The 57,671-nt window shown below is 72.0% G+C and carries 49 protein-coding genes and 1 pseudogene (1 of these 50 cut by a window edge); 23 read left to right on the top strand and 27 right to left on the bottom strand.

The window, feature by feature from the left end; all coding sequences use genetic code 11:
• The 3 genes and pseudogenes from ABZV78_RS09165 to gyrB all read right to left on the bottom strand — a co-directional run.
• Positions 1-185 (bottom strand): annotated as a pseudogene (locus ABZV78_RS09165) (hypothetical protein); the annotation flags it as partial.
• Positions 186-188: 3 nt separating this feature from the next.
• On the bottom strand, positions 189-2,714 hold the full coding sequence (gyrA, locus tag ABZV78_RS09170; protein WP_355636856.1) for a DNA gyrase subunit A: 2,526 nt from the start codon (positions 2,712-2,714) through the stop codon (positions 189-191).
• Positions 2,715-2,844: 130 nt separating this feature from the next.
• Positions 2,845-4,791 (bottom strand): DNA topoisomerase (ATP-hydrolyzing) subunit B, encoded by a 1,947-nt coding sequence (gene gyrB / locus ABZV78_RS09175; RefSeq protein ID WP_355636858.1) that lies wholly within the window; start codon positions 4,789-4,791, stop codon positions 2,845-2,847.
• Between the two features lie 529 nt (positions 4,792-5,320).
• On the opposite strand from gyrB, the gene ABZV78_RS09180 reads away from it, so the two are divergent.
• The gene (locus ABZV78_RS09180) at positions 5,321-5,875 is read left to right on the top strand and encodes a hypothetical protein (RefSeq protein ID WP_091316247.1); all 555 of its coding nucleotides are present in this window, start codon (positions 5,321-5,323) and stop codon (positions 5,873-5,875) included.
• On the opposite strand, the gene ABZV78_RS09185 is transcribed toward ABZV78_RS09180, so the two are convergent.
• Positions 5,860-6,354 carry a MarR family transcriptional regulator gene (locus ABZV78_RS09185; protein ID WP_355636860.1) on the bottom strand — a complete coding sequence of 165 codons (495 nt, stop codon included), beginning with the start codon at positions 6,352-6,354 and terminating at the stop codon, positions 5,860-5,862. The genes ABZV78_RS09180 and ABZV78_RS09185 overlap by 16 nt on opposite strands.
• A 98-nt stretch (positions 6,355-6,452) precedes the next feature.
• On the opposite strand from ABZV78_RS09185, the gene ABZV78_RS09190 reads away from it, so the two are divergent.
• A complete protein-coding gene (locus ABZV78_RS09190) occupies positions 6,453-6,680 on the top strand; it encodes a hypothetical protein (RefSeq protein ID WP_355636862.1) in 228 nt (75 codons plus the stop codon).
• A 3-nt stretch (positions 6,681-6,683) separates the two neighbouring features.
• Here ABZV78_RS09190 and ABZV78_RS09195 read toward each other — a convergent pair whose 3' ends face one another.
• The 5 genes from ABZV78_RS09195 to dnaA form a co-directional block, all read right to left on the bottom strand.
• A complete protein-coding gene (locus tag ABZV78_RS09195) occupies positions 6,684-7,265 on the bottom strand; it encodes a DciA family protein (RefSeq protein WP_355636937.1) in 582 nt (193 codons plus the stop codon).
• 22 nt (positions 7,266-7,287) lie between these two features.
• Positions 7,288-8,421, bottom strand: coding sequence for a DNA replication/repair protein RecF (gene recF / locus ABZV78_RS09200; protein WP_355636864.1), 1,134 nt, complete (start codon positions 8,419-8,421; stop codon positions 7,288-7,290).
• Positions 8,422-8,437: 16 nt separating this feature from the next.
• Positions 8,438-9,310, bottom strand: coding sequence for a phosphogluconate dehydrogenase (NAD(+)-dependent, decarboxylating) (gene gnd / locus ABZV78_RS09205; protein ID WP_355636866.1), 873 nt, complete (start codon positions 9,308-9,310; stop codon positions 8,438-8,440).
• 40 nt (positions 9,311-9,350) lie between these two features.
• Positions 9,351-10,484 (bottom strand): DNA polymerase III subunit beta, encoded by a 1,134-nt coding sequence (gene dnaN, locus ABZV78_RS09210; RefSeq protein WP_148429202.1) that lies wholly within the window; start codon positions 10,482-10,484, stop codon positions 9,351-9,353.
• Positions 10,485-11,246: 762 nt separating this feature from the next.
• The gene (gene dnaA, locus ABZV78_RS09215; RefSeq protein WP_355636868.1) at positions 11,247-13,076 is read right to left on the bottom strand and encodes a chromosomal replication initiator protein DnaA; all 1,830 of its coding nucleotides are present in this window, start codon (positions 13,074-13,076) and stop codon (positions 11,247-11,249) included.
• A 627-nt stretch (positions 13,077-13,703) separates the two neighbouring features.
• Between dnaA and rpmH the strand changes: the two genes are divergently transcribed.
• The 9 genes from rpmH to ABZV78_RS09260 all read left to right on the top strand — a co-directional run bounded on the left by rpmH (position 13,704) and on the right by ABZV78_RS09260 (position 24,040).
• On the top strand, positions 13,704-13,841 hold the full coding sequence (gene rpmH / locus ABZV78_RS09220) for a 50S ribosomal protein L34 (RefSeq protein ID WP_013736606.1): 138 nt from the start codon (positions 13,704-13,706) through the stop codon (positions 13,839-13,841).
• A 34-nt stretch (positions 13,842-13,875) separates the two neighbouring features.
• Positions 13,876-14,289, top strand: coding sequence for a ribonuclease P protein component (gene rnpA / locus ABZV78_RS09225; RefSeq protein ID WP_355636870.1), 414 nt, complete (start codon positions 13,876-13,878; stop codon positions 14,287-14,289).
• Between the two features lie 41 nt (positions 14,290-14,330).
• Positions 14,331-14,570, top strand: coding sequence for a membrane protein insertion efficiency factor YidD (yidD, locus tag ABZV78_RS09230; protein WP_282311941.1), 240 nt, complete (start codon positions 14,331-14,333; stop codon positions 14,568-14,570).
• Entirely contained in the window at positions 14,571-15,569 is a 999-nt protein-coding gene (yidC, locus tag ABZV78_RS09235; protein WP_355636872.1) for a membrane protein insertase YidC, read from the top strand.
• 217 nt (positions 15,570-15,786) lie between these two features.
• Entirely contained in the window at positions 15,787-16,371 is a 585-nt protein-coding gene (locus ABZV78_RS09240) for a R3H domain-containing nucleic acid-binding protein (protein WP_355636874.1), read from the top strand.
• Positions 16,372-16,855: 484 nt separating this feature from the next.
• On the top strand, positions 16,856-17,635 hold the full coding sequence (rsmG, locus tag ABZV78_RS09245; RefSeq protein WP_355636939.1) for a 16S rRNA (guanine(527)-N(7))-methyltransferase RsmG: 780 nt from the start codon (positions 16,856-16,858) through the stop codon (positions 17,633-17,635).
• Between the two features lie 249 nt (positions 17,636-17,884).
• The gene (locus ABZV78_RS09250; protein WP_355636876.1) at positions 17,885-19,252 is read left to right on the top strand and encodes an AAA family ATPase; all 1,368 of its coding nucleotides are present in this window, start codon (positions 17,885-17,887) and stop codon (positions 19,250-19,252) included.
• 27 nt (positions 19,253-19,279) lie between these two features.
• Positions 19,280-20,371 carry a ParB/RepB/Spo0J family partition protein gene (locus ABZV78_RS09255; protein ID WP_355636878.1) on the top strand — a complete coding sequence of 364 codons (1,092 nt, stop codon included), beginning with the start codon at positions 19,280-19,282 and terminating at the stop codon, positions 20,369-20,371.
• A gap of 2,838 nt (positions 20,372-23,209) precedes the next feature.
• Positions 23,210-24,040 (top strand): hypothetical protein, encoded by an 831-nt coding sequence (locus ABZV78_RS09260; RefSeq protein WP_355636880.1) that lies wholly within the window; start codon positions 23,210-23,212, stop codon positions 24,038-24,040.
• 2 nt (positions 24,041-24,042) lie between these two features.
• Here ABZV78_RS09260 and ABZV78_RS09265 read toward each other — a convergent pair whose 3' ends face one another.
• On the bottom strand, positions 24,043-25,041 hold the full coding sequence (locus tag ABZV78_RS09265; RefSeq protein ID WP_355636882.1) for a D-alanine--D-alanine ligase: 999 nt from the start codon (positions 25,039-25,041) through the stop codon (positions 24,043-24,045).
• Between the two features lie 7 nt (positions 25,042-25,048).
• Entirely contained in the window at positions 25,049-26,362 is a 1,314-nt protein-coding gene (locus ABZV78_RS09270) for a PLP-dependent aminotransferase family protein (RefSeq protein ID WP_355636884.1), read from the bottom strand.
• 292 nt (positions 26,363-26,654) lie between these two features.
• On the opposite strand from ABZV78_RS09270, the gene ABZV78_RS09275 reads away from it, so the two are divergent.
• Entirely contained in the window at positions 26,655-27,320 is a 666-nt protein-coding gene (locus ABZV78_RS09275; protein WP_091316295.1) for a GNAT family N-acetyltransferase, read from the top strand.
• 13 nt (positions 27,321-27,333) lie between these two features.
• Here the strand turns inward: ABZV78_RS09275 and ABZV78_RS09280 are convergent, their stop codons facing one another.
• The 7 genes from ABZV78_RS09280 to murJ all read right to left on the bottom strand — a co-directional run bounded on the left by ABZV78_RS09280 (position 27,334) and on the right by murJ (position 35,685).
• Positions 27,334-28,494 (bottom strand): N-acetylmuramoyl-L-alanine amidase, encoded by a 1,161-nt coding sequence (locus ABZV78_RS09280; protein WP_355636886.1) that lies wholly within the window; start codon positions 28,492-28,494, stop codon positions 27,334-27,336.
• A gap of 191 nt (positions 28,495-28,685) precedes the next feature.
• Positions 28,686-29,009, bottom strand: coding sequence for a thioredoxin (trxA, locus tag ABZV78_RS09285; RefSeq protein WP_154229253.1), 324 nt, complete (start codon positions 29,007-29,009; stop codon positions 28,686-28,688).
• A 38-nt stretch (positions 29,010-29,047) separates the two neighbouring features.
• Entirely contained in the window at positions 29,048-30,001 is a 954-nt protein-coding gene (gene trxB, locus ABZV78_RS09290; RefSeq protein ID WP_355636888.1) for a thioredoxin-disulfide reductase, read from the bottom strand.
• A 177-nt stretch (positions 30,002-30,178) separates the two neighbouring features.
• Entirely contained in the window at positions 30,179-31,135 is a 957-nt protein-coding gene (locus ABZV78_RS09295) for a hypothetical protein (protein WP_355636890.1), read from the bottom strand.
• On the bottom strand, positions 31,132-31,857 hold the full coding sequence (gene sigM, locus ABZV78_RS09300; protein WP_355636892.1) for an RNA polymerase sigma factor SigM: 726 nt from the start codon (positions 31,855-31,857) through the stop codon (positions 31,132-31,134). The genes ABZV78_RS09295 and sigM overlap by 4 nt, the downstream gene beginning before the upstream one ends.
• A gap of 43 nt (positions 31,858-31,900) precedes the next feature.
• Complete coding sequence (locus ABZV78_RS09305) at positions 31,901-33,514, bottom strand: protein kinase family protein (protein WP_355636894.1); 1,614 nt, start codon at positions 33,512-33,514, stop codon at positions 31,901-31,903.
• 431 nt (positions 33,515-33,945) lie between these two features.
• On the bottom strand, positions 33,946-35,685 hold the full coding sequence (gene murJ, locus ABZV78_RS09310; protein WP_355636896.1) for a murein biosynthesis integral membrane protein MurJ: 1,740 nt from the start codon (positions 35,683-35,685) through the stop codon (positions 33,946-33,948).
• A gap of 132 nt (positions 35,686-35,817) precedes the next feature.
• Between murJ and ABZV78_RS09315 the strand changes: the two genes are divergently transcribed.
• Together ABZV78_RS09315 and ABZV78_RS09320 are read left to right on the top strand one after the other, a co-directional pair.
• Positions 35,818-37,278, top strand: a complete 1,461-nt coding sequence (locus ABZV78_RS09315) for a CCA tRNA nucleotidyltransferase (protein WP_355636897.1) — start codon at positions 35,818-35,820, stop codon at positions 37,276-37,278.
• Between the two features lie 177 nt (positions 37,279-37,455).
• Complete coding sequence (locus ABZV78_RS09320) at positions 37,456-39,498, top strand: S8 family serine peptidase (protein WP_355636898.1); 2,043 nt, start codon at positions 37,456-37,458, stop codon at positions 39,496-39,498.
• A gap of 73 nt (positions 39,499-39,571) precedes the next feature.
• Here the strand turns inward: ABZV78_RS09320 and ABZV78_RS09325 are convergent, their stop codons facing one another.
• Genes ABZV78_RS09325 through ABZV78_RS09340 form a run of 4 tightly spaced genes read right to left on the bottom strand, consistent with a single transcriptional unit; the run spans position 39,572 to position 43,286 of the window.
• Positions 39,572-41,083 carry an SPFH domain-containing protein gene (locus ABZV78_RS09325; RefSeq protein WP_355636900.1) on the bottom strand — a complete coding sequence of 504 codons (1,512 nt, stop codon included), beginning with the start codon at positions 41,081-41,083 and terminating at the stop codon, positions 39,572-39,574.
• A 26-nt stretch (positions 41,084-41,109) separates the two neighbouring features.
• Positions 41,110-41,652: a hypothetical protein gene (locus ABZV78_RS09330; RefSeq protein ID WP_355636902.1), complete on the bottom strand. Its 543-nt coding sequence runs from the start codon at positions 41,650-41,652 to the stop codon at positions 41,110-41,112.
• 18 nt (positions 41,653-41,670) lie between these two features.
• Complete coding sequence (locus ABZV78_RS09335; RefSeq protein ID WP_355636904.1) at positions 41,671-42,780, bottom strand: hypothetical protein; 1,110 nt, start codon at positions 42,778-42,780, stop codon at positions 41,671-41,673.
• Positions 42,777-43,286 carry a SigE family RNA polymerase sigma factor gene (locus ABZV78_RS09340; protein ID WP_355636906.1) on the bottom strand — a complete coding sequence of 170 codons (510 nt, stop codon included), beginning with the start codon at positions 43,284-43,286 and terminating at the stop codon, positions 42,777-42,779. The genes ABZV78_RS09335 and ABZV78_RS09340 overlap by 4 nt, the downstream gene beginning before the upstream one ends.
• Positions 43,287-43,415: 129 nt before the next feature.
• On the opposite strand from ABZV78_RS09340, the gene ABZV78_RS09345 reads away from it, so the two are divergent.
• Positions 43,416-43,820, top strand: coding sequence for a hypothetical protein (locus ABZV78_RS09345; protein WP_355636908.1), 405 nt, complete (start codon positions 43,416-43,418; stop codon positions 43,818-43,820).
• 43 nt (positions 43,821-43,863) lie between these two features.
• On the top strand, positions 43,864-44,343 hold the full coding sequence (locus ABZV78_RS09350; protein WP_355636910.1) for a methylated-DNA--[protein]-cysteine S-methyltransferase: 480 nt from the start codon (positions 43,864-43,866) through the stop codon (positions 44,341-44,343).
• Between the two features lie 61 nt (positions 44,344-44,404).
• Here the strand turns inward: ABZV78_RS09350 and ABZV78_RS09355 are convergent, their stop codons facing one another.
• Positions 44,405-45,484, bottom strand: coding sequence for an inositol-3-phosphate synthase (locus ABZV78_RS09355; RefSeq protein WP_107077691.1), 1,080 nt, complete (start codon positions 45,482-45,484; stop codon positions 44,405-44,407).
• A 24-nt stretch (positions 45,485-45,508) separates the two neighbouring features.
• Positions 45,509-46,147: a PadR family transcriptional regulator gene (locus ABZV78_RS09360; RefSeq protein ID WP_355636912.1), complete on the bottom strand. Its 639-nt coding sequence runs from the start codon at positions 46,145-46,147 to the stop codon at positions 45,509-45,511.
• 174 nt (positions 46,148-46,321) lie between these two features.
• Here ABZV78_RS09360 and ABZV78_RS09365 point away from each other — a divergent pair, with 174 nt between their 5' ends.
• The 3 genes from ABZV78_RS09365 to ABZV78_RS09375 all read left to right on the top strand — a co-directional run bounded on the left by ABZV78_RS09365 (position 46,322) and on the right by ABZV78_RS09375 (position 51,466).
• On the top strand, positions 46,322-46,768 hold the full coding sequence (locus ABZV78_RS09365) for a DUF5318 domain-containing protein (RefSeq protein WP_355636914.1): 447 nt from the start codon (positions 46,322-46,324) through the stop codon (positions 46,766-46,768).
• Between the two features lie 194 nt (positions 46,769-46,962).
• Positions 46,963-49,776 (top strand): transglycosylase domain-containing protein, encoded by a 2,814-nt coding sequence (locus ABZV78_RS09370; RefSeq protein WP_355636916.1) that lies wholly within the window; start codon positions 46,963-46,965, stop codon positions 49,774-49,776.
• Between the two features lie 121 nt (positions 49,777-49,897).
• Positions 49,898-51,466, top strand: coding sequence for a glycosyltransferase 87 family protein (locus ABZV78_RS09375; protein ID WP_355636918.1), 1,569 nt, complete (start codon positions 49,898-49,900; stop codon positions 51,464-51,466).
• Between the two features lie 10 nt (positions 51,467-51,476).
• On the opposite strand, the gene ABZV78_RS09380 is transcribed toward ABZV78_RS09375, so the two are convergent.
• Positions 51,477-53,582 carry a hypothetical protein gene (locus ABZV78_RS09380; protein ID WP_355636920.1) on the bottom strand — a complete coding sequence of 702 codons (2,106 nt, stop codon included), beginning with the start codon at positions 53,580-53,582 and terminating at the stop codon, positions 51,477-51,479.
• The gene (locus ABZV78_RS09385; RefSeq protein ID WP_355636922.1) at positions 53,579-54,361 is read right to left on the bottom strand and encodes a deoxyribonuclease IV; all 783 of its coding nucleotides are present in this window, start codon (positions 54,359-54,361) and stop codon (positions 53,579-53,581) included. Before ABZV78_RS09385 ends, ABZV78_RS09380 begins: the two co-directional genes overlap by 4 nt.
• 645 nt (positions 54,362-55,006) lie before the next feature.
• Between ABZV78_RS09385 and rpsF the strand changes: the two genes are divergently transcribed.
• The 4 genes from rpsF (at position 55,007) to rplI (ending at position 56,647) form a co-directional block, all read left to right on the top strand.
• The gene (gene rpsF / locus ABZV78_RS09390) at positions 55,007-55,297 is read left to right on the top strand and encodes a 30S ribosomal protein S6 (RefSeq protein WP_046563719.1); all 291 of its coding nucleotides are present in this window, start codon (positions 55,007-55,009) and stop codon (positions 55,295-55,297) included.
• 80 nt (positions 55,298-55,377) lie between these two features.
• Positions 55,378-55,905 (top strand): single-stranded DNA-binding protein, encoded by a 528-nt coding sequence (locus ABZV78_RS09395; protein ID WP_198940427.1) that lies wholly within the window; start codon positions 55,378-55,380, stop codon positions 55,903-55,905.
• A 41-nt stretch (positions 55,906-55,946) separates the two neighbouring features.
• Complete coding sequence (gene rpsR, locus ABZV78_RS09400) at positions 55,947-56,186, top strand: 30S ribosomal protein S18 (protein WP_013289355.1); 240 nt, start codon at positions 55,947-55,949, stop codon at positions 56,184-56,186.
• Positions 56,187-56,200: 14 nt separating this feature from the next.
• Positions 56,201-56,647 carry a 50S ribosomal protein L9 gene (gene rplI / locus ABZV78_RS09405; RefSeq protein WP_148429137.1) on the top strand — a complete coding sequence of 149 codons (447 nt, stop codon included), beginning with the start codon at positions 56,201-56,203 and terminating at the stop codon, positions 56,645-56,647.
• Positions 56,648-56,731: 84 nt separating this feature from the next.
• Here the strand turns inward: rplI and ABZV78_RS09410 are convergent, their stop codons facing one another.
• A protein-coding gene (locus tag ABZV78_RS09410; protein WP_355636924.1) for a hypothetical protein crosses the window boundary here: on the bottom strand, positions 56,732-57,671 show its 3' portion. The gene runs 665 nt beyond the window's last position; the window shows 940 of its 1,605 coding nt (coding positions 666-1,605); the start codon falls outside the window, past its right edge — the gene reads right to left on this strand; it ends in the stop codon at positions 56,732-56,734.

The following is a 57,671-nucleotide window of genomic DNA, read 5'->3' on the forward strand; positions in this document are numbered from 1 at the left end:
GCGCACATCTCCGCGCTCAACTGGCTGTCGTACCTGCTCTTCGGGCTGGCCTGCGCCGGCGTGGCCGCGCTGGCGCTGCTCGCTCCGCGCCGGCCGGTCGCTGGTGTACCGCCCTGGGCGGCCTCCTCGTCGACCGGGTTGGCCGAGGTCCCCTTGTTCCCCGACTTCGCCTGTGTCTCCGTCATCAACTAGTCCTGTTCGTCAGGCTCGTCGGCATTGCGAGCAATCGCCACGATAGTCACGCCGTCCGGGAGGTCCATCAGCTTGACCCCCATTGTGTTCCGGTCCCGCGTACGGCGTACAGGCTTCACCGGAGTCCGGATGACGCCGCCGTTGCTGGTGATGGCGAACAGCTCGTCGTCCGGACTGATCACCACCGCGCCGACCAGACCACCGCGTCGCTCGGTGATCTTCGCAGTCAGCACGCCCTTACCTCCCCGGCCCTGGACCGGGTATTCCTCGATCGGGGTACGTTTCGCGTATCCCCCGTTCGTCGCGACCAGCACGTCCATTTCCATGCCCTCGCGGACGACCTCCATCGCCAGCAGGACATCCTCCTCGCTGAACCGCATGCCGATCACACCCGAGGTGGCCCGCCCCATCGGACGCAGCGCCTCGTCGCTGGCGTTGAAGCGGATGGCCTGTGCGTTCTTGGAGACCAGCAGCAGGTCGTCGGTCGGGGCGACGAGGGCAGCACCGACCAGCTCGTCCTCATCGCGCAGGTTGATCGCGATGACTCCGCCGGAACGGTTGGAGTCGAACTCCTCGAGCCGCGTCTTCTTCACCAGGCCGTTCTTCGTGGCCAGTACCAGGTAGGGGGCCACCTGGTAGTTCGGGATTTCGATGATCTGCGCGATCTGCTCGTCCGCTTGGAAGGCGAGCAGGTTGGCCACGTGCTGGCCCTTGGCCACCCTACTGGCTTCGGGAAGCTCGTAGGCCTTGGCCCGGTAGACCCGGCCCTTGTTCGTGAAGAACAGAATCCAGTCGTGGGTGGAGCATACGAAGAAGTGGCTGACGATGTCGTCCTGCCGCAGCGTCGCCCCGCTGACGCCCTTGCCGCCCCGCCGCTGCGAGCGGTAGAGGTCGACCTTGGTGCGCTTGGCGTAGCCGGTGCGGGTGATCGTGACGACCACGTCCTCGCGGGCGATGAGGTCCTCCATCGAGACCTCGCCGTCGAACGGCACGATCTTGGTGCGCCGCTCGTCGCCCCACTTGGCGACGATCTCGCCCAGCTCCTCGGAGACGATCCGCCGCTGCCGCTCCGGCTTGGCCAGGATGTCCTTGAGGTCGGCGATCTCCACCTCGAGCTTGGCCAGGTCGTCCAGGATCCGCTGCCGCTCCAGGGCGGCCAGCCGGCGCAGCTGCATGTCGAGGATCGCGGTCGCCTGGACCTCGTCGATCTCCAGCAGCCGGATCAGGCCCTGGCGGGCGTCCTCGACCGTGGGCGAGCGCCGGATCAGGGCGATCACCTCGTCGAGCGCGTCCAGCGCCTTGGCCAGACCGCGCAGGATGTGCGCCCGCTCCTCGGCCTTGCGCAGCCGGAACGCGGTCCGCCGGCGGATGACCTCGATCTGGTGCTCGACGTAGTAGCGGATGAACTGGGCCAGGTTGAGCGTGCGCGGCACGCCGTCGACCAGCGCCAGCATGTTGGCGCCGAAGGTCTCCTGGAGCTGGGTGTGCTTGTAGAGGTTGTTCAGCACCACCTTGGCGACCGCGTCGCGCTTGAGCACGAGCACGATCCGCATGCCGGTGCGCCCGGAGGACTCGTCGCGGATGTCGGCGATCCCGGCGAGCTTGCCCTCCTTGATCAGCTCGGCGATCCGCTCGGCCAGGTTGTCCGGGTTGACCTGGTAGGGCAGCTCGCTGACCACCAGCGCAGGCCGGCCGCGCTTGTCCTCCTCGACCTCGACCACGGCGCGCATCCGGATCGAGCCGCGCCCGGTCCGGTAGGCGTCCTGGATGCCGGCCTGGCCGACGATCAGGCCGTGGGTCGGGAAGTCCGGGCCCTTGACGATCTCCAGCAGCGCCTCGAGGGTGGTGGCCTCGTCGGCCTCCGGGTTCTCCAGGCACCACTGCACGGCCGCGCCGATCTCGCGCAGGTTGTGCGGCGGGATCTTGGTGGCCATGCCGACCGCGATGCCCTCGGAGCCGTTGATCAGCAGGTTGGGGATGCGGGACGGCAGGATGGTGGGCTCCTTGGCCCGGCCGTCGTAGTTGTCCTGGAGGTCGACGGTGTCCTCGTCGATGTCCCGGAGCATCTCCATGGCCAGCGGGTCGAGCTTGCACTCGGTGTACCGCATGGCCGCGGCCGGGTCGTTGCCCGGCGAGCCGAAGTTGCCGTTGCCGTCGACCAGCGGGTAGCGCAGCGACCAGGGCTGCGCCATCCGGACCAGCGCGTCGTAGATGGCCGAGTCGCCGTGCGGGTGGAACTGGCCCATCACGTCACCGACGACGCGGGAGCACTTCACGTAGCCGCGGTCTGGCCGGTAGCCGGAGTCGAACATGGCGTAGAGGATCTTGCGGTGGACCGGCTTGAGCCCGTCCCGGACGTCCGGCAGGGCCCGCCCGACGATCACGCTCATCGCGTAGTCGAGGTACGAGCGCTGCATCTCGACCTCGAGGCCGACCGGCTCGATGCGGTCGTGCGCGACGACCGCGGCCAGTGTCTCCGGGGTCTCCGGCTCGTTCGGCGTGGACTCGGGAGTATCGGTCACTGTTAACCCTTATCAGACTCAGAGTCGTTTTCGTGCTGTGGATAACGGCTGTGGAAACCGGCCAGGCTGTGGATAACTCTGTGGACCGCCGGGTCGGCCGGTGGATCTCCGGCCGACCCGGCCCAGCCCGTCAGATGTCCAGGAACCGCACGTCCTTGGCGTTGCGCTGGATGAACGACCGGCGCGCCTCGACGTCCTCACCCATCAACACGCTGAACAGCTCGTCGGCGGTTGCGGCGTCGTCGAGAGTCACCTGGCGCAGGGTGCGGGTGGCCGGGTTCATCGTGGTCTCCCACAGCTCGGGATAGTTCATCTCGCCGAGGCCCTTGAACCGCTGGATGTCGTCCGGCCGGGCGTTGGGCTTCTTCTGCTGGCGCAGCGCGATCAGCCCGTCCCGCTCGCGGTCCGAGTACGCGTACTGCGCGTCGTCGCCCTTCTTGTTCCACTTGATCTTGTAGAGCGGCGGGGCCGCCAGGTAGACGTGGCCCAGCTCGACCAAAGGCCGCATGAAGCGGAAGAGCAGGGTGAGCAGCAGCGTCTGGATGTGCTGGCCGTCGACGTCGGCGTCGGCCATCAGCACGATCTTGTGGTAGCGCAGCTTCTCGATGTCGAAGTCGTCGTGGATGCCGGTGCCCAGCGCGGTGATGAGCGCCTGGACCTCGTTGTTCTTGAGCACCCGGTCGATCCGGGCCTTCTCCACGTTCAGGATCTTGCCGCGGATCGGCAGGATCGCCTGGGTACGCGGGTCGCGCCCCTGCTTGGCCGAGCCGCCCGCCGAGTCACCCTCGACGATGAACACCTCGGACTCGCGCGGGTCGGTGGACTGGCAGTCGGCCAGCTTGCCCGGCATCGAGCCGGACTCCAGCAGCGACTTGCGCCGGGCCAGCTTGCGCGCCTGCTGGGCGGCGATCCGGGCCCGCGCCGCCTGCGACGCCTTCTGGATGATGGTCTTCGCCTCGGCCGGGTTCCGGTCGAACCAGTCGACCAGCCGGTCGTTGCAGACCCGCTGCACGAAGCTCTTCACCGGAGTGTTGCCCAGCTTGGTCTTCGTCTGGCCCTCGAACTGCGGGTTGGTCAGCTTGACCGAGATGATCGCGGCCAGGCCCTCGCGGATGTCCTCGCCGGAGAGCTTCTCGTCGCCCTTGAGCAGCTTCTTGTCCGCGCCGTAGCGATTGACCACGCTGGTCAGCGCGGCCCGGAAGCCCTCCTCGTGGGTGCCGCCCTCGTGGGTGTTGATGTTGTTGGCGAAGGTGTAGACCGACTCGCCGTAGGACTCGTTCCACTGCATGGCGATCTCGACCGACATGCCCTCCTCCTCGGCGCCGAACTCGACCACCGTCTTGTGGATCGGGTTCTTGGAGGCGTTGAGGTGCCGGACAAAGTCGGCGATGCCGCCCTCGTAGTGGAAGGTCACCTCGCGGGGCTTGCCCTCCTCGGTCTCGGCGACCCGCTCGTCGAGCAGGTGGATGGTGAGGCCGCGGGTGAGGAAGGCCATCTCCTGGAGTCGCCGGTAGATGGTCTGGAAGTCGAAGTCGACGGTCTCGAAGACGTCGGCGTCGGGCCAGAAGGAGACCGCCGAGCCGGTGCGGTCGGTCGGCTCGCCCTTCTCCAGCGGGGTCGGCTTGGAGTGGTGGTACTCCTGCCGCCAGACGAAGCCGTCCTTGTGGATCTCCACGGCCATCTTGGTGGACAGCGCGTTCACCACCGAGACGCCGACGCCGTGCAGGCCGCCGGAGACCGCGTACGCCTTGCCGTCGAACTTGCCGCCCGCGTGCAGCACGGTCAGCGCGACCTCGACACCCGGCTTCTTCAGCTTGGGGTGGAGGTCGACCGGGAAGCCGCGGCCGTTGTCGGTGACCCGAACGCCACCGTCGGCCAGCAGCACCACGTCGATGGTGTCGCAGAAGCCGGCCAGCGCCTCGTCCACCGCGTTGTCGACGACCTCCCACACGAGGTGGTGCAGGCCGCGTTCACCGGTGGACCCGATGTACATACCGGGCCGCTTCCGGACCGCCTCCAGGCCCTCGAGAACGGTGATCGACTCGGCGCCGTACTTCTTGTTGTCCTCCGCTGCCACCCTCGGCCACTTTCTCGCACCCGCCGCGCCAGGGCGCGGGGGGCGCGGGTTCGGCGGACAGGACACGACGTCGGCGCGCACGGACCGGTCCCCGGATCTCCAGGTCACGGATCGCGTACGCCGGTCGCCGCGGTTGCCCGCGGATCGCGATCGGCTCGACCCGATGCGGGACAATGATCAAGGGCCCTGGGGCCCTTGTCCGCCGCTCCGTGTCGGGTCTTTCGTCTCGCCGTCAATCTTACTCTGCGCAGCCGACCAAACCGCCACTCGGCACCCCCTGCGGGGCGGCTGAGATTGCCGTAGGGGGCCGAACCCCGCTGTCCGCGACTCCCCCTACACGCGAGGCCCTGATCGAGGGCGCGACCGCCACCGGATCGGTACCGGCGGGTGACCGACCGGGGGTCGCGGTGAGACCTGCCGTGCCGTACCTTTTGCGGCGCCGCCACCTGCGGTCTTGATCTTTCGCGGCCGGAACCGGGACGATCGACCCGATCGGTCGGACAACGTGCTTGCTGAGAGGTGACGCCAGATGGGGCTGGACAACGTCGCGGTGCACTGGCCGCGGACCGGCCGCTTCTACGATCCGGTCGCGCCGGCCGAGTTCGTCGACTTCGGCGAGATCGTGGACATGCCACGCATCTCGGCGCCGACCGCCGCGCTCGCCGAGCTGATCGCGAAGACGGGCACGGTGCGCGCCACCGCGTACACGGAGCTGGTCGACCTCATCCTCGGCCTGGAGAATGTGCTCTACGCCACGGAGAACTCGGCCGAGGACGAGGACCCGGTGATCGACCCGGACGGCTGCTCCTGGATCGCCGAGGGCGTGGAGAAGTTCGTGGCCCGGCACCGCCCGTTCGGCGAGGCCGTCACGTTCGAGTCGGTGAGCGAGGTGCTGCGGTCGCTGCTCGGCGACGGGCGCCTGGCCGAGCAGCAGCTCCGCTGGCTGGACAGCCGGCTGGACAAGCTGCGCGACGAGAGCGGCGAGCCGCCGCAGTGGAACTTCACCTGCGCCGAGCTGAGCGTGCTCGCCGCCTTCTACCGGCGCTGCGCCGAGCGCGGCTTCGCGGTCTACGCCGACGCCTGACCGGGCTGCCCGGCGGCGCCCGGCTCGGCCGTCGCGGCCCGGTTGGCCGCCGCGATCACCTCGGTCAGCACCGTGTGCAGGTGCCGCAGGTCCGCCAGCGGCAGGCCGAGCCGCTGCACGATCGCGGGCGGGATCCGCTCGGCCTGCGCCCGGAGGGCCTGGCCGCTGGCGGTGAGCGAGACGGCCAGGCTGCGCTCGTCCGACGCGTCCCGCTCCCGCCGCACGTAGCCGGCGGCTTCGAGCCGCTTGAGCAGCGGTGACAGGGTGCCCGGATCGAGCTGGAGCAGCCGGCTCAACTCCCGCACGGACAGCGGCGCGTGCTGCCAGAGCGCCAGCATGACCAGATATTGCGGATGGGTGAGCCCCATCGGCTCCAGCAGCGGGCGGTAGACCGCGACGACGCCGCGCGCGGCGACGGAGAGCGCGAAGCACACCTGCTGCTCCAGCGCCAGGGGGTCGCCCTCGAGCTGGTCGGCCACGCTTGTCCTCCTCGTCGTCGTTGCGATCGTAGCAACGATTGGTGTACCAATTATTGGCGTACCAATCATGCATGGTCGGTGAGGGAGAGGTCAGGCGGATGAGCGGCGAGGAGCAGGTGGGCGACGCTTCCGGCAAGGGCGGCCGCCTGATGGGCTGGGTGTTCCGCAACCTGGCCGGCCCCTCCCAGGTGCAGGGCGCGGTCCAGGGCGGCTCGCGGCTGGCCCGCGAGGCCTGGAAGCAGGACCTGGAGCGGCGCAAGCAGTGGAGCCGCGAGCAGCGCGAGCTCAAGCGCGCCCGGCGGGAGGCCCGCCGCACCGAGGGGTGACGGTCAGCCGTAGGTGTCGCGGGGGCCGCGCCCCCGCACCCGGCGCGGGCCGCGCGACCAGGACGGCGCGGCCGGGCCGTGGATGTGCAGCTTGCGCACCACGTTGTGGCCCACCTCGCGGGCGATCTGTTGGAGCAGCGAGCCGGCGAGCAGCCGCAACTGGGTGGCCCAGGCCGTCGAGCGGGCCTCCACGGTCAGCTCGCCGTTCTCCAGCTTCACCGGGCGGCTGTGCTGCGCCACCTCCGGCCCGACCACCCGCTCCCAGGCGCCGAACACCGTCGCCTCGGCCGCCGGCTGCTGCCAGCCACGCGCCTTGACCAGCTTGTCCAGCACCGCGCCGAGCGGCTGCGGGTCGCGCGGGTCCGGCCCCGGGCCGGAGTAGCCGCGCAGCCGCTTCTCGCCGTCGCCACGGACCGCGCTACGCCGCCGGGTGCCCGCGGCCGCCTGCCGGCGGGCCTTCGCCGCGTCCAGCACCGCCCGGGCCAGCTCCGGCCCGGACGCGCCCTCCGGCAGGTCCGCGGCGGCCTCGCCGCCCGGCTTCGCTTCCGGCCCCTCAGGGGTAAGCCCACCGCGTCCCGGCCCCAGCCGGGCGGGCGGGAGCTCCACCTCATCCGACACGGCGTACCGTCCCCTCGCCCACCGCGTACCGGGTGCCCCGCAGGGTCGCCGGCACGTCGTCGTCCACCGCGCAGGTCACCAGGAGCTGACTCGCGCCGCCGACCAGCTCGGCCAGCCGCTCCCGCCGGCCGGCGTCCAGCTCCGCGAAGACGTCGTCCAGCACCAGCACCGGCTCGATCCCGTCGGCGCGCAGCAGGTCGTAGCCGGCCAGCCGCAGCGCCAGCGCGTACGACCAGGACTCGCCGTGGCTGGCGTACCCCTTGGCGGGCAGCGGGCCGAGGGTGAGCGCCAGGTCGTCCCGGTGCGGGCCGACCAGCGTGGTGCCCCGCTCGACCTCCGCCGACCGGTTCGCGGTCAGCGCGGCGCCGAGCGCCTCGGCCAGCGCCGCCCGGTCCGTGGTCGACTCGGGCAGTTCCACCGACGGCCGGTACGCGATCCCCGCCGCCCCCCTGCCCGCCGCCACCGCGTCGTACGCCTTGGCCACGTGCGGGGTCAGCGCGGCGACCAGCTCCAGCCGGCCGGCGAGCAGCTCCGCGCCGTGCTGCGCAAGGTGGGTGTCCCAGACGGCGAGGGTGGACAGGTCCCCACCACGCGAGCCGCCCGTCTTCCGGGCCAGGTACGCCGTCCGCAGCAGCGCGTTGCGCTGCTTGACCACCCGCTCGTAGTCGGCGCGCACCCCCGCGTACCGGGGCTGGCGGGTGACCAGCAGGTCGTCCAGGTAGCGGCGGCGCTCGGCCGGATCGCCGCGGACCAGTTCCAGGTCCTCCGGGGCGAAGAGCACCAGCCGGAGCGCGCCCAGCACGTCCCGGGCGCGGCGGGCCGGGGAGCGGCCCAGCCGGGCCCGGTTGGCCTTGCCCGGAACGATCTCCAGCTCGACCAGGAGTTCCCGGCCCTCGTGCACCACCGCGCAGCGGATCACCGCCGAGGCGGCGCCCATCCGGACCAGCGGGGCGTCCGTGGCGACCCGGTGCGAGTCCAGGGTCGCCACGTAGCCCAACGCCTCGACCAGGTTGGTCTTGCCGACGCCGTTCGCGCCGACCAGCACGTTCGGGCCCGGCTCCAGGTCGACGCCGACCCGCTCGTACGAGCGGAAGTCGACCAGTTCGAGCCGGCGGACGTACACAGGCTGTGGATACCGGTCAGCGCTTGTGGACGGCGTGCCCGCCGAACTGCTGGCGCAGCGCGGCGACGGCCTTCATGGCGGGCGAGTCGTCCTGCCGGGAGGCGAACCGGGCGAACAGCGAGGCGGTGATGACGTTCAGCGGCACGGCGAGCCGGACCGCCTCGTCGACCGTCCACCGGCCCTCGCCGGTGTCCTCGGTGTAGCCGCTCAGCTCGGCCAGCTCCGGATCCTCGTCCAGCGCCCGGTCCAGCAGGTCGAGCAGCCAGGACCGGACCACCGTGCCCTCGCGCCAGGACTTGAAGACGCCCGGCACGTTGGTCACCAGTTCGGAGGCGGCCAGCAGCTCGTAGCCCTCGGCGTAGGCGTGCATCAGGCCGTACTCGATGCCGTTGTGCACCATCTTGGCGTAGTGGCCGGCGCCGACCGGGCCGGCGTGCACGAAGCCGTACTCGCCCGCGGGCTTGAGCGCCTCGAAGATCGGCATGAGCCGCCCGACGTGCTCCTGGGCGCCGCCGACCATCAGGGCGTACCCGTTCTGCTTGCCCCAGACACCGCCGGAGACGCCGACGTCGATGTAGCCGATGCCCTGCTCGTTGAGGCGCTCGGCGCGCGGGGCGTCGTCGCTGAACCGGGAGTTCCCGCCGTCGATGATGATGTCGCCCTCGCCGAGGACGCCGGCGAGCTCGTCGATGGTGGCGTCGGTGACGCCGGCAGGGACCATCACCCAGACCGCGCGCGGCGATTCCAGCTTCTCGGCCAGCTCCGCGAGGCTCGCGACGTCGCTCAGCTCCGCGTTGCGGTCGTAGCCGACCACCTCGTGACCGGCGGCGCGCAACCGCTCGCGCATGTTGCCGCCCATCCGGCCGAGTCCTACCAGGCCGAGCTGCATCTGCTCCTACCTCCGTACGTCTGGGTGGTGCTGCCGTCGATCAGCGGGACACGCGGATCGGCATGATGAGGTACCGGTACCCCGGGATGACCTCGCCATCCTCGCCGGCGGGGGAAATCACCGCGGGCTTGAAGGCGTCGACGAACGCCAGCTGGGCGTGCTGGGCGCCCAGGTTGGTCAGGCCGTCGATCAGGTACTGCGGGTTGAAGCCGATGGTCAGCGGGTCGCCGGTGAAGGTCGCCTCCATGGCCTCGCTGGCCCGGGCCTCCTCGGTGCCGCCGGCCTCGACCACCAGGCCGTCGGAGCTGAAGCTGAGCAGCACCGGGGTGGTGCGCTCGGCGACCAGCGCCACCCGCTTGACCACCTCGATGAGCGTGGCGACCGGGACCCGGGCCTCGGCGTTGTGGCTGGCCGGGAAGAGCGAGCGCACCGGCGGGTAGTTGGCCCCGTCGAGCAGCCGGCTGGTGGTCCGGCGGGTGCCGCCGGAGAAGCCGATCATGCCCTCGCCGGCGCCGCCCTGGGAGAGCGCCATGGTGACGTGGCCACCGAGCGGGCCGAGGGCCTTGGCGGTGTCGTGCAGCGTCCGGGCGGGCACCAGCGCGTTGAGGCTGATCTCCGGGTCGTCCGGGTTCCACTCCATCTCGCGCAGGGCGAGGCGGTAGCGGTCGGTGGCGAGCATGGCCAGCGTGCTGCCGGAGAGCTCGATCCGGACGCCGGTCATCATCGGCAGCGTCTCGTCGCGGCCGGCGGCCACGGCCACCTGAGCGACGGCGGCGGCGAAGGCGGCCGCGTCGACGGTGCCGGCGCTCTCCGGCATCTCCGGCAGGGTCGGATAGTCCTCGACCGGCATGGTCGGCAGGGTGAACCGGGCGCTGCCGCAGACCAGTTCCAGGTGCGCGCCGACGGCGGCGATGTCCACCGGCTTGGCCGGGAGCGCCTTGGTGATCTCGGCGAGCAGCCGGCCGGAGACCAGGGCGGCGCCGTCGGCGTCACCCTGCACCTCGACGGTGACCTGGCTGGAGACCTCGTAGTCGAAGCCGGAGACCTGGAGGTTGCCGTCGGTGACCCGGAGCATCACCCCGGCCAGCACCGGTACGGAAGGACGGTTGGGCAGGCTCTTGGCGGTCCACGCGACCGCCTCGGCGAGCGCGTCGCGCTCCACTCGGAACTTCATCAATGCCTCCGCGTCGACGTCAGCGACAACTCTCTCATGCCGACCGCTGCCACCCGTCCCGCCCGACCGTGCGGGTACCCATCGCACCTTAGGGCGCGTGGGCATCGGCTGTGCGCCCGACCCCGTGGATCCAGATGCCCGGGCGACTGCCGGCGGCAGTGCTCCGGCCCGATCCACAGGAAGTCCAACGGTGATGATTGGTTTTTGTTGTTTAGAAGAGATAACTCATCGTCTTCATCGCACCTGTGCAAACTGTGGAGAACCGGCGTCCGCGCAGGTCAGACAGGTTATCCACCGGTGGTTTCGCTGTGGAGAACCAGGGGTACAACCCGTGTCGCGGTCCACAGCCGTCGCCAGCCGCCGGGTTTTCCACGGCTGTCCACCGGTTGTCCACCGCTAATCCACCGGGTTTCTCCCCAGTGTTGTGGACACCGCCGACGGCGTCGACCCTCGTCATCCCCAGAACCTTCAACAGGTCGCCCACAGGCCGACCGTCGTCGGTGGACGACGCGCCCGTCGTCCCCAGGCGTCCACAGCATCGTCCCCAGGGGTTGTCCACAGTCTGTGGGTAACCGGCTCGGGACCGAGCGTGGTTTTCCACCGTCTGTGGAACAGGGGATGTGGACAACCGGGCCGAGGTGTGGATGAACACGACTCCGATCGTGGGCCCTGCACCGGGTCGAGGGTCAAGCGACGGGTCTCCACAGGCACGAAAAAGCCCGGCCGGTGGATGCCGGCCGGGCGTCGCGTCGGGCGTACGGGTCAGGTGGTCTGCTTGATCCGGTTGGTGAGCTCGGCGATCTGGTTGTAGAGCGAGCGGCGCTCCGCCATCTGCTGGCGGATCTTCCGGTCGGCGTGCATGACGGTGGTGTGGTCCCGGCCGCCGAACGCCTGCCCGATCCGGGGCAGCGACAGGTCGGTGAGCTCCCGGCACAGGTACATGGCCACCTGGCGGGCGTTGACCAGCACCCGGGACCGGGAGTGGCCGCGCAGGTCCTCCAGGCTCACCCCGAAGTAGTCCGCGGTGGAGACCATGATCTGGTCGGCGGTGATCTCCGGGCCGGCGCCGTCCGGGATGAAGTCCCGCAGCACCTCCTCGGCCAGCGACAGCTCCACCGACGAGCGGGTGAGGCTGGCGAACGCGGTGACCCGGATCAGCGCGCCCTCGAGTTCGCGGATCGAGTTCGACACCCGGGAGGCGATGAACTCCAGCACGTCCGGCGGGGCGAACAGCCGCTCCTGCGCCGCCTTCTTCTGCAGGATCGCGATTCGCGTCTCCAGGTCCGGCGGCTGGATGTCGGCGAGCAGGCCCCACTCGAACCGGGTCCGCAGCCGGTCCTCCAGCGTCGCCAGCTGCTTGGGCGAGCGGTCGGAGGTGATCACGATCTGCTTGTTGGCGTTGTGCAGCGTGTTGAAGGTGTGGAAGAACTCCTCCTGCGTCCGCTCCCGGTTCTCCAGGAACTGGATGTCGTCGATCAGCAGGATGTCCACGTCCCGGTAGCGGCGCTGGAACGCGCTGGTCTTGTCGTCGCGCAGCGAGTTGATGAAGTCGTTGGTGAACTCCTCGGTCGAGACGTACCGGACCGAGCGGGCGTTGCCCAGCGTCGTGGCGTAGTGCCCGATGGCGTGCAGCAGGTGGGTCTTGCCCAGCCCGGAGCTGCCGTAGATGAAGAGCGGGTTGTACGCCTTCGCCGGCGACTCGGCCACCGCCACGCTCGCCGCGTGCGCGAAGCGGTTGGACGAGCCGATGACGAACGTCTCGAACATGTACTTCGGGTTGAGCCGGTTGCCGCTCTCCCCGCCGGGCATCCGCCGGTCGGCCTGGCCGCCGGGGCGGTGGTCCGGGCCGCCGCGACCGGGGCCGCTGTCCGTGGCGCCGTCGCGGGGCAGGCCGCGCGGCGGCGTGGCGTCGGCCGGGCCGGGCGCCTCCCGGTAGCGGGGCTCGTAGCCGCCGGCGTCGGGGGCGGGCGGTTCGACCCGGGGCCGATCGTCGAAGGCGCGGCGCTCGGGGGCGGCGCGGAGCGGCTCGGCGAAGGCGGTGCTGAACAGCGTGTCCTGCCCGTCCCGGCTGGCCGGGATGAGCTGCGGCCGGGCGCCGTCGGCGGTGCGTTGCCGGGGGGCCGGTTCCTCGGCGGGCGGTTCCGGGCGCGGCTCGGCGTACGCCGGTGCCTCCGGGCGGGCCGGGGGGAAGCCGAGCTCGGGGAAGCCGGGCGCGGTCTCCGCCGGGCCGGGCTGGTCGAAACCGGCGAGCAGGTCCCCGGGGCCGTCGGGCTCGGCGAGGGGCTCCGGGCCGCTGCGGTAGACGGTGCCGGCCGGGCGGCTCCTCGGGTCCTCGGCGACGCGTACGGTGACGGCGACCTGGATGGGCCGGCCGAGCCGGCGGCTCAGCGCCTCGGTGATGGCCGGGCGGAGGCGGGACTCGATCACGTCCCGCGTGAACGCGTCGGGCACGGAGAGCAGCGCGGTGTCCTCGACGATCGCCCGCAGCCGGGTCAGCCGGAGGTACGCCCGCTGCTGCGCGGAGATGATCTCGTCGGCGAGCTCGTCGGTCGTCGCCGTCCACACCGCGGCAAGGTCGGTCGCTCCGGTCACCGTCGTGCCACCCCCTCGCCTCTCCTCACGCCCGCCCGGACGGCTGACCGGTCGTCATCCACAAGTTATCCACAGCCTGTGTGTACCGACCGATTGTGGCCGCCCACCGGACGCGGGTCGGACCTGCCCCCTGGTTCCCGGAGGCGCTGAAGCGGGTTCACCGTGCCGAACGATTCACTACCTTGTCCGGTCCTGCCGTTCAGCGACAACCGACACTCCAGCTCGGCGCGTCTGACGCCGCGCGGCGACCTGGAGCCGTCGTTCCGGACCCCCGACGCTGACCGCAATCGGGCACGCTAACAGCGCGGACCCCGCGCCATCAACCGTCGACACCGGGGCAGCCTTGTCAACATCAGTGAAAACCGCCCCTTCGGTCGCTCTTCCGACGCTGGTCGCGGCCGGGGTGTGAGGTTTGACGGTCATTGCCCCCCTGCGTAGGCTGGAGCGGCTGCTCTCTCGCCCTCTGCTAGGGTGATGGGTGCTTGCTGTCCCCGGTCGCTTCCCCGCATCGCCGAGGTCCCGCGCCGCCGGGCAGCACCGATCGGAGGCCACCGCCGAGGTGGCCTGGACCACCACACGACCCCGGGCGATCCCCCGCGCGGGGCGTACGACAACGGAGAGCCTGACGTGAGCAAGCGCACCTACCAGCCGAACAACCGCCGGCGCGCGAAGACCCACGGCTTCCGGCTGCGCATGCGCACCCGTGCCGGCCGCGCCATCATCTCGACCCGTCGCGCCAAGGGCCGCGCCCGCCTGTCGGCCTGAGGCCGACCGGTCCGGTCCGGGGACGTGGGCAGTCGTGCTGGCCGCCGCGCAGCGACTGCGGCGGAGTAGCGACTTCGCCGCAGCGGTCCGGGGTGGCCGACGCGTCGGCCGTGGCGCCGTCGTGGTGCACCTGACCCTCCCCGCGCAGACCGGACCCACCGCGACAACCTCGCCGGAGCCGGCGCGGAGCAGCGGTGCGGAGACCTCCGCACCCCGCCGCGCCGGCTTCGTCGTGTCCAAGGCCGTCGGCAACGCCGTGGTCCGGAACAAGGTCCGCCGCCGGCTCCGCCACCTGGTCCGCGAGCGGCTGGCCGACCTGCCCGCCGGCAGCACCCTGGTGGTACGCGCCCTGCCGCCGGCCGCCGAGGCGTCGTACGCCCGGCTCGGGGCCGACCTGGACGCCGCCCTCGCCGCCGCGCGCTCCCCCCGGGGTCGGCGGTCCCGGTGACCGAACACACTGCCGCGCCGCGGCCCACCACCGGTGCCCGCATGCTGCTGGCGCCCATCATCGCGTACCGTCGGTGGATAAGTCCGGCACTGCCGGCCCGCTGCCGGTTCTACCCGTCGTGCAGTGCCTACGCCGTCGAGGCGGTGTCCCGGCACGGTGCGCTGCGGGGATCCTGGCTGACGGTCCGGCGGCTGTCGCGCTGCCACCCCTTCCACCCAGGTGGACACGACCCGGTGCCGGAGCCGGGCGACCGCCGCCGTTCCGACGTGACTGGAGCCTGAGTGTTTAGTCTCGACTGGATCTACTACGCGATCTCGTGGATCCTGCTGACCTGGCACTCGGCCTGGGACGCCATCGGGGTCTCGGTCGACGCCGTGATCGGCACGAACTGGGCCTGGATCCTCTCCATCATCTTCCTGGTGGTCACGGTCCGGGTGATCCTGTTCCCGGTCTTCGTCAAGCAGATCAAGTCGCAGCGGGCCATGCAGGCGCTCCAGCCCAAGGTCAAGGAGCTGCAGGAGAAGCACAAGGGTGACCGGGAGACGCTCCAGAAGGAGATGATGGAGCTCTACCGGAAGGAAAAGGCCAACCCGCTCATGGGCTGCCTTCCGATGTTCCTCCAGATCCCGGTCTTCCTCGGCCTGTTCCACACGCTCAAGCGGCTCAACCCCGACAACCAGGGCAAGACCCTGTACGGCTGGACCGTCGAGCAGTTCAACAGCGCCTCGAACGCGAAGCTCTTCTCCGCCCCGATCTCCGGAAAGTTCGGCTCCACGGCCGCCGAGATGGCGTCGCTCGGCGCGAACCTCACCACCGTGAAGATCGTCGCTGGCGTGCTGGTCTGCATCATGATCGCCACCACCTACCTGACCAGCCGGCAGATGATCCTCAAGACCGGTTGGGCGGAGGACCCGCAGCAGCGCATGGTGCAGCGGCTGATGCTCTACGGCATCCCGTTCTCGCTGCTCATCTCGGGCGCCATCTTCCCGATCGGTGTGATCATCTACTGGGTCACCAACAACCTCTTCACCCTCGGCCAGCAGCAGTGGGTGCTGCGGAAGTTCCCGCCGCTGGTGCCGCCGAAGGGCAGCACCGCCGGGAAGGCCACCGGTGGCAAGACCGCCCAGCCGGCCAGGACCGGTGGCCTGCTCGGCCGCAAGACCGCCCAGCCGGCCGTCAAGGCCCCGGCCGCCGCCCCCAAGGTGGCCGGCCCGAAGCCCGGCGCAAAGCCGGTCAACCCGAAGAAGGGCGGCGGCCGGCCCGCCAAGCGACAGGGCTGAACCTCGCCGGGCCGCCGCCGGAGACCCGGTGGCGGCCCGTTCCGGCCCCCGAGCTGCCACCTGAGAGGTCGGCGCCGGGCCGGAACCGCCGCGCGGAGCGCGGTCACGGGCGAAACTGGCCCGTACAGACGTGCCCGAGGGCACCGGCGAACCTCCCGCCGGCCCCGGGAGACCAGCGGACCCGACGGTCCGGCCGAGCGAGTACGGAGATGAGACCGTGACCGACACCAGCATCCCCAGCGCCGACCAGTCCCTGGACGAGGAGACCGCGCCGGCCGCCGCCACCGAGGAGGCCGAGGAGACCCAGGCCGAGGCCCGGGAGAAGAAGGCCCCCGCCGACAGCGACCTGTTCCGGCAGAGCGAGATCGCCGCCGACTACGTCGAGGGCCTGCTCGACATCCTCGACTACGACGGCGACATCGACGAGCTGGTCTCCGGCGGCCGCCCGGTCGTCGAGGTGGTCGGCGCACGCCTGCAGAACCTGGTCGGCCAGCGCGGCGCCACCCTGGAGGCGCTCCAGGAGCTGGCCCGGCTGGCGGTGTTCCGGCAGACCGGTTCGCCGAGCCGCCTGCTGCTCGACGTCGGTGGCTACCGCGCCGCCAGGCGCAAGGAGCTGGCCGCCGTCGCCAAGAACGCGGTGGAGAAGGTCAAGGAGCACGGCGAGCCGGTGCGCCTGGAGCCGATGTCCGCCTTCGAGCGCAAGTGCGTGCACGACGTGGTCAACGCCATGAGCGACGTGGAGAGCGAGTCCGAGGGCGTCGAGCCGAATCGCCGGATCGTCATCCGGCCGGTGGCGGACTGACCAGTTGACTTCCGACGAGACGACGGCGGGTGCCGTGGCCGGCCCGGGTGGTACGCCGCCCGGGCCGTCGCCTGTCCACCCCGACCCGGCCGTCGACCCGGTGTTCTCCGCGGGCGACGCCCCGGCCGACCCTTCGGTCCCGGCCGGGGTCGCGGGCGTGGCCGACCCGGCCTTCTCCGGTGATCCCGTCTTCTCCGGTGATCCGGCCTTCTCCGGTGATCCGGCCTTCTCCGGGAAGCCGGTGCCGGCGGCCGAGCAGTCCGTCGTCGGGGCCGAGCCCGACGCCGAAGTGACGCCGGCCTTCTCCAGTGAACCGGAAGGAAGGCCCGAGACGTCGACGCCGGGGGTTCCCTCGGCCGCGTCGGCCCCGGTGGGCGCGGTCGACCCGGTGTTCGCCGAGCCGGCCCCCGCCGGTGGCGATCTGGACGACCGGCCCTCCGCTGGTCGGAGCAGTGCCGAGCCGGCCGACGGCACATCGTCCTACGTGGACGGTGCGAGCCGACCGTCCGGTGATCAGCCGTCCCCGACTGGCGCGACGCTGCCGCCCGAGCTGGCGGAGGCCGCCCGTACCCTCTTCGGCGACCGGCTCGACCTGGCCGCCGCGTACGCCGAACTGCTGGCCACGGACGGCGTGGTGCGCGGCCTGATCGGCCCCCGCGAGACGCCGCGGCTCTGGGACCGTCACCTGCTCAACTGTGCGGCGATGGCCGAGCGGATTCCGGAGGGCGCCAGCCTGATCGACGTCGGCTCCGGCGCCGGCCTGCCCGGCCTGGTGCTGGCTATCGCGCGACCCGACCTCACCGTGACCCTGGTCGAGCCGCTCGCCCGGCGGACGGCCTTCCTGATCGAGGCCGTGCAGCAACTCGGGCTGACCAGGTCGGTCCGGGTGTTCCGCGGGCGCGCCGAGGAGGCCGCCGCCGGGTCCCGCGACCGGGAGCCACTGGCGGCCGACATCGTCACCGCGCGGGCCGTGGCCCCGCTCGACCGGCTCGCCGCCTGGTGCCTGCCGCTGGCGGTGCCCGGCGGCCGGCTGGTGGCGCTCAAGGGCGCCTCCGCCGGGGAGGAGATCGCCGAGCACGCGGAGGCGGTGGCTCGGCTCGGCGGCGGTGAGCCGGAGCTACACCGGTGCGGGGCCGGCGTGATCGATCCGCCCGCAACGGTGATCGAGGTGGTTCGCGAGCGCGTGGTCGGTCCGGCCAGGAAGAAGGCGCCGAAGCGTTCGCGGGGCGGCCGCCGTCGCGGCGCCCACGGCCGGGATCGCTGACGCGGTAACGCCTTCGGGACGCCCACCCGGTCGTTGGATCGGGTGGGCGTGAGCTGATCGATCAGAACCCGACGTGGACCGGCTACGCCCGTCGGCCGTAGGCTGGCCGCGCGTCGATAGTGTGGAACGGCGGTGCCGGGCGGCACCCGAACCCGACCGTTCCCGCCGGGCCGGTGACGCCGCGCGGTGAGCGCGGGGGCCTGAATGACGGGGTGCGGACCGACCATCCGGAGCGGGCAGGGATGACAGGTGCATGACGACGGCAGGTACGACGATCAACGGGTGACCGGGCCAGATGGGCGACCCTCTGCCACCGACCCCGTTTCACGTGAAACCAACTACCAGGACTGGCCGGCGAACGGTGAGGCCCAGGACGCGTCCACGCGACCCCCGGACTGCGATCCGATGGTGCGCCGGGACGTGCCTGCGGCGGGCGCCGTGCGGCCGACCTCCTCCGTACCGGCGAACGTGCCGCCGGCGCGGGACCCGCATGATCCGAACGGCGGTCCGGCGAACGCCCCGACCTCCCGTCCCGCCCCGGCACGTGGCAACGCGACCGTCCCCGCGCGCTACGAGCCGCAGCCGCCGGTCGTGGCCGTGCCGCAGCAGCCCACCCCGGAAACCGCGCCGGACGTGGCCTCGGGCGTGGCGGCACCCTCCGACACGCCACCGCCCGCCGGCAACGGTGCCGAATCCCCGGCGAGCACGTACGTTTCACGTGAAACCCCGACGCGCGAAGAGGATGACCCACCGTTGGCTATGGAGGCTATGCGCGCCGTGCAGATCCTGAATCCCAGTGGCGAGGTCACCATGCCCCGCCCCGACCGGACCCGGGTGATGTGCGTCGCCAACCAGAAGGGCGGCGTGGGCAAGACCACGACCACCGTGAACCTGGCGGTGGCGCTCGCCCTGCATGGCAACCGGGTGCTGGTGGTCGACCTCGACCCGCAGGGCAACGCCTCCACCGGCCTCAACGTGCCGCACCACACCGGCGTGCCGGACGTCTACGACTGCCTGATCGACAGCGTGCCGCTGGAGGAGGTGGCCCAGGCCGTCGAGGGCATCCCGAACCTGTGGTGCGTGCCGGCCACCATCGACCTCGCGGGCGCCGAGATCGAACTGGTCTCGGTCGTCGCCCGGGAGTCCCGGCTCGCCCGGGCCATCGCCGCGTACCCGGGGCACTTCGACTACGTCTTCATCGACTGCCCGCCCTCGCTCGGCCTGCTGACCGTCAACGCGCTGGTCGCCGCTCAGGAGGTGCTGATCCCGATCCAGTGCGAGTACTACGCCCTGGAGGGCCTCAACCAGCTGATCCAGAACATCAACCTGGTCCGGCAGCACCTCAACCCGAAGCTCGAGGTCTCCACCATCCTGCTCACCATGTACGACCGGCGTACCCGCCTGGCCGACGCGGTGGAGCAGGACGTCCGGAACCACTTCGGGGACAAGGTCCTCGAGGCCGTCATTCCCCGGAACGTCCGGGTCTCCGAGGCGCCCAGCTACGGGCAGTCGGTGATGACCTACGATCCCGGTTCGCGGGGGGCCACGAGTTACTTCGAGGCCGCTCAGGAAATTGCCGAGCGAGGCGTCAAGGAGCCGGTGAGCCGGAATGCGTAGTGCGGAGAAATCGCTGGGAGGCGTCGCATGAAGAACCGTCCTCGCGGCGGTCTGGGCCGAGGGCTCGGTGCCCTCATCCCCACCGGGCCCGCGCCGGGTAGTGAACCGGCGGCCGCCGAACCCGAGAACGGTACGGCGGCGGCCGTCCCGGCCACCCCGGTCGGCGGTGCGGCGGCGGCCGTCCCGGCCACCCCGGTCGGCGGTGCGGCGGCGGCCGTGACCGGAGCCGTCGGTGTCGGCGACGTCGCCACCCCGGCCGGCCCGACCGCGGAACCGGAGCCGCAACTGAGCCCGGTCCCGGGAGCGCGCTTCGCCGAGATCCCGGTCGACAGCATCGTGCCGAACCCCAAGCAGCCCCGGCACGTCTTCGACGAGGAGGCGCTGGAGGAGCTGAAGACCTCGATCCAGGAGGTGGGCTTCCTCCAGCCGATCGTCGTCCGCCAGCTCGACAGCGAAAAGTACGAACTCGTCATGGGCGAGCGGCGCTGGCGCGCTGCCCAGGCGGTGGGCCGGGAGAGCATCCCCGCCATCGTCCGGGACACCAAGGACGACGCGATGCTCCGGGACGCGCTGCTGGAGAACATCCACCGGGCCAACCTCAATCCGCTGGAAGAGGCGGCCGCGTACCAGCAACTGCTGGAGGAGTTCGGCGCGACCCACGAGGAACTGGCCCGCCGGATCGGCCGCAGTCGGCCGCAGATCTCCAACACCATCCGGCTGATGAACCTGCCCGCCCAGGTGCAGCGCCGGGTCGCAGCCGGGGTGCTCTCCGCCGGTCACGCCCGGGCTCTGCTCAGCCTCGACGACGCCGACGCCCAGGAGCAGCTCGCCAAGCGCATCGTCGCCGAGGGCATCTCCGTACGCGCCACCGAGGAACTGGTGGCCCTGGCGCTCGCCGACGGCCCGGCGAAGGCGCCGGCCGCGAAGCGCCGGCCGAAGCCGCACGCGCCCGCGCTGACCGACCTCGCCGACCGGCTCTCCGACCGCTTCGACACCCGGGTGAAGGTCGACATCGGCCGGAGCAAGGGCAAGATCACGATTGAGTTCGCGACGGTCGACGACCTGGAGCGGATCGTCGGGATCATCGGAGTGGGCCAGGAGGAGCAGCCCGAGGAGTGAGTACGCCTCTGCCGGCCTCGGCCGCGTTGTCCTCACGGGGGCGACGCGGCCGAGCCGTTTTTCGGGGGATGCCGGCCGGGGCGTTGGAACCTGGTCGGGTCAGTTCTGGTCGGTGGTCCGTGCGGGGGCGCGGCCTCTCGGTGTCGGCGTGCTGCGGCCCTGACAAGCGTTGTTGGAGCGGGAGCGGCTCGCCTCGGGTTTCCTCTGAGTGGCTCTGCGCCCTAGTTCTTCGGCGGAGCTTTGCGGTATCCCGGGAGACCGTTGTGCGATGGCCCCTGCGGGCGTGAGAACCGGACGGGCTGTCGTCGGGGATAGGGCCGGCTTTGGGCGGGGTAGGGGCGGGCTTTGGGGCGGCCGGCGTTCACCTGTGGAGGCTCGTGAGGACTCTGTGGGGTGGGCGGGGCTCCTCGAGGTGGCCTCGCCGCTGTCCCGCCGCTACGGTCGCCTCCCGCTGCGGTCGCTGCCGCCTGCCGCCGCTCCGGTTTCGGCGGTCGATCCTGCCGTCGTCTCGCCGCCACTGCCGTTGCCTCTCGTTCCCAGTTGCCATCGTCTCGCCGCCACTGCCGTCGCCCCTGCCGACGTCTTGCCGCCACTGCCGTCGTCTCGCGGTCGCCGTCGTCTTACCGCCGCTCCCGTGAACCTCGCCGCTGCCGATGCCCGCCCTGGCGTGATGCACCATGGTCCTGCCGGCCGCGTCTCGGTGATTCGCCCACCCGCTCGACTGCGCTCTGGCCGTGCCTCAACAAGTGCCGTCCCCCCGGACGACCTAGACGGCGGCTGTTTCACGTGAAACGGCGACGTGAAGCGAGGCCGTCGGTCGCTCGGAGGGTCCTCTCGCCAGTGGCCCCCGTTCGAGTTCGCATCCGGTCGCCGTGGCTCCACTGCCCGGCTCATAACCGGGGCCTGGCACGGCTCACCCGGCAGCCCGTTGTTGGGCCACCCTCCGCCGGTCGGCTCCGTCACGACCCCCGGGCTGCGCGTGGAATCCAGGCCCCTTCAGCCGTCTGCCAGCATCTGTCGTGACCGTCTACCCGCGAGCGCCCTGCCGGGTGGCTCCCGGACTCAGTCCCTCATCCGGCACCCGTGCAGTTCCTCTTCGGGGAGGGGTCCGCCTGTCTCGCGGACGGTCCGACTGTCGGTGGTGCTGTCTCCGGCCGTCAATCAGCGCGGGAGGGTCCGCGACGGCCCCCGGCCGCGTCATCGCCGCTCCGCTTGCCTGACGCTCCGGAATTGGCTGCTGATCCAAGGGGTCGTTTGCTGCGAGGGCTGTGAGCGCCCTGGAGCCATCTGCCGGAACTCGTTGGCTCCCGGACCCGCCCACCGGGATCCGGAGCCGGCTCTGGGGCGCTGAGGGGGCCCAAACTTGTCGCTCTCAAGTCGATCCGCCTGTCCCGCGCGCCCCATCCGCTGCGCCGCGCGTTCGGGACGTGGAGGACTGTCCGCCGAGCCTCTGTCCGAAGGGCGGTCGAGGTGCTGCGCGAGCCGAGCCCGCCGCGCGGAGACTTCCCTCTGGCCCACAACTCGGGGGGCCCGGATCGGAAGTCCCCTTCGACCGTGCCGGCTCTGCAGCGGCGAGCGCCCCCATCGCCCCCCATCGCCGCCCGGCTCGAGCGGGCCGCCGGTCGGCAGCCCGGCTCCTCGACATCGGTTTAACAGAACCGCCTCGCCGTGGAGAGCGAGCGGCCCACGGCTCGCTGTTTCACGTGAAACGCCGGTTCGGTTCGGCCCGTTGAGCGGCGGCCGCTTCTTCCGGCCAAGGCGATCCCCCGGGCACGATCGGCGGACGGGTGCATTTGGAGTGCCCGTGTTGGGCACCACCCAGCGGAAGCGACTCGCCGCCCTGATCGAGTCGAGCGGCTATCGAGAGCTTGCCGCCAGCAACCCTCCTCGGTCAGGCCTACCCCGTCGCTTCGTGCCCCGCCCAACTGTGCCGGGACCGCCAGTCCCCGTCGGGGGGCGAGAACAGGCCCGGGTCGCAGACCACCTGCGGGGCGTGCTACCCCCGCCCCCACGAGGCCCTGACCCCGCGAGGCCGCCGACCCCCGGGAGATCGGCACCGGAAGACCGCCCGGCACCGGAACACCGCCGGAACACCGCCCGCCACCGGAACACCGCCCGCCATCGGAACACCGCCCGCCACCCGAAGACCGCCCGCCACCCGGAGGCCGTCACGTCGAGGCCGTCACCCCGAGGCCGTCACCGGAGGCCGCCATTTCGGCGAAGGCCGCCGTCCCGGAGGTCGCCACTCGAAAGGGACCGTCGCGCGGATGCCGAAGGCGCGCTGCCGACTGCTCGGGCCGGGCCGGCGCCTGAGGGTTCATGGCCCCGACAGCGCGTCCGGCGGCAGAACTCCGAGTCGACTCCGAACACCCCATCAGGCGCATCCACACCGCGTCCGCGCCGCAAGAGACGCCGACCAACTCGCCCCGGCCCGTACCCACCCGACCCAGCGCCCGGAGCCGTTTCACGTGAAACACCAGCGCCCACCACCGAACCGATCCGACCGCCAAGGGCCCCCCGCAGACCCAGCAGGGGACCTTGGAACAGGCCGGTGCGGATCGCCGGCTCGCTCGTTAGGAAGGAGGGATCGAACCGCCCTCACGAACCCGTGGACAACCCACCCCCGTTATCCACAGTTGTTTTCCACAGGCCCACCTCGTTTCACGTGAAACAGGGCGCGAAAACCCTTGCTGAGCTGTGGATGACGCGGCGTGGTGGTGATTTCAGCGGCCTGTGGACAACGCGGTGGACAACCCGTTGTGGATCGACGAGGAACGCTCAGCGCGCCCCGGCGATCAGGTAGGGACAGGCGTCGCCAACTCGGTTAGGGTCAGCGTCGTGCAGGACACCCCTCCCTCAGTCCCGGACTTCACCCAGTGGCCCTCCTTCCCCTTCGAGGGCGATCTCCATGTCAAGCAGCTCGACGATCCGGTCCCGGTCGAACCTCCCCGCCGCGGTGAGGAGAATCGGGAGTGCACCGCCTGCAACGCGCCGGACGAGGCGTACATCTGGGTGGGTGAGAGATGGCGGGTCCGGGCGATGGACCGACCCACCGGCCTTCCTATGGTGCTGATCCTGGAGTCCCGGTCGCACCTCGATCTCGGCGACCTGCCGAACCTGCTCGCCGCCGAGTTGGGCGTGATGACCGTGCGCCTGGAGCGGGCCATCCGCTCGCTGGACGGCGTGGCCCGGGTGCACGTCAACCGCTGGGGTGACGGCTCGGCGCACCTGCACATGTGGTTCCTGGCGCGGCCGTACGGGCGGCTGCAACTGCGGGGCACGTTCCTGTCCCTGTGGGACTCGATCCTGCCGCCGATCTCCGAGGCGCAGTGGCGGGAGAACCTGGCGATGGTCGCCGCGTGGCTCGCCGAGTTCGGTGGTCGTCCCCTCGCCGAGCCGCCCCGCATCCAGTGGCAGGCGCCGTCGAGCCTGACCGCCCCGTCGGCCGATACGGCCGCCGAGGAGCCCGAGGAGGAGACCGCCTCGGTGATCGAGGCGGCGGACGAGATCCCGGAGGCCGAAGCGGCGGAGGCACCCTCGACCGAGGGGTCGGAGGAAGCGGCCGCGGCGGAGAGGGCTGGCACGCCGGAGAATCCCGCGGAACCCGAGAAGGCCGGCGCGCCGGAGGAGAAGGCCGCGGCGCCGAGCCAGGCGGCCGGCTCAGCCTGACGTCACGGGCGGCGGGCGGCGGCGCGGCTCACCAGCGTGCCGAGCGCCCGCCCGAAGTCCAGCCCGGCCGCCTGGACGGCCAGCGGCAGCAGCGAGGTCTCGGTCATCCCCGGGGAGACGTTGACCTCCAGCACGTGCGGCTGCCCCTCCGCGTCGACGATCAGGTCGACCCGGGAGAGGTCGCGCAGCCCGAGCGCGGTGTGTGCGGCGAGCGCCACGTGGGCCACCCGCTCGGTCGTCGCCGGATCGAGCCGAGCCGGCGCGTGCCAGGTCGTGCGGCCGGCGGTGTAGCGGGCCGCGTAGTCGTAGACGCCGTTGCGGGGGACGATCTCGACCGGGGGAAGCGCCTGCGGTCCCTCGCCCAGGTCGAGCACGGAGACCGCCACGTCCATCCCCGGCACGTAGCGCTCCACCAGCGCCGTCTGGTCGTACGCGAAACAGCCGACCATCGCGGCCGGCAGCGACGCGGCGTCCCGGACCACGGCGGCGCCCAGTCCGGAGCCGCCCTGTGCGGGCTTGACCATCAGCGGCAGGCCGAGCCGGTCGGCGATCCGGTCCAGGACGGCCACGGCGCCCAGCTCGGAGAAACGGTCGTGCGGCAGCGCCACCCAGTCGGGCGTCGGGATGCCCGCCTCGCGCAGCACCGCCTTCGCCGACGGCTTGTCCCAGGCGAGCCGGGACGCGCGGGCATCGCAGCCGACGTAGGGCACGTCGCAGAGGTCGAGCACACCGCGCAGCGAGCCGTCCTCGCCGGTGGCGCCGTGCAGGGCGATCACCACGGCGTCCGGCGGGTCGGCGGCCAGGGCCGGCAGCAGGGCCACGTCGGCGTCCCGCAGTTCGGCCTCCACGCCGACCGCGCGCAGCGCGTCGAGCACCCGCCGCCCGGACCGCAGAGAGACGTCCCGTTCGTAGGAGAGTCCGCCGGCGAGCACGACCACGTGCAGCTCGTCGGTGACGGCGGGTCCGGTCACGGAAGTTTGTGCGGCGGGGCTGACGGCCATGCGGGAATCATGCCAAGTCGGGGCCGGGGGCGTCCGAGCCGCCCTGCCGGCGCCGCGGACCCGCTCCGCCGACCGCGCCGAAGACCTTGCGCATGGCGATCTCCTGCTCCATTACGCCGGCCAGCCGGCGAACGCCCTCCCGGATCCGCTCGGGCGGCGGGAAGGAGAAGTTGAGCCGCATGTTGCCGGTGCCGGTGCCGTCGGCGTAGAAGCCGGTGCCGGGCACGTAGGCGACCCGGGCGGCGATCGCGCGCGGCATCATCGCCTTGGAGTCGAGCCCGTCGGGCAGGGTCGCCCACACGAAGAGGCCGCCGGCCGGGGTGGTCCAGCTGGTGCCCTCCGGCATCAGGTCGGCGAGCGCGTCGAGCAGGGCGTCGCGGCGCTCCCGGTAGACCTCGCGGTAGACCTTGAGTTGCTGCCGCCAGGGCATGGTGCCGAGATAGGTCGAGACGGCGGCCTGCGCGTAGCCGCTGGGGCAGAGGATCTGCGCCTCGCTGGCGATGACCAGCTTGTCGCGGACCGCGTGCGGGGCGAGGATCCAGCCCACCCGGAGGCCGGGCGCGAAGGTCTTGGAGAAGGTGCTCAGGTAGAACACCCCGTCGCGCCGCCGGGCCCGCAGCGGCGCGGGCGCCTCGCCCTCGAAACCGAGCTGACCGTACGGGTCGTCCTCCACCACCAGCAGCCCGGCGCGTTCGCAGATGTCGAGCACCCGCTCGCGCCGCTCCTCGCTCAGCGTCACGCCGGTCGGGTTCTGGTAGGTGGGGATGGTGTAGAGGAATTTCACCCGCCGGCCGGCGCGGGCCAGGTCGGCGATGGCCGACTCCAGCGCCTCCGGGATCAGCCCCTCGGAGTCCATCGGCACGTGCGCCACCTGGGCCTGGGCGGCCTGGAACACCCCGAGTGCGCCGACGTAGGTCGGGCCCTCGGCGAGCACCACGTCCCCCGGGTCCAGGAAGAGCCGGGCCACCAGGTCGAGCGCCTGCTGCCCGCCGACGGTGACCACCACGTCCTCGGGTGAGGCGCCGCACGACGCGTCGATTCCGGAGAGCGCCATCACCTCGCAGATGCGTTCGCGCAGCTCCGGGGTGCCCTGGCCGATGCCGTACTGGAGGGTGGTGGCGCCGTGCTCGGCGCCGAGCCGGCCGAGCATCTCGCCGACCGCGTCGAGCGGCAGCGCCGCGATGTAGGGCGCCCCACCGGCGAGCGAGACCACCTCCGGCCGGCTGGCCACCGCGAAGAGTGCCCGGATCTCGGAGGCCGTCATCCCCCGGACCCGCCGGGCGTACCGGTCGGTGTAGTCGTCGAGCGTCGTGCCGGTCATGACATCACCTCGATCGGGTGTCGGCGGGGCTGCCGCCCGGTGTGGTACCCGCGATGCCGGCAACCATGGCGGCCGCGGGAGGCCGGTTGGTCGATCGTAATCGGCGCCGGCCAGCACCGGGCCCACCATGTGGGCACGTCCACATCCCGGACCGGTCCCTCCCCGGCTCGGGTGGGCGTTCGCGCGTCCTCTCCCGTAGCGTCGGGCAGGGGCGTACGATCGCTCGTCGGGGGCAGGAAGGCGGCGGAAGACCGCGATGGTCTCCGCCGGCGAGCCAATGGGTGGGGTGCTCATGTCGCGACGTCTGGTCAGTCTGACCCTGGACACGCTGGAGGACCTGCCCCGTTCCTGCCGACAGTGCGTCTACTGGGAGCTGGACCCGGTCTCGGCCGAGCGCGCGTGCGCCGCCGGCGACCCGGGGCTGGAGAAGGAGGCCTGGGTCTCCCAGACGCTCCTGGAGTGGGGTTCCTGCGGCAAGCTCGCCTACGTCGACGGGATGCCCGCCGGTTTCGTCATGTACGCCCCGCCGGCCTACGTCCCGCGCTCGATGGCGTTCCCCACCTCACCGGTCTCCGCGGACGCCGCGCTGCTGATGACCGCCCACGTGGTGCCCGCCTTCGCCGGCGGCGGCCTGGGCCGGATGCTGGTCCAGGGGGTGGCCCGGGATCTCACCAAGCGTGGCATCAAGGCGATCGAGGCGTTCGGCGACGCGAAGTTCGGCGACGACGGGGACGACCCGACCCGGGCCTGCCTCGCGCCGGCCGACTTCTTCCTCTCGGTGGGCTTCAAGACGGTCCGCCCGCACCCGCGCTACCCCCGGCTGCGGCTGGAGCTGCGCACCGCACTGAGCTGGAAGTCCGACGTGGAATACGCGCTCGAGAAGCTGCTCGGCTCGATGAGCCCGGAGACGCTGCTGCGCCCGGTCCGGCCGGCTCCGGCCACCCGCTCGACCAGCTGACGGGCCGGGCGACTCAGTCGACCACCGTGCCGGCGGCCACCACCGCCCGCAGCTCGCTCACGTCGATCGAGCCGGTCGGCACGTCCCGCTCGATCGGGTAGTACATCCGCTGCACGGCGGCGACGATCGCCTCGACCACCCGGTCGCGGAACCGGGGATCCACCAACCGGCCGCGGTCCGCCGGTGAGGTCAGGTAGCCCACCTCGACCCGGACCGCCGGCATCCGGGTCAGCCGCAGCAGGTCCCACGCCTTGGCGTGGGTACGGCAGTCCCGCAGCCCGGTGCGGGCCACGATCTCCCGCTGCACCAGCCCGGCGAGCCGCTCCCCGGTGGCCGAGGTGACGCCGTTGTTGGTGCCGTAGTGGTAGGTGGCCACCCCGTCGGCCGCCGGGTTGGCATGCCCGTCGGTGTGCAGCGAGATGAAGACGTCGGCGCCGAGGGAGTTGGCGAGCTGGGCGCGGTCCGCGTCCGGCAGGCAGGTCCGCGGCGACGGGCCCCGGGTGAGCTGCACCCGTACGCCGGCGGCGGCGAGCCGCCCCTCCAGCCGGCTGGCCAGGTCGTGCACGAGGTCCGCCTCGGTCCAGCGCAGCGGGCCGTCGGGCACGACCACGCCCGGGTCGGTGCCGCCGTGGCCCGGGTCGATGACCACGGTCCGCCCGACCAGGGTCGGCCCGGCCTGCCGGATGGCGTCGGACTCGCGGAGCCACTGCGGTCGCCCGCCGACCACCTTGCGGCCGAGGCGGCGCAGCGCGTTGATGGTGTGCGGGCCGCACGCCCCGTCCGGTTTCAGCCCCATCTCCCGCTGGAACTGAGCGACCGCGCGGGAGGTGCGGATGCCGTAGATGGCGTCGGCGCGGCCCACGTCGTATCCCATCTCCAGCAGTCGTTCCTGGAGCGACCGGACGTCCTCGCCGGTCAGCGGCTCGGGGACCGCGTGGTAGAGGGTGCGCGCGCCGAACCGCCAGCGGGCCGCGTCCAGCGCCCGCCAGGTTTCCGCGCCCACCCGCCCGTCCACGCTGAGGCCGCGGGACTGCTGGAACGCCCGGACCGCGCGCTCGGTCTCCGCGTCGAACTCCTCGCCCCCGCCGCCGGCCGGAAGCAGTTCGAGGCCGGTGAGGACGGTACGGATCTCGGCCACCGCGGGTCCCCGGTCACCGGGTCGGATGGGACGCACGATGACCCCCTCTGCACGGACGCTGGCTGGCCGGAGACTCCCACGGAGGTGCTTCCCCCGCCGGGGGAACGCCCTACGGAGCGTACCGTGGCCGGTCACCGAGCGGCCCGGGTTCGCCGCAGGTCAGGACGGCGGAACCCCCGTCACCCGGGATCGGGTGGACGGGGGTTCCGGCGGTGTCGGGTGTCGGCTCAGAGCGCCGACTCGATGAGCTTGACCAGCTCACCCTTCGGCTTGGCGCCGGCGATGGACTGCACCGGCTCGCCGTTCTTGAAGATGGTCAGGGTCGGCACGGACATCACCCGGTAGGTGCGCGCCGTCTCGGGGTTCTCGTCGATGTTGAGCTTGACGATGGTGACCTGGTCAGCCATCTCGCCCGCGATCTCCTCAAGCAGCGGCGAGACCTTGCGGCACGGACCGCACCACTCCGCCCAGAAGTCGACCAGAACCGGCTTGTCGGACTTCAGCACGTCGCTCGCGAAGCTCGCGTCCGTGACCGCCTTGGTTGCTCCCACTATGAACCCCTCCTCCGGGAACTTTTTGTGAAAATCTTTCAGCCTTGCAGGGTGGCGATGAAGCGCTCGGCGTCCAGGGCGGCGGCACAGCCCGTGCCGGCCGCCGTGATCGCCTGCCGGTAGGTGTGGTCGACCACGTCACCGGCGGCGAAGACACCCGGGATGCTGGTCCGGGTGCTCGGCGCCTGCACCTTCACGTACCCCTCGTCGTCGAGTTCCACCTGGTCGCGGAAGAGCTCACTGCGTGGGTCGTGGCCGATCGCCACGAAGACGCCGGTGACGTCGAGCACCTTGCTCTCGCCGGTGTGCACGTTGCGCAGTCGTACGCCGCTGACCTTGCCGTCGTCGCCGAGGATCTCCTCGATCACGCTGTTCCACTCGACCTTGATCTTGTCGTTGCCGAGGGCGCGGGCGGCCATGATCTTGCTGGCGCGGAACGAGTCGCGGCGGTGGATGATCGTCACCGACTCGGCGAACCGGGTGAGGAAGCTGGCCTCCTCCATCGCCGAGTCGCCGCCGCCGACCACCACGATGTGCTGGTTGCGGAAGAAGAAGCCGTCACAGGTGGCGCAGGACGACACGCCGTGGCCCAGGTACTCCTGCTCGCCCGGCACGCCCAGCGGGCGCCAGGCCGAGCCGGTGGAGAGGATGATCGCCTTGGCCCGGTAGGCCGTCTCGCCCACCCAGACGGTGCTCACGGCGTTGGAGCCGGTGTCGCCGGTGTCCTTCAGCTCGACCCGGGTCACGTCGTCGGTGAGGAACTCGGCACCGAACCGCTCGGCCTGCTTGCGCATGTTGTCCATGAGCTCGGGGCCGAGGATGCCGTCGGCGAAACCGGGGAAGTTCTCCACCTCGGTGGTGGTCATCAGCGCGCCGCCGGACTGCACGCCCTCGATGACCAGCGGATTGAGATTGGCGCGCGCGGCATAGACCGCCGCCGTGTAACCGGCCGGCCCGGAGCCGATGATGATCAGGTTGCGGACCTCGTCCACTGCCGTCTCCCGATGTGTGTGTTCGTCACCGGCGCGCACCGATGTCGATCCGAGTGCCGACGGCTCAGCGGCGCCGGCGCCTGACTTGCAGAACGTCATCGTACGAAGCGGGGATTCCCGAGTCGGGCATCTGGTGGGTCACGTCACGTGGAGCGACACGCCCGGGTGACCGTGACCTCACCCTACCCGCGCGGTGTAGCGGGTGTCCGCGCCGGACCCGGGGACCCCGCACTCGGGTCCGCTCACCCAGGCCCATCGGGCGCCGCCCCCGTCCGTGAAGGTGACCACCAGCGCCGGACTGCCCTGGAACCGGGCGTAGTCGACCAGGTCGACGGTGAGCGGGCCGGCGCCGTGTTCGGTGCCGATGTCGGACAGGCAGACGGCCAGCGCCTCGGGTCGGGCGAGCCGCTCCAGCCCGGTTGCCTCCGAGAGTCGGCGCGCGTCCTGCCCCCCGGCGGCGCTCGACTTTTCGTTCGCCGTCGCCGAGGGCCCGGCGACCCCGGTCCGCAGCCCGAAGAGGGCTTCCGGGGTGTAGTCGGTGCCGCTGTGCCGGGCCGGCCCGGTGGTCCGGAACGGTGCGGCGGCCATCGGGGCGGCCTCGCCGTCGGCCCGGCTGCCCGCGTTGTCGGCCGCCCCGGTGACCCGGCCGACTCCCGCGTCGACCAGGTGGCTCACCCCGAATCCCACTGCGGTGACCGAGGCGGCGGCCAGCGCGACCGGACCGGCGAGCCGGGTCCAGCGGCGGGAGCGGCGCCCCGGCCCGGTGTTCCGGCCGGGTCGGCCTGTCGCGCCGGCCGGCTGGGCGCCCCGGCTGGGCTGCGCCGGCACGGCGGCCGGCGCCGGGCCGGGCTCGGTGGGGTCGGCGGTCGGAGCCGGGCCGGCGCCGGCGAGCGCAGCGGTGATCCGGTCCGCCACGGTGGGCGGCAGCTCCGGGGCCGGCTCGGCGGCCCAGCCGGCCAGGTCGGCGTGGACCAGCTCGACCGCCCGGGCCAGGTCGGCGTACGCCTCGCCCCAGGCCGGGTCCCGCTCGACCAGCCCGGCGACGGTGGCCTGCTCCGGGGTGCCGTCCAGCGCCCCGCCGAGGTAGTCGGCGAGCAGGTCGTGGTCGACCTCGCTGAACTCCCGGGAAGTCACGTCTCCTCCTGGCTGGCGTCCCGCCGGGACAATCCCGACGTGGATCCGACGCCCTCGGGTGGCCGCGGGTTCCCGCGGGTGACCCGGGGCACGTCCGCGACCTCGTCGGAACCGGTCCGCAGGTGCCCGAGGAGCACGGCCAGCCGGGCCCGGCCCCGGGCGCACCGGCTCTTCACCGTCCCCTCGGCGACCCCGAGCATCCGGGCCACGTCGGCCACCGGGTAGCCCTGCACGTCCACGAGGACCAGCGCGGCCCGCTGCTCGACCGGCAGCGCCGCGAGGGCCTGCCGGACCACCAGGGCGGTGTCGTGGTCCCGGACCGGGGCCGCCGGCTCCACCCCGCCGGTGTGCCGGCCGGGCTCCCCGTCGGTGTGCACCCCGTCGGGCAGCGGAACCGTGGCGTGCGTCTGGCGCCGCCGGATCCGGTCCAGGCAGGCGTTGACCACGATCCGGTGCAGCCAGGTGGTGACCGCCGAGTCGCCCCGGAACCGGGCCGCGGCGCGGTGCGCCGACAGCATCGCGTCCTGGAGGGCGTCGGCCGCCTCCTCGCGGTCGCCGACCGTCCGCAGGGCCACCGCCCAGAGCCGGTCACGGTGGCGGTGGAACAGCTCGGTGAAGGCGTCCCGGTCGCCGGCGACGTGCGCCCGCAGCAGGTCGAGGTCGGACACCCCGGTCGGCGGGTCGTCCCCGGTCGCCGGCGTACGCCCACCGCGACCCGCCATCACCACGTCCGAGGGAGGCGGTGCGCCGGGTGCGGCGAACGGCTCACGAGCCCTGGACCGTGAGTTCCTGGACGCCGAGCTTCCAGCCGTCGCCGCTGTCCTTCTCCGGCAGCTCGGTGATCCAGAAGAGGAGGTACTGGTACTTCTCCTCCGGGTTGAACCCGTCGAAGGTCATCGTGGTGCCGTCGTGCTCCTCGAACGGCTGCCCGATCTTCTCCGTGTAGGCCGCGACGAGCTGCTTGTCGCCCGAGGAGCTGGACGGGAACTCGGCCTTGCCCGCGCGCAGCTCCGCGGAGGCGCCGGTGGACGAGAGGGTGGCCTGGATCGCCTTGACCGTGTGCGGGGCGCCGAGGTCGATCCAGATCCCCATGCCCTTCTTCAGGCCGCCGAACTTGCCGTTGTTCCGGTAGCTCTGGGTCTCCCAGCCCTCGTTCGGGTTGCCGTCGATCACCTTCTCGGCGTCCCGGACCTCGGCGCGGTCCCGGCTGTCCGGGTCGATGATGCGGACGTCCTGGATGGTCAGCCTCTTGACCGGGGCGGCCGGCGTGCCGGTGCCGCCGCCGGCGGGCGCGCTGCTGGACGGCTGGCCCACCGGTTCCTTGCCCGGGTCCTTGTCGTCGCCGAGGGCGCTGATCCCGATGAGCAGCCCGACCAGGGCCACCGCCAGCAGGCCGGCGATGCCCAGGGCGACCTTGCGGCCGCCGGCCGCGGCCAGCGGCGAGGGCTCGTCCCCGGTGTCGGCGGTGAAGCGCAGCGGACCGGCCTGCTCCAGGAAGTGCTCGTCGGCGGGGATGTCGAGCCGGTTCAGCTCGGCCGACAGCACGTCCGACGACGGCGGGGCGATCTCCGGGTCGAGCAGGTCCATGGTGAGGTCGTCGAGGTACGCCGGCACCCCGGCGCGCACCTGGCGGGGCGCGGCGATGGCGCCAGCGGCGTCCCGGACCGCGTCAGGGAGGGCGGCGCGGCCGTGGCCGGCGGTGGCGCCGTGCAGCGGGGCCTCGCCGTGCGGCCAGTGCCCGGTCAGGGCGAAGTAGAGCACCCCGCCGACCGCCCGCAGGTCGTTCTCCTGGCTGTCCGCCCCGTCGGTCCGCGCGTCGGCCAGCACCACGCGGCCGTCGTCGCTGATCATCACGGTGCCGGGGTGGACGTTGCCGTGCACCATGCCGGTGGCGTGCACGGCGGCGAGGGCGCTGGCGACCGCGCTGCCGATGGCGGTGGCCCGCGCCGGGTCCAGCGGACCGTCGGCGGTGACCAGCTCGCGCAGCGACTGACCGTCCACCCACTCGCGGACCACGTAGGCCCGGTCGGCCTCGTCGATCGCGTCGTAGACGCCGACCAGGTTGGGGTGGATCACCCGGCTGGCCGCGACGGCCGCCTGGAGCATCTCGGTGGCGGAGTCGCCACCCGGGTAGCGGAGGACCACCGCGACGGGCCGGCGCAGCACGACGTCGACCCCGCGCCAGACCAGCCGGCCCGCGCTGTCGTTGTTGATGTGCTCGACCAGCTCGTACCGCTCGGCGAGGACCTCACCGGCCGTGGGAGCACCGAAGGTCACGACCGGAGGAGAGGTCTCCTCCGCCTCCTGACCCTCGCCGACCTGGGTCACCCGTCCTCCCTCGGTGATCGTGTCGATCGATGGACCCGTGCTGCTGGGCATGTGGCTTCCCGCTCTGCCTTGGCTGGGACCGGCAGACCGGTGTCGACGCCCACGTCGGCACCTGCCGTACCCGTCGAGAGCGACCTTACCCGGGATGCCCGGTTCTCCGACATGTCATCTTCCCGCCGTAGCCGGTGGGACGCCAGTGACCGCGGGGGATCGGCCGGGTGAACGGTCGGTCCGGCCAGGTCGCTGGGACACGCACGCCCAATCTAGAGGTTGACGGCAAGTAGTCGGCGCAGGGGCGCACCGGTGTGGCGGCCTCTGGAACCCGGGACGGATTTCCCCTGGTCCGGGCGGTCACCCTCGGCCGTACGGTTGGTTGTCCACAGGCCGAGAGGCCCATTGGGCGGGGGAACACCGAGTTATCCACAGCCGTATCCCCAGGCTGGTGATCCTCGTTCACCGTCCGTCATAGGCGCTGGTCGAGGTCACCGCCTGAGGCGGCGCCGGACCATTCCGACCACCTCGGTGATCTCGCCGATCCGCAGCGCCATGGCCAGCCCGAGGTACGTCACGCCGATCACCGCGCCACCGATCACCAGCTGGACGGCGGCGGCCGTCCAGCTCAGGTGCGCCGGGTCGCCGGGGAGCAGCTTCACCACCAGCAGGCCGACCAGTGCCGCACCCAGCGCGGCGACCACCACCCGGCCCATGGTCCGCATGATCCCGCCCAGCCCGATCCGGCCCACCCGCGGCCGCAGCAGCAGCGCCGAGATGACCGCCGCCGCCACGTACGAGATCGCGTTGCCGAGCATCATGCCGGCCGCCGCGAAGGTGGCCGAGAAGGCCAGGTAGAGGCCGACCTGGAGGAGCACCCGCAGGGCCACCACCGGGATGTTGACCAGCGCCGGGGTGCGGGTGTCCGGCAGCGCGTAGAAGGCGAAGGTGAAGAGCTGGCTGATCGCGAAGGGCACAAGGCCGATCGCCGCCACCAGCAGCACGGTGGAGGTGGCCACGGCGTTGTCGCCGGTGAAGGCGCCGTACCGGAACACCACCACCGAGATCGGGCCGGCCAGCACCGCGTAGCAGACCGCGATCGGGGCGAGCACGGCGGTGACCATCCGGGTGCCCCGGGACAGGTCCGCGGTGACGTCGTGGAACCGGCCGTCGGCGGCGGCCGCGCTCATCCGTGGCATCAGCGCGGTGATGATCGAGACGGCGATGATGCCGTGCGCCATCATCAGCAGCAGGAAGACGTTGTTGTAGATCAGCAGGCCGGCGCTGTCCTCGCCCGCCGCCCGGGTGAGCAGGTTGACCACCACGAAGAGGCCGAGCTGGTTGACCGCGACGTAGCAGAACATCCAGGCGCCGAGCTGGGCCAGCTCGCGCAGCCCCAGCTCACGGAAGTCGAAGCGCAGCTTCCACCGGAAGCCGACCTTGCGCAGCGCCGGCAGCAGCCCGGCCGCCTGGACGGCCACGCCGAGCAGGGCGCCCCCGCCGACCAGCAGGATCTGCCCCCAGCCCACGTCCTCCGGCCGGATCGCCTCCGCGCCGTAGATCAGGATGTAGAGGCCGAAGGCGCCGATCACCACGAGGTTGTTGAGGATCGGCGCCCACATCGGGGCGGCGAAGTGCCCCCGGGTGTTCAGCACCGCGGCGATCAGCGCGCTCAGGCCGGTGAAGAACAGCATCGGGAGCATCAGGTACGACAGGTCGGTGACCAGGTTCGTGTAACTCGCGTCCTTGCCGCTGGCGTAGAGCGCGGTGAGCACCGGCGCGCCGGCCATCGCGATCAGCGCGGTGGCGGCCAGGGCGAGCACGGCCAGGGTCAGCAGCCGCTGGGCGTACGCCTCACCCCGGTCCGGGTCGGTCTTGCGGCGGCGGACCAGCACCGGGATCAGCACGCTGGTGAGCACGCCGCCGAGCAGGAACTCGTAGACCTGGTTCGGCAGGAACTGGGCGGTGGTGAAGACGTTGCCGACCAGGTTGCCCAGCGCCGCCCCGACCATCAGGTTCCGGACGAAGCCGGTACCCCGGCTGACCAGGCTGCCGATCGCCATCACCGCGCTGTTCGCCGCGGCGCTGGTCTCGGCGACCACCTCCTGAGGCGGTGCGGTGGCCTCGACCCCCGGCTGGTTCAGCGGCTCCGCCGAGATGAAGGTGGCGCCGTCCTCCGGCGGCAGGCCGCCGCCGTGCGCGTTCGCGCTGCGGTAGAGCCCGCCGCTCATCTCCCAGCCTCCAAGGGGTACGTCGAAGCCGGGCCTCGCCGGCCCTGCCCAACCGAAACCTTAGTCAACCTCGGCCCGTTACCCGCGCCCGGCGCAGGAGCCACGGCCCCGGCCCGATAGGCTGGCGATCCCATGTCCGAAGCTTCCGCCTCCCACGCCGCCGACCGCCGCGACCTGACCGCCGCGCAGCGCAACGCCGTCGCCGAACTGCTCCGCGTCTCGCCGGTCGCCGACGAGCTGGGCCGGCGTTTCGCCCAGGCCGGTCACGAACTGCACCTGGTGGGCGGCTCGGTCCGGGATGCCCTGCTCGGTCGCCTCGGTAACGATCTGGACTTCTGCACCGACGCCCACCCGGACGAGACCATCCGGATCATCCGCGGCTGGGCCGAGTCGATCTGGGAGACCGGGCGCGAGTTCGGCACCATCGGCCTCCAGCGCGACGGGCTCCGGCTGGAGATCACCACCTTCCGCGCGGAGGCGTACGACCAGGTCAGCCGGAACCCGATCGTCGAGTACGGGACCAACCTGGTCGACGACCTGAAGCGCCGGGACTTCACCGTCAACGCCATGGCGGTCAGCGTTCCCGACCACCGGTTCACCGACCCGTACGGCGGCCTGGCCGACCTGGCCGCCAAGATCATCCGTACCCCGGGCACGCCCCAGGAGTCGTTCCGGGACGACCCGCTGCGGATGCTGCGCGCGGCCCGGTTCGCCGCCCAACTGCGCTTCACGGTCCACCCGGACGTCCACGAGGCGATGACCCGCATGGCCGCCGACCTGGACCGGATCACCGCCGAGCGGATCCGGGACGAGTTCACCAAGCTGCTCTGCGGCGCCGACCCGGTCACCGGGCTGCGGCTGCTGGTCGACACCGGGCTGGCCGAGCGCTTCCTGCCGGAGCTGACCCGCCTCAAGCTGGAGATCGACGAGCACGCCCAGCACAAGGACGTCTACGAGCACACGCTGACCGTGGTCAGCAACGCGATGTCGATGGAGGAGGGCGGCTGCGACTTCGTGCTGCGGATGGCCGCGCTCATGCACGACGTCGGCAAGCCGGGCACCAAGGCGGTCGGCCCGGACGGCCGGGTCAGCTTCCACCACCACGAGGTGGTCGGCGCCCGGCTGACCAAGGCCCGGATGAAGGCGCTGCGCTACCCCAAGGACGTCACCTCCCAGGTGGTCAAGCTGGTCGGCCTGCACCTGCGCTTCTACGGGTACGGCCGGGGCGAGTGGACCGACTCGGCGGTCCGTCGGTACGTCACGGACGCCGGTGACCTGCTGGCCCGCCTGCACAAGCTGACCCGCTCCGACTGCACCACCCGCAACCGGCGCAAGGCGGCCCAGCTCGCGGCCGACTACGACGCGCTGGAGGAGCGAATCGCCCGGATCGCCGCCGAGGAGGACCTGGCCCGGGTCCGGCCCGACCTCGACGGCAACGCGATCATGGAGCTGCTCGGCGTGCCGCCGGGCCCGCTCGTCGGGCGGGCCTGGCAGCACCTCAAGGAGCTGCGGCTGGAGCGCGGCCCGCTGGAGCGGGACGAGGCCGAGGCCGAGCTGCTGCGCTGGGCCCGGGAGCAAGGCGTCCTCGGCTGACGCCGGCGGCCGGTTGACGACGATACGCCGGCGTGTCGACCGAACGGTTGAGGCGCGACGGTCGATGTCTCCCGCATGATGTTGGTCATCACCAGCCTCCCGGTTCGAGGGTGAGGCTGTTCTGATCGCATCCGCCCGTCCGATCCGGACGGTCGCTGGACACGGGGAGAACACCTAGTGACACGTCACGGCGCGCTGCGCCGCTCTGCGCTGGTGGGGCTCGCCCTCACCTCGGCAACCTCCATCTTCTGCGCCGCCACCGGCGGCCCCGCCCTGGCCGACCCGGCCGACCAGCCGCGGGCCGGGGTCCGGGGCGCCGACACCGCCGGCGCGGTGCCGGACCGCTACATCGTCGTCCTCAAGGACGGCAAGGCCAGCCCCGCCGAGGTGCGGGCCAGCGCCTCGGCGCTCGCCGACGCGCACGGCGGGTCGGTGCGCCGGGTGTTCACCAAGGCGCTGCACGGCTACTCCGCCACCATGAACCGGCGGCAGGCGGACCGGCTGGCGGCCGATCCCGATGTCGCCTACGTCCAGCAGGTCCAGCGCTGGTCGGCCACCGGCAGCCAGAGCGGCACGCCGTCCTGGGGCCTGGACCGGATCGACCAGACCACGGCGAAGGCCAACGGCGTCTACACCTACCCGGCGACCGGGGCCGGGGTGACCGCCTACGTCATCGACACCGGCATCGACATCGACCACCAGGACTTCGGCGGGCGGGCCAGCTACGGCTACGACGCCATCGAGCAGGACAACGTCGCGCAGGACTGCGACGGCCACGGCACGCACGTGGCCGGCACCATCGGCGGGACGAAGTACGGCGTGGCCAAGGACGTCAAGCTGGTCGGCGTGCGGGTGCTGGACTGCGAGGGCAGCGGCACCACCGAGCAGGTGCTCGCCGGCATCGACTGGGTCACCACCAACGCCGTCAAGCCGGCCGTGGCCAACATGAGCCTCGGCTTCGGCGGCATCGACCAGGCGGTCAACGAGGCGGTCACCCGCTCCATCGTCTCCGGCGTCACGTACGCCGTCGCGGCCGGAAACAGCATGCAGGACGCCTGCAACGTCTCCCCGGCCGGCGTGGCGCCCGCCATCACGGTCGGCGCCACCGATCAGGTGGACTTCCGCGCCTGGTTCTCCAACTACGGCAAGTGCCTGGACACCTTCGCGCCGGGCACCGGCATCGTCTCCGCCGCCGCGGGCACCACCAGCGGGTCGGTGGCGATGAACGGCACCTCGATGGCCTCCCCGCACGTGGCGGGCGCCGCCGCGCTGCTGCTGGAGGCGCACCCGGCCTGGACCCCGCAGCAGGTCCGCGACTCCATCGTCACCACCGGGGTCGGCGGCGCGGTGCACGACACCATGGGCTCGATGGACCGGCTCCTGCACGTCGGCACGGTCCCGACCGCCCGCGCCGCCTACGGCCTGAAGGCCCGGGTGAACGGCCGCTACGTGACCGCGGAGAGCGGCGGCACCAAGCCGCTGATGGCCCGGGGCACCGGCATCGGCGCCTGGGAGAAGTACGACGTGGTCGACGCCGGCAGCGGCCTGGTCGGGCTGCGCGCCAAGGCCAACAACAAGTTCGTGACCGCGGAGAGCGCGGGCGCGAAGCCGCTGATCGCCCGCTCGGCCTCGATCGGCGCCTGGGAGAAGTTCCAGATCGTCGACAACACCGACGGCACGATCAGCCTGAAGGCGACCATCAACGGCAAGTACGTCACCGCCCCGAGCACCACCTCCCCGCTGATCGCCAGCAAGACCGCCATCGGCACCGCCGAGAAGTTCGACTTCGACGCCTCGGCCCCGGTCGTCGGCATCAAGGCGCTGGCCAACGGGAAGTTCGTCAGCGCGGAGAGCAGCGGCAGCCAGCCGCTGATCGCCCGGTCCGCCAGCGTCGGGGCCTGGGAGAAGTTCGAGATCGTCAGCGTCGGCGACGGCTTCTTCGGCCTCAAGGCGCTGGTCAACGGGAAGTTCGTGACCGCGGAGAGCGCGGGCGCGAAGCCGCTGATCGCCCGCTCCGCGTCGGTCGGCCCGTGGGAGACGTTCGACTTCCTCGACTACAACCCGGACGGCTCGATCTACCTTCGCGCGTACATCGACGGGCAGGCGGTCACCGCCGGCAGCACCGGCGCCAGCCAGCTCATCTCCAGCCGCACCATCGACTGGAACAGCGAGACCCTGGGTCTCGGCATCGGCGAGAAGTTCGTGGTCGCGGTCATCTGACCGGCCACAGCACGGCGCCCGCCGGATTTCCCCGAGGAGGGGATCCGGCGGGCGCCGTCGCTTCTGTCCCGGGTCAGCGCTCCACGGTGCTGCCGTCCACCGTGGCCCGGCCGTTGCCGCCGGTGGACGCGCCGCCCAGCTTGGCGAGCAGCCCGGCCAGGTCGATGCCGGTGAGGTCGCTGCCGAGCTGGAGGCCCTGCGCCACGTTGCCGGCGACCGACTTGGTCAGCGACGAGGCGCCGTCGGTGGAGATGACGGTCATCTTGTCGATCGCGCCGATCGGGGCGCTGGCGGCCTCGACCACCTGCGGCAGCACCTTGACCAGCAGGTCGAGCACCGCGGCCTCGCCGTACGCGGCGAACGCCTCGGCCTTGCGGGCCATCGCGTCGGCCTCCGCCTGCCCCCTGGCCAGGATGGCCGCGGCCTCGGCCTGGCCCTCGCGCTCGACGGCCTCGGCGATCGCGGAACGCCGGCGCTGCTCCGCCTCACCCTCCTTGGCGCCCTCGATCGCGTTCGCCTCGGCCAGCGCGGCGCGGCGGGCCCGCTCGCCCTCACCGGTGAGCCGGGCCTGCTCGGCGGCAGCCTGGGCGGCGGCGATGGTGGCCTGCCGCTGCGCGTCCGCGTGGAGCACCGCCGCGTTGCGGGCCGCCTCGGCCTCCTGCTCGACCTTGTAGCGGGCCGCGTCGGCCGGCTTGCGCACCTCGGTGTCGAGCTGACGCTGCTTCAGCTCGGCGTTGCGCTCGGCCACCTTCTGCTGCTCGGAGAGGATCGCCTGGTCGCGCTCGGCCTGGGCGAGCGGACCGGCCGCCGCCGACTTCGCCTTGGCCGCGTCGATCTCGGCCTGGATGGCGGCCTGCTTGAGCGCCAGGTTCCGGTTCGCCTCGGCGATCGCCTCCTCGGCGAGCAGCCGCTCCTGCTCGGCCTGCTGCCGGGCCCGCGCCTCGGCGATGGCCGCGTCCTTGAGCACCCGGGCCGCCTCGGGCCGGCCCAGGTCGGACAGGTAGGACCCTTCAGCCAGGATGTCCTGGAGCTGGAAGGTGTCCAGCACGAGGCCCTGGTTGGTCATCGAGTGCTCGGCCTCCTCGGCGACCGCGCTGGCGAACGCGGCCCGGTCCCGGATGACCTCCTCGACGGTGAGGCGGCCGACGATCGAGCGCAGCGCACCGGCCAGCACCTCCCGGGTGAAGTCCTCGATCTCGTCCTGCTGGTGCAGGAACCGCTGGGCGGCCGCGCGGATGGCGTCCTCGGTGCCGCCGACCTTGACGATGGCCACGCCGTGCAGGTCGGTGCGGATGCCCTGCTTGCTCACGGCGCCCTTGATGCCGACGTCGATCCGCCGGCTGGACAGGTCGAGGGACTGGAGCTTCTGCACCACCGGCAGCACGAAGACCGACGCGCCGAGCACGACCTTCTGCCCCGACATGTCGGTGGAGCGTCCGCCGTCGGCGGTCTGGGTGGTCCGGCCCTTGCGGCCGGTGACGATGAACGCCTCGTTCGGCCCGGCCACCTTGATCCGGGACAGCACGAAGAGGACGAGGACGACGGCGAGGAGGACCGCGCCGCCGATGGCGACGAGCAGGGGCATGGGAGTTCCCGTCTGTGCTGGGGGAATCAGTAGGTCTCGACGTGCACGCTGGTCTCGCTGAGCGCTTCGACCACGAAGATCCGGGCGCCGACCGGGATCGGACGGTCGGCGCGGGCGTTGAGTTTGACCGGCTGGCCCGCGAGGCGTACCCGGACCTCGCCGTAGCCGTCGGCGGGGACCGGGGTCACCACCAGGCCGATCGCGCCGACCAGGTGGTCCCGGGTCGGCGTGGCGTCCGTGCGCATGTTCCGGGCCGCGCGGCTGAGCCGGGCCGCCAGCCAGCCGGTGGGCACGGCGGCGAGCGCGCCGCCGGCCACCGCCCCCGCGATCATCCCGGGGGTACGCCCACCGAGCAGCTCGTTGACGATCGCGGCGCCGAAGCCGAACGCTCCGGTGAACCCGGCGACCGCCTCCAGCGACACCGGCCCGTCGACGTCCGGATGGCCGAGGTGGAGCACGCCCGACCCGAGCAGGGCCAGCGTCAGCACGCCGACCCCGACCCCGCCGATGATCAGAAAAATGAGCGTCCCCGTGGCCACGACCTGCACGGTATCGATGCCGTGCAACATCGACTACTGAGCGAACGGTCAGCGCGGCGCGACGGTCACCTCCAGGTCGACCAGCTGTTTCGGCAGCGGTTGGCGGACCAGTTCCCGGCCGGACGGGTCGGCGAGCACGAAGTCCCGCGACCCGTGCGGCCGCCGGTAGAGCAGCCGGTCGTCGGTGACCCAGACGACGTCGGCGGTGGGCAGTGGGTTCACCACCCGGCCGGTCGCCGTCTCGACCAGCAGCGGTTCCTGCTGGCCCTGGACGACCACGAGCTTCCCGTCCGGCGACCAGGCCCACGGCCCGGCCGGGTCGCCGGGCACCGGCTCGAACCGGGTCGGCCGGCCGTCGTCCGCGGAGAAGAGCTGCACTCCGCGGCGGGGATGCCGGGCCGACTCGGACCGGGGCCGGTTCGGATCGGTCTGCTGCAGCGCCACCTCCCGGCCGTCCCGGGTCCAGACGAAGAAGCAGTAGTCGGTGCAGAGGAAGCGCTCCATGTCCACCGGGTGGGTCTTCTTCACTCCGTCCCTGCCGACCACGATGAAACCGAAATGGTCGAGCTGCTGGGTGGTGAACAGGAGCCGCCTGCCGTCCGGCGACCACGCCGGGCCGGAGAGCGCCCGGCCGACCTCGTACCAACGGGTCCTGCCGGTCGCCGTGTCGACGAGGCCGACCTCGCGGGATCGGTCCTCCTGGACGACCGCGACGAGGGAGCCGGTCGGTGCCGGGAAGATGCCGTCGTAACGGTCGGTGCTGAAGTAGCGGGCTCGCCCCCGGTCGAGCACGACCCCGCTCCCGGAGCCGCCGGTGACCTGCGCCCGGGTCACCACCCAGTCGCCGGGCAGCACCAGCGGCTTCCCGGCCCAGTCCGCACCGGGCGTGGGCCGCATGGCCGGCGACGGGGTGACCGTCACCGGTGGCGCGGTCGGTGGCGTGGTCGGTGGCGGGGTCGGCCGGGGCCGGAGCAGCAGGAACGGCAGGGTCACCGCGACGACCGCGACCAGCGCGGCGGCGGCCGTGGCGACCCGCCGACGGCGGCGCAGCCGGCGACCGCGGCCGAGCGCCCGGGCGGCCAGGTCCGGGGCGGGGCCGGCGCCGTCCGCGAGTTCGCGTACGGCCGCCCGGAGGTTCTCGTCCAGCGACGTGCTCATCGGGTCACCTCCGCTCGGCTGGTCCGCTCGTCAAGGCCCGGCACCAGCTGCCGCAGTTTGGCCAGCGCCTTGGCGCTCTGGCTGGCCACCGTGCCGGTCCGGCAGCCGAGCAGCGCCGCGGTCTGCTCGACGCTCAGGTCCTCCAGGTAGCGCAGGGTCAGCACGGCCCGCTGCCGGGGTGGCAGCGCCCGCAGCGCGTCCCGCAGCAGCAGCCGCAGGTCGCTGTCCTCGCCGGCCGCCGGCCGCTCCGGCAGCTCGGCCAGCGGCACCTCCGGACGCCGCGCCCGGCGCCGCCAGCCGGACACCTGGTCGTGGTAGAGGATCCGTTTGACGTACGGCTCCGCGTCGCCGCGGATCCGGGGCCAGCGGGCGTACGCCTTGGCCAGTGCGTTCTGGAGCAGGTCCTCCGCCGCGTGCTGGTTCCCGGCCAGCGCGTACGCGACGCGCAGCAGGGCCGCTCCCCGTTCGTTGACGAACGCGGTGAACTCCCCGTCGACCTCTGCCACCGCCCACCTCCGGTACCTCAGACGCACGCCGGCGGTGAAAGTTTGCCTGCCGATCCGTGACGTCGGACCGGGGGCGGGTGTTGACCGCATGGTGGCGGACGAGGCCGAGAGGAAAGGACGGAGTCAGGAATGTCATCGGACACACTCACCACGGCCGGGATCCTGTGGATCACTGTCGTCGCGGTCGCGTACGGCGGACTGACCCTGCTCACCCACCTGGCCAGAGGTAGGCCCGGCTACCTGGACAATCCGGTCCGCCGGGGGTTGTGGACGGCCGGCCACGCGCACGCGGGGGTCCTCGTCCTCCTGGTCCTGGTCGCCCTGCCGTACCTCGACCAGGCGGAGGCGTCCGACGGCCTGCGGACCCTGATCCGAACGCTGCTGGTCGCGGCGCCGATCCTGATGCCGCTGGGCTTCTTCCTGTCCGTGCCGCGTCCCACCGACACCCGGCCCAACAAGCTGATCTGGCTGACCGTGGCGGGCGGGGTGAGCCTGAGCCTCGGCGCCGTGCTCCTCGGCATCGCGCTGCTCTGACCGCCGCTGGCGATCGGTGCCCGGCGGGGGAAAGAATGGGCGCATGCGCTGGACCGTGCTCGACTCGCCCATCGGGGAGTTCTCCGTCGGCACCGACGCCGACGCCGTCCGCGGGGCGCACTTCGGCCGGGTGTCGTCGGCGACCGACGAGCCCGGCGACGAGGTCGCCCGGCTGGCGGTGGCCGAGCTGCGGGCCTACTTCGCCGGTGAGCTGACCGGGTTCACCGTGCCGGTGGTGGCGCCGCGGGGCTCGGAGTTCGAGCGCGCGGTGTGGCGGGAGATGACCCGCATCCCCTACGGGGAGACGAAGACCTACGGCGAGGTGGCGAAGGCGGTCGGCGACCCGGGAGGGGCCCGGGCGGTCGGGGTGGCGTGCAACCGGAACCCGATCCCGGTGATCGTGCCCTGCCACCGGATCGTCGGGGCGGGCGGCAAGCTGGTGGGCTTCGGCGGCGGACTGCCGCGCAAGGTGACCCTGCTGGAACTGGAGGCCGGGGTCGCGCTGCGGCACGCCTGGTCCTGACGTACCCGACGAAGAAGGCCGGGTCCGTGCGGACCCGGCCTTCCCTGCTGTGCTCAGCGCGTCAGCGCTCGACCTCGCCGGCGATGAACGCCTCGACGGCGGCGTGCGCGTCGTGGTCGGCGTACTGCTTCGGGGGGGACTTCATGAAGTACGAGGAGGCGGAGAGGATCGGGCCACCGATCTTCCGGTCCAGCGCGATCTTCGCGGCCCGGACGGCGTCGATGATGACACCGGCCGAGTTCGGCGAGTCCCACACCTCGAGCTTCAGCTCGGCGTTGAGCGGGGTGTCGCCGAAGGAGCGGCCCTCCAGGCGGATGTACGCCCACTTCCGGTCGTCCAGCCACGGCACGTGGTCCGACGGGCCGATGTGCACGTCGCTCTTCTGCATCTCGTGCGGGATCTGGGAGGTCACCGACTGGGTCTTCGAGATCTTCTTCGAGACCAGGCGGTTGCGCTCCAGCATGTTCATGAAGTCCATGTTGCCGCCGAAGTTGAGCTGGTACGTGCGCAGCAGCTCGACACCGCGGTCCTCGAAGAGCTTCGCCAGGGCGCGGTGCACGATGGTGGCGCCGACCTGGCTCTTGATGTCGTCACCGACGATCGGCAGGCCCGCGTCCTCGAACTTCTTCGCCCACTCCGGGTCGGAGGCGATGAAGACCGGCAGGGCGTTCACGAACGCGCAGCCCGCGTCGATCGCGGCCTGGGCGTAGAACTTGTCGGCCTGCTCCGAGCCCACCGGCAGGTAGGAGACGACCACGTCGACCTGCGCGTCGCGCAGCGCCTGGGCCACGTCGACCGGCTCGACGTCCGACTCCTCGATGATCTCGCGGTAGTACTGGCCGAGACCGTCGAAGGTCGGGCCGCGCTGCACGGTGATGCCGGTCGGCGGCACGTCGCACAGCTTGATGGTGTTGTTTTCGCTGGCCACGATGGCCTCGGCGAGGTCCATGCCCACCTTCTTGGCGTCCACGTCGAACGCCGCGACGAACTTCACGTCGGAGACGTGGTAGTCGCCGAAGGTGACGTGCATGAGACCCGGGACGCGGTCGTTCGGGTCGGCGTTCCGGTAGTACTCCACGCCCTGCACGAGGGACGAGGCGCAGTTACCCACACCGACGATGGCGACGCGGACGGAGCCCATAACGTCTGCCTCCTTCTTCTTTCATCACGGCCGCTCTGTCCTGGACGCTCCAGGCGGGGGCGGGCTGTCGTTTTCTCCTCGGCCGCCGGCCGTCCCGGGTTGGGGGACCGTCGGGGCCCGGCCGGAGCGCTCGTTGGCGATGAGCTCCTCCAGCCAGCGGACCTCGCGCTCACAGGCGTCGAGCCCGTGGCGTTGCAGTTCCAGGGTGTACGCGTCGAGGCGCTCGGCTGCCCGGCCGAGCACGTCACGAAGGCCTTCGCGACGCTCCTCGATCTTCCGGCGACGACCTTCCAGGATCCGGAGCCGGGTGGCCTGGTCGGTCCGGGCGAAGAACGCGAAGTGCACGCCGAAGCCCGTGTCGTCGTACGTCTCGGGTCCAGCCTGCGCTATGAGCTGGGCGAAGCGTTCCTTGCCCTCCGCGGTAATGGTGTAGACCACCCGACCGCGTCGGCTGGTCAGCGCGGGAACCTCCTCGGCGGTCGCGGGTGTCTCGGCGGCTTCGGTGATCCATCCCGCCGCCTGCAACCGGCGCAGGGTCGGGTAGAGCGAGCCGTAGCTGATCGCCGCCCGGATCGCGCCGAGCTTGGCGGTCAACTCCTTGCGCAGCTCGTAGCCGTGCATCGGAGCCTCCTGCAGGAGGCCCAGGATGGCGAACTCGAGCACAGGCCACCCCTTCTTACCCCCGACGCGGAGCGGTAACCGCCGCGATGTATCGGACCGATACATCGCACGTTAGCGGAGACGCGTGGGCAGGGCAAACCCCCGATTACGAGGCTCTGTCGTCACGGATCGTGACGATGGTCGCCTCGCCCCGCCGGACCGCGTACCCTTTCCCGCATGCGTACGCAGCGCCAGGTCGTCGACTACTCGCTCCAGAAGCGAGCGGTGCTGCGTGAACTCCTCGCCGGGCGGGTCGGCACGTACGACGTCTGCGACGCCTCGCCGTACCTGAAGAACGCCGCCCGCTTCCACGGCGAACCCACCGACCAGCGCTGCCCGATCTGCCGCAGTGAGAACCTCATCCACGTCCACTACATTTATGGCGACGAACTCAAGCAGTCGGCCGGCCAGGCACGCACCCGGGCCGAGTTGCCCGTCCTGGCCATGACGCTGCGTGAGTTCCAGGTGTTCGTGGTGGAGGTGTGCCCCGGCTGCGACTGGAACCATCTCGTCGAGCAGTTCCTGCTCGGCCGGGACGGGCTGGCCGGCGGCACGGAGGACGCGGCGGAGCAGGAGACCGCGAGCGGTTCCACCCCTCGGCGAAGGCGAGAGGCGCAACGGTGAACCCGGCTGTCCCGATCGATCCCGGCCCGACCCCAGGGCGGGACGGTCGGCAGCTACTAGGTCTGATTGGTCCGAATAGCTCGGATTTGACGCCTGCGCCCCGGCACGCCCGGGGTGTAGCGTCTCGTGTTCCAGCTCACGGCAACCCGGTGGCGGCGCGTCCGCGCCCCACCGCGACCGGCAGGGTGTGAGGAATGAACTACGGCGATCCCAGTTCTTCGCGTGGGCGGGCCCAGATCCCGGGCTCGAACGGCGACCCCGGGAGCCCGCACGGGAACGGCTGGTCCTCCGGGTCGGAGGGCGGCGCCGCGGCCCGGGCCTCGGTGACGCCGCGTGGCTCAGCGTCCGGTGGACGGGCCTCGGTCGGCGGCGCGGCCCCGGCACCCCGTGGCGCCGCGGGCTCGGCCTCCGTCGGCCGGGGCGGTGCGGGACGGGCCTCGGTGCCGGTCTCGCCGGCCCCCGGCGGCGCCTCGGGTCGGGCCGGCGCCGGGCGGGCCTCCGTGCCGGTGTCCCCGGCGGGTCCCGCCGGACGGGCTTCGGTCGGCGCGGCGAGCGCGGGCACGGCCGGGCGGGCGAGCGTCGGCTCGGCGGCCGTCGGCGGCCGGGCCGCGGTGGCCCGGGCCGGCGTGCCCGGCATGGCCGGTGGCGGCCCCGGTGGACCCGGCGGCCCGACCGGTCCCGGGCGGGGCGGTCGCGGCGGACGCGGGGACGACCCGGCGTCGGTGGCCCGGGCCAAGAAGCGCCGGCGGATCAACATGCTGATCGCCGGGTTCGCCGTCTTCGTCATGCTCGCGGGCATCGGCGTCGTCGGCTTCACCTGGTACTCCACCAAGGTGGTGCTCCCCCAGGACACCATCCCGCCGCTGTCGACCACCATCTACGACCGCACCGGCAAGACCACCATCGCCAAGATCGGTGACCAGAACCGGCAGCTCGTCACCATCAACCAGATCCCGGAGTGGGTGCAGCACGCCGTCGCGGCGGCGGAGGACCGGAACTTCTACCGGCACTCCGGTGTGGACTACAAGGGCATCGCCCGGGCCGCCTGGAACAACATCAGCGGCGGCGACAAGCAGGGCGCCTCGACGATCACCCAGCAGTACGCCCGCAACGCGTTCGACAACCTCAACCAGGACTCGTACGGCCGCAAGGTGAAGGAGGCGATCCTCGCCTCCAAGCTGAACGACAAGTACGACAAGAAGACGATCATGCAGCACTACCTGAACGTGATCTACTTCGGCCGCGGCGCGTACGGCATCCAGGCGGCGGCGCAGACGTACTTCAAGAAGGACGTCTCCAAGCTGACCGTGGCGGAGGCCGCCGTGCTCGCCGCGCTCATCAAGCAGCCCGAGCCGAGCGCCACGCACAAGGGCTACGACCCGGCCATCAACCAGCAGGCCGCGGTGGACCGGTGGAACTACGTGATCAACGGCATGATCACCGAGAAGTGGCTGGACGCGCCGAACATGCCGCAGCACCCCACCGAGTACCCGACCAAGACGCTGCAGAAGCCCTCCAAGAACAACGGCGGCGGGTTCGGCATCGACACCCCGTACGGCAACGTGGTCAACTACGTCTCGCAGGAGATGCGCGAGATGAACCTCTGCACCGACAACGAGGCCGATGTCGCGCTGAACAAGCCGCTCTGCTCGAAGGCGCTGAGCCGGGGCGGCTACCGGGTCACCACCACCATCGACACCAAGATCCAGACGGCGGCGCTCGAGGCGGCCCAGCGCGCCAAGAAGGACTCCGAGCTCGCCGGGCAGCCCCCGAACCTCATGGCGGCCCTGGTGTCGATCGACCCGAGCAACGGCGAGGTGCGTGCCTACTACGGCGGGGACAACGGCACCGGCACCGACTACGCCGGCAAGAACGTCGACAACGGCGTCATCAGCGGCGGCCACTCACCCGGATCGAGTTTCAAGATCTACACCCTGGCGGCGGCCCTCAACGAGGGCATCTCCATCAAGTCGCGCTGGAAGGGCAAGTCGTTCACCCCGGAGGGGATGCAGTTCAAGGTCAGCAACGCCGGCAACGACGCCTCCTGCGGCAACTCCTGCACGCTCGAGCAGTCGACGCTGAAGTCGCTGAACGTGCCGTTCTACTACATCACCGAGCAGATCGGCCCGGACAAGGTGCTCGACATGGCCAAGCAGGCCGGGGTCAGCATGATGTGGCAGACCGACACCAACCCGGCGACGCCGCACGATCTCACCAAGGCCGACCCCAAGGACCTGGCCCCGGACCCGTTCTTCCACGTGATCGGCTACGGCCAGTACCCGATCACGGTCCTCGACCACGCCAACGGCGTCGCCACCTTCGCCAACCAGGGCGTCTACAACAAGGCGCACTTCATCAAGAAGGTCGAGAAGCAGAACCCGAACACCGGCAAGTGGGACCTCGTCGGGTCCCCCAAGCTGAAGCCGCAGCAGCGCATCAAGAAGGACGTCGTCGCCGACGTCACCTCCGTGCTGGAGGAGTATCCGGCCGCCGTCAACCGCCGGCTGGAGGACGGCCGGAAGGCCGCCGAGAAGACCGGTACCTGGGAGCTCAACTCCAAGACCCTCGACAACGGTGACGCCTGGATGATCGGCTACACGCCGCAGCTCGCCACCGCCGTCTGGGTCGGCAACAAGGGTGCCCGCAAGGCGATCAAGGACGACGACGGCAACAAGATCAGCGGTGCCAAGATGCCGGGCGCCATCTTCCAGCGGTTCATGAACGAGGCGCTCAAAGGCAAGGAGAAGCTGGACTTCCCGCCGGCCGCGAACGTCGGCAAGGACGACGTCGGCAACGGCGATCCGCCGCCGGCGGTTCCGACGCTGCCGGGCCAGCAGCCGGGCTGCGACCCGCTGGGCCTGTTCTGCCCGGGCGGCAACAACGGCGGCAACAACGGCGGCGGCGACAACGGCGGCACCACCGGGCCGGGCTTCCCGCCGGGACCGGGCAACGGCGGTGGCGGTGGGGGGCTGCTACCCAGCACGCCACCGACCCGCCAGACGTACTGACGCCCACGCCCTGACAACGGCGGCCGGACCACCTGGTCCGGCCGCCGTCGGCGTTTCGCGTACCGGAATTCTGCGCGCGAGGCGCGACGGCGGGGCCCGGCGTACGGCAGGATGCCTCTCCATGAGCACCCAGTCGACGGCAGGCATCGACGAGAACGGGTCCGACCGCCACCTCCAGCCCGGCGCGCCCGAGGCCGCGCCACGACCTGGCGCCGTCGTGGACCACCCGTCCCGCTCGGACGGCTTCGTCCGAGGTGCCTCCGGGCTGATCGGCGGCCCGCTGGGTGACCACGCCGTCGCCCTGGACCGGCCCGCCGGCCGGGAGGGCCGGTTCTGGACCGCGGCGCGGATCGTGCTGGCCCTGGTCTGCCTGACGCTGGCCCTGCACTGGGTGCAGAAGTCGCCCTGCCAGGACGGCGCCTGGCAGAACAATGTCCAGTACACCCGGATGTGCTACACGGACGTGCTGGCCCTCTACTACGCCGAGGGGCTCAACGAGGGCAAGGTGCCCTACGCCGACCACCCGGTGGAGTACCCGGTGCTGACCGGCTACTTCATGGGCGCGCTCGGCCTGCCGGTGCACGCCCTCGGCGTGGACAACCCCGGCATCAACCAGGGGCAGTGGTTCTACAACCTCAACGCGCTGGTGCTCAGCGCGCTCGCCGTCGCCACCGTCGCGGTGATCCTCAGTCTGCGCCGCCGACGACCCTGGGACGCGGCCCTCTTCGCGCTCTCACCGGCCCTGGTGCTCACCGCCACCGTCAACTGGGACCTGCTCGCCGTGGGGCTGGCCGCCTTCGGGCTGTGGGCCTGGGCGCGCACCCGACTCGACCTCACCGGCGTCCTGCTGGCCGGTCTGGCCGGGGTGCTGCTCGGCCTCGGCGGCGCGGCGAAGCTGTGGCCACTGTTCATCCTCGGGCCGATTCTGGTGCTCGCGCTCCGCGCCGGCCGCATCCTGCCCGCCGTCGTGTCCGTGGGCGCGGCCGCGCTGACGGTCGTGGTGGTGAACCTGCCGGTGGCGATTCCCTACCCCGAGAGCTGGGGCAGGTTCTTCGACCTGAACACCACCCGGCCGATCGACTGGGGCACGCTCTGGTACATCGGCCGCTACCTGGACGGCAGGATCAGCCCCTCGGCACCCGGAGACCTCGGACCGTTCGAGTGGCTGAACGCGCACATCTCCGCGCTCAACTGGCTGTCGTACCTGCTCTTCGGGCTGGCCTGCGCCGGCGTGGCCGCGCTGGCGCTGCTCGCTCCGCGCCGGCCCCGGCTCGCCCAGCTGGCCTTCCTGGTGGTCGCCGCCTTCCTGATCTTCAGCAAGGTCTGGTCCCAGCAGTTCGTGCTCTGGCTGCTCCCGCTCGCGGTGCTCGCCCGGCCGCGCTGGGGCGCCTTCCTGGCCTGGCAGTTCGCCGAGGTCTGCTACTTCGCCGCCTTCTACGGCGAGCTGCTCGGCGCGGCCACCACCCGGCCGGTCTTCCCCGAGGGCGTCTTCGTGCTGGCGGCCAGCCTGCGCCTGATCACCGTGGCGGTGCTCTGTGGCTTCGTGATCCGGGACATCCTGCGCCCCGAGCGGGACGCCGTCCGGGACACCTATGCGGACGACCCGGACGGCGGGGTGCTCGACGGCGCGGCGGACGCGCCCTGGTACCAGCGCTGGCGGCACCGCCCCGCCGAGCCGGTCACCGCCTGACCGCCGACGGTCAGAGGCGGTAGACCACCGCGTCGCCGACCTCTTCCCGGGTCACGCCCAGCCCGTCGACCGGTCGGTCGAGCATCCCCTCCCAGGGGGTGCCGCCGAGCCGGTCGCGGAGCACCACCACGTTCTTCACGCCGAGCCGGCGCAGGTAGTCGACGCTGGCGAGGTCGGGGAAGCTGACCGTGGCCTCGCGCACCTGGGCCTGGGAGTGGGGGGTGAAGCCGCTGCCGCCGTTGACCATCGGCTGGAACCGGTCGGTCGACCAGAGCATCACCGGCTGGTCCAGGTTCTGGCTGCTCGGCAGCACCAGCATCGGGCCGTCCACGGTCCGCATCACCGCCGGCTGCCGCGGCACCACCGGGTGCGGGGTGACGTTCAACCCCTCCACCACGACCAGCAGCAGCGGCACCAGGGTGGCCAGCCGCAGCCACGGCCCCGGCCACGGCGGCACCCGCTCGGCGGCGAGCTCGCGTACCCGGCCGCAGAACGCGGTGACCGCGCCGGCCGCGAGCAGGCCGAGCAGGAGGGTGGTCCAGAGCATCATGCGGCCCGGCGTCCGCAGCCCGTTCCAGCCCGGCAGGTGGTCGAAGAGCGGCACGTAGGTGAACCGGCCGTCGAGGAACCGGGTGCCCATGGCCAGCGCCATCGTGACCAGCACCCCGGCCAGCAGGAAGAGCCGGTGACGGACCCGCCACACGGAGAAGAAGAGCCCGCCGGCAGCCAGCGCGTAGAGCACGAAGCCCGGCAGCAGCGTCATCTCCGGGTGCCACGGCAGCACGGCCCGGGCGCCCTCGTGCAGCTCGCCCCAGATCCGCGACTCCGCCGGGGCGGTGAAGAACCCGCTGGCCGGCGGCGAGTAGAGCTGGATCTCGCCCAGCGTCCGCGCCGCGTTCGGGTGCAGCTCGGCCACCTTGAAGTACGGCCCGGCCAGCAGCGCGCCCACTGCGGCGAAGACCAGCCCGCCGAGCAGGTCGGCCAGGAACAGCCACCGGCCGAACGGGCGCTTCACCCGGAGTCGCCGCACGGCCCAGACGGCCGCCGACACCAGCACGACACCGGCCAGCAGGTAGGCGAACGGCAGCCCGATGCCGAAGCCGAGGCTGAGCTGCCAGGCGGCCACCACCCAGCCCGCGAACGCCCAGCCGGCGTGCCGGCGCCGTGGCCGGTAGCCGTATCGCAGCGACCAGCCGTGACCGCGGGCGAGCATGGCCAGCGCCAGCGGGATGCCGCCGTTGGAGATGATGTGCAGGTGCCCCGCCTGGGCCAGCAGCCACGGGGCGTACGCGTAGCTCGCCCCGGCCACCGCGCCGGCGATCCGGCCCGCGCCGAGCTGCCGCGCCAGCGCGTACGCCCCGAACGTGGCGAGCGCGTGGGCCAGCACGAACAGGATGTTGTAGCGCAGCAGGGCGTCCTCGGGGCCGACCCCGATCATGCCGGCCGGGGCGTAGCCGAGCAGGGTGTCGGAGAAGGCGAAGCTCCACGGCTCCGGGAAGAACGTGTTCGAGCTCCACAGCTGGCCCGGGTCGGTCAGCAGGCTGTGCCCGGACCAGGCCATCTGCCAGGACTGGAGGCTCGGGTCCCAGTAGTCCTGCGGCAGCGTGTAGCGCGGGTAGCGCAGCGTGGGCCAGGTCATCAGCACGGCCAGCGCCAGCGAGGCGACGGCGGCCAGGGTCCACTCGTGCACCAGGAACCGGCCCACCGCGCGGAACGTCCGGCGGGGCCGGGTGAGCACCGGGTCGGGTGCGGGACCGAACGCGGTCCAGCGGTCGGCCGGCTTCTTCCCGTCCTCGCCGCCGCTCTCGTCCTTGCCGGCTGTCCCGTCCTTGCCGGTCCCCGCCTTGCTCACGGTCTCGGCCTTGCCGTCGGTCTCGGCCTTGCTCTTGGTCTCGGCCGTGCGGTCGGTCTCCGCCTTGCCGTCGGTCCCGGCCGTGCCGTCGGCTCGGGCCTTGTCGTCGGTTCCCGCGGCGTCGGTGCCGTCCCCGTCGGCCTTGCCGGCCGTGCCGTCGATGCCGGCCGCTTCCGCTGCCGCGTCGGGCGGAGTGTCGCCGTCGGCTGGCTGCGACTTGCTGCGGGCGCGGCCGCCGGTCGCGTCGGACTGCTCGGTGGTCATGCGGTGGCGCCCAGCTGCCCGCGCAGGAAGGCGATGTCGGCCGCCTGGCCCTCGACGCCGCCGGGTGTCTCCACGATCACCGGTGCGCCCGCCGCCCGGATCACCGCGACCACCAGCTCCGGGTCGATGGTGCCGCCGGTCAGGTTGTCGTGCCGGTCCTGCCCCGAGTTGAAGGTGCCCTTGGAGTTGTTCGCGTGGATCAGGTCGATCCGGCCGGTGATCGCCTTCACCCGGTCGACCAGCCCCAGCAGCTCCTCGCCCCCGGCGTGCGCGTGGCAGGTGTCGAGGCAGAAGCCCACCTCGTAGTCGCCGAGCGCGTCCCAGAGCCGGGCCAGCGCGTCCAGGTGCCGGGCGCAGGCGTTGTCGCCGCCGGCCGTGTTCTCGATCAGGATGGGGAGCGGGAAGCCGCCGGAGTCCGCCGCGTACGCGAAGGTCTTCCGCCAGTTGTCGAAGCCGACGGCGAGGTCGTCACCGGCGTTGACGTGGCCGCCGTGCACGATCAGCCCCTTGGCGCCGACCTCCGCCGCGGCGGCGGCGTGGCCGAGCAGCAGCTTGCGGCTGGGAATGCGGATCCGGTTGTTCAGGGTGGCCACGTTGATCACGTACGGCGCGTGCACGAAGAGGTCGACGTCGGCGGCCCGCAGGCGCTCGGCGTCCTCCCGCGGCTTCGGGGCCTTCCAGCCCTGGGGATCGGCGAGGAAGAACTGCACCGCCTCGGCGTCCCGGGCGGCCGCCTCGGCCAGCGGGTCGGTCGGATCGACGTGGGCTCCGATTCGCATGCAGGGCAGCCTACGTCGCGCCCCCGACGCGCGGGGTTTCCGCGCGCGGGGGTCGCGGAGAACGGATCGCGTCACCACCCGGCCCGGCGGTCGTTGTCCGAGGTGGGATCGATGGTCGACGCTCCACCCGCACGTGGGTCCACAGCGCGTGTTGGGTGAAGGGAAGGCCCCCGGCAACGGGACGCCCCGCCGTGCGGCCCGGCACGACGGGGCGGGATCCGGCTCGTCACATCCGACGCTGGTCCGCCGAACCAGTCCGGCGAATTCCTCCATTTCCCCCAAGAGGTGACGAGAGCCGTTGTATGGTCAGACCAGGTGACAACACGATAAAGCTCCGCGGGGCGTCCTCGATCCAACCTCATCGGTGTGGTCGTTCCTCCCCAGGTCCCACCCAAGGAATGCGGACGGGACGCCCCGCGGCCCCGTGGACAGGGGTCCACCTTCCGGTGCGCGACGCCGGAGGTGGGCCCCTGTCGCCGTGCCCGGACGCCGTGGACGACCGGCCCGGGCATGATCGTCCGGACCGGGTATCCTGGTCCGGTTGTCCGCGTCCGGCCGGGTTCCCCCGGCGGTCACGGGCCACGACGCACGACCTCCTGCCACGGAAGGACCGTGGCCGCTTAGCCCACAGGAGGTGAGCACGTCTTGCGTCATTACGAAGTCATGGTGATCCTCGACCCCAGCCTCGAGGAGCGCACCGTCGCCCCGTCGCTCGACACGTACCTGAACGTGATCCGGACCGCGGGTGGCTCGGTGGAGAAGACCGACGTGTGGGGCCGCCGGCGCCTCGCGTACGAGATCAACAAGAAGGCCGAGGGCATCTACGCCGTCATCGACCTCCAGGCGTCGCCGGAGGCCGTGGCTGAGCTGGACCGTCAGCTCCGACTCAACGAGTCGGTGCTGCGCACCAAGGTCATCCGCCCGGAGATGCGCTGAGCATCTAGACCCGGCACGTCCGGATCAAGCCTCATCGACGCTGTCGGAGGGCTCTGAGAGCCTGTAGGGCACAGAGATGAGTGCGCGAGGAGATGGTCATGGCAGGAGACACCACCATCACGGTCATCGGCAACCTGACCGATGACCCCGAGTTGCGGTTCACCCCCTCCGGGGCGGCGGTCGCCAAGTTCCGGGTCGCCTCGACGCCCCGCTTCATGGACAAGGCGTCCGGCGAGTGGAAGGACGGCGAGCCGCTGTTCCTCTCGTGCACGGTCTGGCGGCAGGCCGCCGAGAACGTCGCCGAGTCGCTGCAGCGCGGCGCCCGGGTGATCGTGTCCGGCCGGCTGCGTCAGCGGTCGTACGAGACGCGCGAGGGTGAGAAGCGCACCGTCATCGAGCTGGAGGTCGACGAGATCGGCCCGTCGCTGCGCTACGCCACGGCGAAGGTGCAGAAGATGTCCCGCTCGGGCGGCGGAGGCGGCTTCGGTGGTGGTGGTGGCCAGGGTGGCGGCGGAGGCAACTTCGACGACCCCTGGGCCTCGGCTGCCCCGGCTCCCTCGCGCGGTGGTTCGGGCGGCGGAAACTTCGACGAGGAGCCCCCGTTCTAATGGCGCCGAGCGCCCGCGATCGCAAACCAGGAGCAAGAGCAATGGCCAAGGCTGCGGCACTTCGCAAGCCGAAGAAGAAGGTGAACCCGCTCGACAAGGACGGGATCACCTACATCGACTACAAGGACACCGCGCTGCTGCGCAAGTTCATCTCCGACCGCGGCAAGATCCGCGCTCGGCGGGTGACCGGCGTTACCTCGCAGCAGCAGCGGCAGATCGCCCGTGCGGTCAAGAACGCCCGCGAGATGGCGCTCCTGCCGTACACGGCCACGACCCGCTGAGAGGAGGCACCGACATGAAGATCATCCTGACTCAGGAGGTGTCCGGCCTCGGTGCCCCGGGCGACATCGTCGAGGTGAAGGACGGCTACGGCCGTAACTACCTGCTGCCGCAGGGCTTCGCGATCGCCTGGACCAAGGGCGCGGAGAAGCAGGTCACGGTCATCCAGCGGGCCCGCGCGGCCCGGGAGATCCGCGACCTCGACCACGCCAACGAGGTCAAGGCCCAGATCGAGGGTCTGAAGGTCAACCTGAAGGCCCGCGCCGGCGACGGTGGCCGGCTCTTCGGCTCGGTCACCCCGGCCGAGATCGTCGACGCCGTCAAGGCGGCCGGCGGCCCGACCCTGGACCGTCGTCGGCTGGTGCTGCCCAGCCACATCAAGTCGCTCGGCGCCTACCCGGTCAGCATCCGGCTGCACCCCGAGGTGACCGCCAAGTTCGACCTGAACGTGGTCAAGGGCTGACACCCGACAGCACGACGAAAGGGCCCGCACCGACACCGGTGCGGGCCCTTTCGCATGTCCGAGGGCGGACGCCTGGTCGAGGCGTCAGCCGATCGGCTGGCCCGTCACCGCGCTGATCATCACGGTGGAGAGGCCGCCGCCCACCACGGCCGCCGCCAGCGCCACCGTGGCCGACCGCCAGGTCGTGCCGACCCGACGCAGCACCACCGCCACCACAAGGCTGCTCAGCAGCGCCAGCCCGAACCGCGGCGCCCCCGCCACCAGCGAGGCGACGGCGTGCGCCCGCGGCGAGTCGCACCCACCCCCGGTGATGTCGGTGACGCACCCCGCCGGGGGCTGCCCGTCGAGGAACAGCAACCCGACGAGGAGCAGCAACGCCGGCACCAGATAGCACGCGGCCGTGTAGACCAACGGCCGCAGCGGCCCGCCCGGATCCGGGTCGAGCAGGTCGTCCTCCAGCCGGCGGCCCCACGACCCGCCGCCGATCGTCTCCACCCGGCGCCGCAGCGTCGACGCCCCGCCCCGCCCCGATCCCACCGGCGTCACGGCCGGGCGGCGCGACGCCGGACGCGGCGCGGTGTAGCCGACCATCGGCGACCGCGGGGCCGACGACGGAGTCTCCGTCCAGCGCGGATCGTCACCGGCCAGCCGCGTCCCGGACCAGAACCCCTCGGCCCGCTCCGGCGACGCCCAACCCTCCCGGACCGGCGGCGCCGTCCGGTCCCACGGGTCGACCTCCGCGTAGCGGTCCCAGGCGCCGGTCTCCGCCGGCGGCGCCGTCCGATCCCACTGGTCGACCTCCGCGTGCCGCCGGTCCCAGGCGCCGGTCTTTCGGGCCCGGTCCCACTGACCCGTGTCGGTGTAGCGGTCCCACTGGCCGGTGTCCGTGAACCGGTCCCACTCGCCGGTCTGCTCCGTGCGGTCCCGGCGGCTCTCCGCCTGCTCCCAGCGGCCGGCGGCGCCGGACCGGCCCCACGCGTGCACACCCGACGCGTCCCACGGATCGACCGCCGGCGGCTCCGCC

It is taken from the genome of Micromonospora sp. NPDC004540, from assembly GCF_040610095.1.
Lineage (GTDB): Bacteria > Actinomycetota > Actinomycetes > Mycobacteriales > Micromonosporaceae > Micromonospora.

Bases quoted from the DNA above. Each gene is read 5' to 3' on its own strand.
- ABZV78_RS09180 (WP_091316247.1), top strand. From the start codon at position 5,321: ATGGGGCTGGACAACGTCGCGGTGCACTGGCCGCGGACCGGCCGCTTC.
- ABZV78_RS09190 (WP_355636862.1), top strand. From the start codon at position 6,453: ATGAGCGGCGAGGAGCAGGTGGGCGACGCTTCCGGCAAGGGCGGCCGC.
- gnd (WP_355636866.1), bottom strand. From the start codon at position 9,310: ATGCAGCTCGGCCTGGTAGGACTCGGCCGGATGGGCGGCAACATGCGC.
- dnaN (WP_148429202.1), bottom strand. From the start codon at position 10,484: ATGAAGTTCCGAGTGGAGCGCGACGCGCTCGCCGAGGCGGTCGCGTGG.
- yidD (WP_282311941.1), top strand. From the start codon at position 14,331: ATGCTGCTGGCGCCCATCATCGCGTACCGTCGGTGGATAAGTCCGGCA.
- ABZV78_RS09255 (WP_355636878.1), top strand. From the start codon at position 19,280: ATGAAGAACCGTCCTCGCGGCGGTCTGGGCCGAGGGCTCGGTGCCCTC.
- ABZV78_RS09265 (WP_355636882.1), bottom strand. From the start codon at position 25,041: ATGGCCGTCAGCCCCGCCGCACAAACTTCCGTGACCGGACCCGCCGTC.
- ABZV78_RS09270 (WP_355636884.1), bottom strand. From the start codon at position 26,362: ATGACCGGCACGACGCTCGACGACTACACCGACCGGTACGCCCGGCGG.
- ABZV78_RS09275 (WP_091316295.1), top strand. From the start codon at position 26,655: ATGTCGCGACGTCTGGTCAGTCTGACCCTGGACACGCTGGAGGACCTG.
- sigM (WP_355636892.1), bottom strand. From the start codon at position 31,857: ATGGCGGGTCGCGGTGGGCGTACGCCGGCGACCGGGGACGACCCGCCG.
- ABZV78_RS09305 (WP_355636894.1), bottom strand. From the start codon at position 33,514: ATGCCCAGCAGCACGGGTCCATCGATCGACACGATCACCGAGGGAGGA.
- murJ (WP_355636896.1), bottom strand. From the start codon at position 35,685: ATGAGCGGCGGGCTCTACCGCAGCGCGAACGCGCACGGCGGCGGCCTG.
- ABZV78_RS09315 (WP_355636897.1), top strand. From the start codon at position 35,818: ATGTCCGAAGCTTCCGCCTCCCACGCCGCCGACCGCCGCGACCTGACC.
- ABZV78_RS09325 (WP_355636900.1), bottom strand. From the start codon at position 41,083: ATGCCCCTGCTCGTCGCCATCGGCGGCGCGGTCCTCCTCGCCGTCGTC.
- ABZV78_RS09330 (WP_355636902.1), bottom strand. From the start codon at position 41,652: ATGTTGCACGGCATCGATACCGTGCAGGTCGTGGCCACGGGGACGCTC.
- ABZV78_RS09335 (WP_355636904.1), bottom strand. From the start codon at position 42,780: ATGAGCACGTCGCTGGACGAGAACCTCCGGGCGGCCGTACGCGAACTC.
- ABZV78_RS09345 (WP_355636908.1), top strand. From the start codon at position 43,416: ATGTCATCGGACACACTCACCACGGCCGGGATCCTGTGGATCACTGTC.
- ABZV78_RS09350 (WP_355636910.1), top strand. From the start codon at position 43,864: ATGCGCTGGACCGTGCTCGACTCGCCCATCGGGGAGTTCTCCGTCGGC.
- ABZV78_RS09355 (WP_107077691.1), bottom strand. From the start codon at position 45,484: ATGGGCTCCGTCCGCGTCGCCATCGTCGGTGTGGGTAACTGCGCCTCG.
- ABZV78_RS09365 (WP_355636914.1), top strand. From the start codon at position 46,322: ATGCGTACGCAGCGCCAGGTCGTCGACTACTCGCTCCAGAAGCGAGCG.
- ABZV78_RS09370 (WP_355636916.1), top strand. From the start codon at position 46,963: ATGAACTACGGCGATCCCAGTTCTTCGCGTGGGCGGGCCCAGATCCCG.
- ABZV78_RS09375 (WP_355636918.1), top strand. From the start codon at position 49,898: ATGAGCACCCAGTCGACGGCAGGCATCGACGAGAACGGGTCCGACCGC.
- ABZV78_RS09380 (WP_355636920.1), bottom strand. From the start codon at position 53,582: ATGACCACCGAGCAGTCCGACGCGACCGGCGGCCGCGCCCGCAGCAAG.
- ABZV78_RS09385 (WP_355636922.1), bottom strand. From the start codon at position 54,361: ATGCGAATCGGAGCCCACGTCGATCCGACCGACCCGCTGGCCGAGGCG.
- rpsR (WP_013289355.1), top strand. From the start codon at position 55,947: ATGGCCAAGGCTGCGGCACTTCGCAAGCCGAAGAAGAAGGTGAACCCG.
- rplI (WP_148429137.1), top strand. From the start codon at position 56,201: ATGAAGATCATCCTGACTCAGGAGGTGTCCGGCCTCGGTGCCCCGGGC.